The organism is Streptosporangium sp. NPDC000563, assembly GCF_040299985.1.
In the GTDB taxonomy this organism is placed as follows: domain Bacteria; phylum Actinomycetota; class Actinomycetes; order Streptosporangiales; family Streptosporangiaceae; genus Streptosporangium.
The window spans coordinates 1-57,671 of the sequence record NZ_JBEPDA010000025.1; the positions used below are offsets into that span (position 1 = coordinate 1).

Here is a 57,671-nt window from a genome sequence, read left to right on the forward strand (position 1 = left end):
CCTCGATCCGAGGAGTCGCGACGCCCCCTTGAAACCACCAGGAACTTCCCGGGGCCGTTCCGCGTCCGCCCGCACCTTTCCCGGAGACCGGCGCGGGCCCCGGCACGGAGGCGGCGACGGCGCCGTCCGAGATCAGGCGGATCAGGCGGATCAGGCGGATCAGGCGGTGATGTCCTTGCCGGTGAAGCGCGCCCAGGCGACGGAGCCGAAGACGGCGACGTAGGCGGCGAAGACCAGCAGCCCCTGCCCCATCTCACCGGTGGCCACCGGATCTCGCAGGACACCGTCGAAGCCGCTCCACCAGTGGGTGAGCAGGTAGGGCTGGATCGCCGACAGCTGCGGGATGACCCCCAGCAGCTGGGACACGATGACGACGACCACGGTCGAGGCGATGGCGCCGACGGACACCTCGGTGAAGGTCGACAGCGCCAGCGCGACGGCGGCCAGCGCGGCCATGCCCGCGGTGACGTACAGCGCCACGACACCGATTCGCAGCACGCCGTCGAGGAAGGGGATCGTCCCTCCCGACAACAGCGTGATCGGCCCCGCGGGGAACAGCAACAGGCCGACGAGCAGCGCGGACAGCGCCACCGCGGCGACGGCGGCCAGGCAGAAGACGACCGCGCCGGCGTACTTGACGGCCAGCAGGCGGGTCCGGCCGGCCGGGGCCGCGAGCAGGTAGCGCAGCGTGCCGATGCCCGCCTCCCCCGCGATCGAGTCACCGGCGACGACCGCGACGGTGACCGGCAGCAACAGCTGCACCAGGACGGAGAACGCGGCGAAGGTGAGGAAGAGCCCGTTCCCCGCGACCTGTTCGAAGATCGCCGACCCGCCGCCGGCGCCTCCCTCTCCCCCCATGGACCCGCTGAACATCCGCAGCGCCGCCCCGATCAGCGCCGGGATCACGGCGAGCACGGCGAGCATCGCGATGTTCCTCGGCCGCCGGAAGATCAGGCCGATCTCCGAGCCGAGCAGCCGCAGCCACGCCCGAGGGGCGCCCACCGCCCGCGCGAGCGGAGGGGCACCGCTAACCGTCGACATCGAATCCCTCCCCGGTCAGGCCCACGAACATGTCCTCAAGGCTCGGTCGCTGGACGGCGAGGCCGCGGACGGCGACGCCGTCGGCGACCAGGGCGGCGCACACCCGCTCCGCCGCGCCGCTCCCCAGCGCGGCGCCGACCTCACCGTCACCGAGGCGGATCTCCGCCAGGCCGAGCCCCGCCAGCACGGCCGCCGCCTCGACGGTGTCGGGGGTCTCCACCCGGATCCTCACCGTCTCCCGCGCGCGCAGATCGGCGATGGATCCCTGGGCGACGAGCCGCCCGGTTCGCATGACGGCGATGTGGGAGCACATCTGCTCCACCTCGGCCAGCAGGTGGGAGGAGACGAACACCGTCGTCCCCTCGGCGGCGATCTCCTTGACCAGGCCACGCACCTCGCGGGTGCCCTGCGGGTCCAGGCCGTTGGTCGGCTCGTCGAGGACGAGCAACTCCCTCGGGCCGAGCAGCGCGGCGGCGATGGCCAGCCGCTGGCGCATGCCGAGCGAGTAGGCGCGGTAGCGCTTGCCCGCCGCGGCGGCGAGGCCCACCCGTTCCAGCGCGTACCCGATCCTGGCCGAGACCGTGCGCGGATCCGCGGAGGGATCGGCGGCGTCGTAGCGGCGCAGGTTGGCCTCGCCCGACAGGTAGGGGTAGAAGGCCGGCCCCTCGACGAGGGCGCCCACCCTCGGCAGCACGCCGCCCGCCGCCGAGGGCATCGGCGCGCCGAGCAACCGCCACTCCCCCGCCGTCGGGGCCACCAGACCGAGCAGCATACGAATCGTGGTGGTCTTTCCCGAGCCGTTGGGGCCGAGGAAGCCGAACACCGACCCGCCGGGTACGGCCAGGTCGAGGGCGTCCACGGCCACCTGACCGCTTCCGAAGCGCTTGGTCAGCCCGCTGGTGACGATGGCGAGATCCCCGTCGGCGGCGGGACCCGGCACCGGTCTCTCGTCCGTCAGCACGGCACCCCCGGCCACCCCGCCGTCCCCGACCTCGCCGGCTCCGCTCTCCGAGGTCTCGCCGCTCCGGTTCTCACCGTCCCCGCCGTTTCTCGCGTTCTGGACGATCGGCACTTCTCCCCCACTGCTCGTCGGTCGTGGGACGGCCGCGCGGCCGTCCCGTCTCATCTCACGCCCCGGACGTTCGCGGGCCGCCGGATCCGCCGGATCTCCCGAACGCCCGCGTGGTCCGGAGGGGCGTCCCCGGTTCACGCCCCCTGATCCCGCACATGGGATCGGAGGACGCCCGCCGGGAGCCGGGCGCGGACACCTGACTCCCGGCGTCGTGTTCACTTCCGACCGGCCGCCTCGGACAGCTTCTCCGGGGTGACGGCACCGACCAGCAGGCGGCCGTCGTCGGTCAGCAGCGCGGAGACCAGCTTGGTCTGGACGACCTTGCCGCTGCCCCACGTGCCACTGATCGGCTTGGCCGACTTCAGCATGGCGTCGGTGATCGCGTCGGCGTCCTGTCCGACCGCGTCTCGTGAGGCCTCGTCCCGTGGTGCCGAGGTCAGCTTCCGCATCTCGGAGGCGGGGATCACCGCGACCGTGGTCCAGCCTTCGCCGACGATCTCGGCCTTGTTCCTGATCTCCTCACCTTCCCTGAGCTTCTCCCCCTGCCGCCCGCGCTCCTCGGCGAGCTCGCCGAGCGACGTCTCCTCGACCTTGGCGCCCGCGGGCGGGGTGAAGGTGAAGTTCTCCGCGGCGGGCGGGGAGAAGGTGACCGAGGTGAAGCCGATCTCGAAGGCGGGCTCGGCCGCGCTCCTGGCGTACACCTGGATCCGCAGCGGGACGAAGGTCTCCCCGTCCAGCGCCACCTTGACCTCCTTGACCAGGGAGGAGGCGTCCTTGGGCGCGAGGACGAGCTGGTAGGCCGCACGGTCGGCGACCTTCTCGGTGTTGGTCACACTGATCGCGGTGTCGTCCCCGGCCTTCTCCAGCAGCTGCCGGGCGAACTGCTGCGGTGTGGCCGCCGTGGGCAGCGCGCTACGTGCGGCGCCGTCGGCCGGCCCCCCGTGCCCGAGTCCCTCGGCGTCCTTCGCCTCCCCCACCTTGATACGGGTGGCCTTGTTCGCGTCGCTCTGCCACATCCACACCTGGTCGCCGTTGACGATCAGGTTGGTCTCGCTCATCCGCCCCGGGAGGGCGAAGCGGACCTTGTCCTCACCGCCGTACCAGACCTTGAGCTCGTGCGAGCCCGCGAGCAGGCCCGCGGGCGAGGATCCCCCCATGCCCGCCACGTCGGGCAGCCCCGGCAACCCGAGTGAGGCGGTCTGCACGACGGTGCCCGACATGGGTTTGAGCCCGGTCTGGCTCGCCTGGACGGCGTCGGCCAGCAGCTGCTCGGCGGTGCGCTCGGGCAGCGCGGGATCCCCCTGCACGGCGGCGATGACCGGTCCGGCTCCGATGGCTCCGGCGACCACCGCGATCGCGGCGACCGGCACCGCCCACCTCACCGCGCGCCCCCGTCTCGCTTGCTCAGACATCTCATTCCTCCACGGTATGCCGTCAATCCCTGTCAGCAGCAGCCTGCGCGACGGGTCCTGTGCCGAAGCTGAGACAGACTGAGAGGGCTCACAGGCTTCTCAGCCGCCTCTCAGGCCGGGTGGTCGAGGATGGGCACGTCGGGACGGTGAAAGGGGCAGTCATGCGGGTTCTCGTCGTCGAGGACGAGCGGAGGATGGCCGCCGCCCTGCGGCGTGGTCTGCAGGCCGAGGGGTTCGTGGTCGACCTCGCGCACGACGGGGAGGACGGCCTGCACCAGGCGAGACACGGCGACTACGACGTGGTGGTGCTGGACATCATGCTGCCCAGGATCTCCGGCTACAACGTCTGCAAGCAGCTGCGGGCCGAGGAGAACTGGGTTCCGATCCTCATGCTGTCGGCCAAGGACGGTGAGTACGACATGGCCGACGGGCTCGACCTGGGCGCCGACGACTACCTGACCAAGCCGTTCTCGTACGTGGTGCTGGTGGCCAGGCTGAGGGCGCTGCTGCGGCGCGGGGCGAGCCGGCGCCCGGCCGTGCTGAGGGCCGGAGACCTGGAGCTCGACCCGGCTCGGCGGCGCGTCACCAGGGGGGAGACGCCGGTGGAGCTGACGCCCAGGGAGTTCGCGCTGCTGGAGTTCCTGCTCCGCCACCACGACGAGGTGGTCTCCAAGACGGAGATCCTGGAGCATGTCTGGGACACCTTCGACACCGATCCCAACGTGGTGGAGGTCTACGTCGGCTACCTGCGGCGCAAGATCGACGTGCCGTTCTCCCGGAACGCGCTGCAGACGGTACGGGGAGCGGGATACCGGCTGGCCGGCGATGGCGGCTGATCCGGCGCACCGGGATTTCGGGGACCCACCCGCCAAGGCGGGAACGGGCTCCCGCACCGGCACGGGTCCGCACGGAGGAGGGCGCGCGGTCGGCAGGTGGCGGCGCAAGAGCCTGCGCTTCCGGCTGACGGCGGTCGCCTCGGCCGTGCTGGCGGTGGCGCTGGTGGTCTCGGCCTACGTGATGATCACCGTGCTCGGCAACGCGCTGCGGGACACCATCGACGAGTCGATCTACCAGCGGGCCAGGGACACGGTCTCGCTCGCCGACGCCGGACGGCTGCCCGACGAGATGACCTCGCCGGACGGCACTCTCCTGCAGGTGATCGACGGCGCGGGGCGGATCACCCACACGACCACCGGCACCGACAGGCTGGTGCCGCTGCTGGACGCGGAACAGCGGGCGGCGGCGATCGGCGAGGGCGAGGCGCGGTTCCTGGACGGCAAGCCGTACGGCATCCCGCACCTGCTCCGCGTCCGGGTGCTCAGCGCCGACCGGGGGCAGACGGTGATCGCGGCGCGTTCCTTCAGCGAGGTGCAGACCAGCATCTCCACGGCGGGGAACGTGCTGATCGTCGGCACGCCACTGCTGCTGGTCCTGCTCGCGGCGGCGAGCTGGGTGATCATCGGCGGGACCCTGAGGCCGATCGCGGCGCTGCGCCGGGGTGCGGACGAGATCACCGACACCGCCCGCTCGCGTCGCCTGCCGGTGCCCGAGGCGCGCGACGAGGTGCACAGTCTGGCCACGACGCTGAACGCGATGCTGGCCCGGCTGGAGAAGGCGGGCATCCGGCAGCAGGCCCTGGTCTCGGACGCGGCGCACGAGCTGCGCAGCCCGCTGGCGAGCATCCGGCTCCAGTTGGAGGTGGCTCTCGGCCACCCCGAGGGGCAGGACTGGCGGGAGACGGCCGAGGGCGTGCTCGAGGACACCATGCGCCTGTCCCGGCTGGCCGAGGACCTGCTCTCGCTCGCCCGCCTGGACGAGCGCGGCGGCACGCCCGCGCGGGGGGAGCCGGTGGAGCTGGACCAGCTCGTCCCGCAGACCGTCGAACGCTACGGCGAGGCCGTCACGGTGAGGATCATCGGCGACCCGGGCGGTGCGCCCGAGAGCGGCCCCGCCCCGGCCGGCGGCGCGGTCGTCGACGCGACCGGCGACGCGACCGGGGGCGTGTCCGGCGGCGCAGGCACGCCGGAGAACGGGTCCCGCGACACCGGCGGCGCGGTGGAGAGCAGGTCGATCACGGTCACCGGGGACGCGCTGGACCTGGGCCGGGTGCTCGTCAACCTGGTCGACAACGCGCTGCGGCACACCTTCGCCCCCGTGGTGGTCGAGCTGCGGACCGAGGGGGCCGACGCGGTGCTGACCGTCGCCGACGACGGGCCGGGCATCCCCGAGGCCGACCGGGAGCGGGTGTTCGACCGGTTCACCCGGCTGGACAGCTCGCGCAGCCGCGACGAGGGCGGAGCCGGGCTGGGCCTGGCCATCGTGCGCGAGACGGTCCACGCCCACGGCGGCGCGGTCCATCTGGAGGACGCCTCCCCGGGTCTTCGCGCGGTCGTACGGCTTCCGCTGTCCTGATCGAGGCCGTTGGATCACCCACTCGGCCGGGCGACGGGCCTCCGCCGTATCCCCCGTACGGGTCGATTCGTGTGATGCTGGCATTTTCCCGGCGGCCCTCGCGGGCCGTTCCCTTCCGGCCCGCGCGAGCCGTACCCCCGAGGAGAGCGATGAGCCTGCCCGACAAGGGCCGCAGCACCGAGGAACTGCTGGCCGAGATCACCCGCCTCAAGCGGGAGGACCTGCCGGTGCGCGGAGGCAAGGTGACCGCGTACGTCTACGACACCGGGCGGCCAGAGGTGCACGAGGCCGCAGCCAGGGCCTACTTCGAGATGCTGGAGGTCAACACCCTCGACCCGACGGCCTTCCCCAGCGTGGTGGAGATGGAGAAACAGGTCGTCGGCGCGGTCGCCGAGCTGCTCGGCGGCGGGTCGGGCATCTTCACCAGCGGCGGCACCGAGTCGATCATGCTGGCGGTGAAGGCGGCACGGGACGCGCGGGAGACCGCGGGGCGCCCCCGGATGGCGGTCCCGGTGACCGCGCACCCGGCCTTCCACAAGGCCGCGCACTACCTGGGGCTCGTGGTGGACGCCGTGCCGGTGGACCCGGTGACCTTCCGCGCCTCCCCGGCGGACGTCGAGGCCGCGATCACCGAGGACACCGTCCTGGTGGTCGCCTCGGCTCCGTCCTACCCGCAGGGCGTGATCGACCCGGTCGCCGGGATCGCCGCGATCGCCGCCGCGCGTGGCGTGCCGTGCCACGTGGACGCCTGCGTGGGCGGGTGGCTGCTGCCGTGGCTGCGCGAGGCCGGGGCGGACATCCCGCCCTTCGACCTGTCGGTGCCCGGGGTCACGTCGCTCTCGTGCGACCTGCACAAGTTCGGCTACGCCCCGAAGGGCGCCTCGGTCGTGCTGTTCGCCGATCCGGCGATGAGGCGGCGGGCGTACTTCGCCTCGGCGTCGTGGCCCGGCTACACGGTGATCAACGCCACCGTGCAGAGTTCGAAGTCCGCGGGCCCGCTGGGCGGCGCGTGGGCCACCCTCCAAGCCCTGGGCCGGGAGGGCTATCTGGAGCTCGGGCGCACCACCCTGGCGGCGGCCCGCGAGCTCCGCGCGGGCATCGCGAAGATCCCGGGGCTGCGGGTGCTCGGTGACCCGGAGTCGGCGCTCGTCGCCTTCGGCTCCGACGGAGGCTCCGGCAGTGGCTCCCACGGGGACTCCGGCGGCGAAGGGGTGGACGTGTTCGTGCTGTCGGACGAGGCGCGGAGACGCGGCTGGTTCCTGCAGCCGCAGCTGTCCTACGCGGGCATCCCGGCCAACATCCACATCACGGTGACCGGGGTGACGCTGCGGGGCGTCGAGGCGATGCTGGAAGTGATCGCGCAATCCGTGGAGGCCGCGCGGGAGCGGGGTCCCGCCAAGCTGCCGGAAGGGCTGGTGGAACTGGTGGCGGGCCTGGACCTGGACGCGCTCGACGACGCCGCCTTCGGTGAGCTGGCGTCCGCGGTCGGGGTGGACCTGGGCGGTTCAGGGCAGCCGGAGATGGCCGTGGTCAACGCGGTTCTCGACGCCCTTCCCGCCGATCGGCGAGAGGCGATCCTGATCCGCTTCCTCTCCGTCATCTATTCCTGATCCACCGGCGTCACCGGCGCAGTCTTTCCACGGTGGCCAGGGCGGCGCGGGCGGAGGCGGCGTCGTGGACGCGGAAGACCCGGGCGCCCTGCCAGGCGGAGACCGCCAGCGTGGCCATGGTCCCGGCGTGGCGTTCGTCCACCGGCAGGCCGCCGAGGGTCTCTCCGACGAAGTCCTTGTTGGAGACCGCGACGAGCACCGGCCAGCCGGTGGCGACCATCTCGTCCAGGCGGCGGCTGACCTCCAGGGAGTGCCAGGTGTTCTTGCCGAAGTCGTGCGCCGGGTCGATGAGGACCGACTCCCTGGGCACCCCCGCGGCGACGGCGCGCTCGGCGAGGTCGACGGTGTAGCCGATGACGTCGGCGACCACGTCGGCGTAGGCGATGCGGTGCGGGCGAGTGCGCGGGGTCACGCGCCCGGCGTGCGCGCAGACCAGGCCGATGCCGTGCCTGGCGGCGACTCCTGCCAGCTCGGGGTCCACCCCGCCCCAGGTGTCGTTGAGAAGGTCCGCGCCCGCCTCGGCGACGACCTCGGCGACCTCGGCGCGCCAGGTGTCGACACTGACGATGAGCCGGGGATGGCGGCGCCTGACCTCGGCGACCAGGTCGGCCACCCGGCGGATCTCCTCGGCGGGATCGACCTCGTCGCCGGGACCCGCCTTCACGCCGCCGATGTCGACGATGTCCGCGCCTCCCGCGACGGCACCGTCCACCGCCTCCAGGGCCGCCGCGAAGCCGTACGTCCTTCCCCTGTCGAAGAAGGAGTCGGGGGTGCGGTTGACCACCGCCATGATCGCGAACTCGCCGGGCCGGAACTCACGGCCACGCAGGCGCAGGATAGTCATCGAGACCGAGCCTATAGCCCCGGTGTCGGAGAGGACGGCGCTCCCACCTGCGCCGCCTCTGGGGGAAATCTGGGAAAACCAGCGAACCACAGGGTCCTTACGCGGCCGACCCACTTTCGGCCACGGACAGGAACTCCTGCGCGATGGCGGGCAGCCGCCGCCGCGCGTGAACGATGGCGATCACCCGGCGGACCGAGGGATCGAGGGTGCGGACCACGAGCCCGGCGCGGGAGGCCTGCTCGGCCATCCCCCGGTACCAGAGCATCGAGGCCGTACCCGAACGGACGGTGCCCAGCCAGTTGCCGCGCTCGTCGAGCTGCGTCGCCACCACGGGGGCCACACCGTGCTTGGCGAAGAGCGCGTCGAACTCCCTGCGCCGGGAACTGCCGGGAACCGGCAGCACCAGCCGCATGCCGTTGAGTCTCCTCATCGGCACCGGGTCGGGCAGGTCCACGCCGGGCGGGGAGATCAGCACGATCTCCTGGCGCTCCAGCGGGTGGCTGACCAGATCGGTGGGGACGGGCAGGTCCGTCAGGCCGAGATCGGCCCGTTGGTCCCTGATGGCGCTCACCACGCCGTCCCGCCCGTCACAGCGGACGATGTGAATGCGTACCCCGGGATGTTCCGCGGTGTACGCGGGGAGGAGGCGTCCTGCCAGCCCCGGTTCGAGGCTGGGTATCGAGGCGATGCGAAGCTCCGCCTCGGACGCGTGGCCGTGCGTGGACAGTGACTCGATCTCGCGGACGGCGTCGAGTGCCTCCCGGGCCAGCTTGACCACCCGGCGTCCCTGTGCCGTGACGACCACGCCACGTCCGGAACGTGCGAACAACGTCATCCCGAGCTCTCGTTCCAAATCCCTGATCGCACGGGAAAGGGCAGGTTGTGCGATGTACAGCGACCTGGCCGCGTCGGTCATGGTGCGATGCTCCGCCGTCGCGACCACATAGCGGAGCTGCTGCAGATTCATGGTTTGAAGCTAGGTCACGGGCCCTGGATCGGTCCGGTACATAGCGGAGATCACCTCGGATGATTTCGGAATGTAATCGAATGCAGCGACATCCGTGACGGATGATAAATCAGTATGCTTACGCCCCAAATTCGGCAAAAGTCCGGACCTGTAGCTCATATCAGACGCTCGGGGTAACGGGGAGACAGCGTGACAGGCAACGGACAACATCCTCCACCACCCCCTCCACCAGGGGGGCGACCACCTCAGGAGCCGCCCGGGTGGGCGGCTCACGGCCACCCCCAGCCGCCACCGGGGTATCCACCGCAGCCGGGACAGGGAGACCGTCCGGCGTCGCCGTGGCAGGGACACCCGTCGCCGCCGGGGCAGGGCTATCCGCACACGCTCATCCTGCCCACGTACCCGGAGCAGGGGCACCCCTCGCCGGGACAGGGAAACCCTCCGGCGCCGCCTCCGGGACAGGCCGGATATCCGCCGGCACCCCCGTCAGGACAGGCCGGATACGCACCGGCACCGCCGAGGCAGGGAAACCATCCAGCGTCGCCGCCGGGGCACGGGAGCCACCCGGCGTCGCCGCCAGGACAGGGATTCCCTCCCGGCTACGGGTATCCCCCCGCCTCCCGGCAGCCGAGCCCGCCCCAGAGCCACCCCCAGCCACCGCCCTCCGGATATCCGCCCCGGTTTCCGTCTTCGCCGGCGCGCCCGCAGCAGCCGCCGCCGGAACAGGGATACCGGCATATGCCCACACTGCCCGGCGGTCAGGCGCCGTACGGTCATCCGACCCCACCGCCATCGCCGTACGGCGATCCGGCCCCACCGGCGCCGCCGTACGGTCATCCATCCCAGCCACCGTCGCCGTACGGTCATCCGACCCCGCCGCCGTACAGTCACCCGGCCCCGCCACCACCGGACCTGCGGCAGCGGCACGCCTACCCGCCACCGCAGTGGCAGCCGCAGCGCTCTCGTTCCAGTGGCGCCGGGGCGATCGCCGGCGGGTTCCTCGGTGTGTTCGCGCTGGTCTTCCTCGGGCTCGTGGTGATGGGCGCGGTGGCCAAGAACAGCCGCCGCTCGGTTTCGGTCTCGCCGGTCGCGATCTCGCCGCCGCCCACCTCCCTGGACGGCAGGCCCACCGCGAAGCCCGCGCGGACCGCGTCCAGCGAACCGCGGCGGACGACGACCTCCTCCGACGCCTCGAAGGACACGGTCACGCCCCCGACCAGGGCACGGGCGCTCAACACCAGCCTGGAGAAGAACACGCTCTACCGGGCCGGCGGGCTTCCCAGGGTCAACTGCCCGGCGGGATCGGCCAGCATCTACGACCACAGTCAGCTCAAGGCACTGATCCTCAAGACCTCCAGATGCATGGACAAGGGGTGGTCCCGGATCATGCGCGAGCAGGGCATGGACTGGCGTCCGCCCGGCTACGCCCTCACCGCGACGAAGGGCCGCGGCGCCTGTGGCGACTTTCCCTCGCCGGGCAGCATGGTGCCCTACTACTGCCCGCGCAACACCACCATCTACGCCTCGACCAGGGCGATGGTGCGCGGGGTGGGCAACTCCGGCGGGTACGGCTCCATCACCGACTGGCACGGCGGGGTCGTCAGCATGATGGCGCACGAGTACGGACACCATGTGCAGCATCTGTCGGGGTTGTCCGACACCTGGTGGCAGAAGTCGCTCCGCTCCGGCAGTCAGAGCGGAAGGCTCGCGCTCAGCCGCCGGTTCGAGCTCCAGGCGACCTGCTTCGGCGCGATGTTCATGCGCTCGGTCTCGGCCAGCTATCCGGTGACCCCCGCCCGGCGCAACACCCTCTACTACTTCTACTCCCGCGTGGGCGACTGGCCCGGCTACCCCCGTGACCACGGTTCCCCGGCGAACAACCATCGGTGGTTCCGGCAGGGCTACGAGAAGAACAAGACCTTCCAGTGCAACACCTGGTTGGCACCGTCTTCAGCGACATCTTAGATAACATCACGACTTAAACGATCATTCACCACAGATTAGCTATCTGTCTGTCATGTCCAGGTATGGGGACTAGAATCCTGGCAAATTCCGTTCAATCGGGGAACCTTGGCTGTTTTGCCAGGTAGACCGGGGCAAGACGTAGTAGGAAGCGGTGTGACGATGCGCCTTGGGCAAGACTCGGGGGATCTCGCCGGCGACAGTGGGAACGGGAAACGGCGCCCCCGGCGCCGCAGCGGTGGCCAGGGCGCGGGCCGCGGCGGCGGCCAAGGTGCAGGTCGTGGCGTCGCGCAGGGGGCGGCCGAGACACAGTCCCCCGCCGCTCCACCCGGCACGCCACAGGCGCAGGGCTCTCCCTCCGGGCAGAACGCGTCCCCCTCCAGGGACGCGGCGAGCGGACTCCGGGCGGCTCCCGGCCAGGCCCAGAGCGTGCCGGACGGGCGGGGCACACCCCCGCAGACCCGGCCCGGCGTACGGGGCGCCGCCGACGGACAGGAGGCGCGCTCCCCTCTGGGCGCGCACAACGGGCCGGGGACGCCCTCCCCCCACGACGTACGCGGCGGGCAGGGAACGCCTCCCCCGAACGGCGTACGCGACGGGCAGGCCACGCACGACGCACAGGAGTCCGTTCCTTCCCGAGGGGCGCCCGAGACCGAGGCGGCCTCTCCCTCGCAGGCCGGAGCTGGACCGCGGCCCGACCAGCCCGCGGGACCGGCTCAGCCTCAGGGAGCAGCCCCGCCCGGAGGGCCCGGCAGCCCCGGAGGACCGGGCCAGAGCGGAGGGTCGCCTCCCGGCCCCCCTGCCCCTCCCGGGCCGCCCGGGAAGCGGCCGCGGTTCGCCAAGCCGATGACGGTCGGCGCGCTCATCGGCTGGACCGCGTTGTCGGCGCTCCTGCCCGGCGCGGCGCACCTGCGGGCGGGACACCGCCGCACCGGATACATCCTCCTCACGATCTTCGGCGCGCTGTTGCTCGCCGCCCTGGTCGGCGCGCTCGTCCTCAGCGGTGACGGCAACGCGGGCTTCGTCGCCCGCGACAGCACGCTGATGACCGGGGCGGTCCTCGCCATCGTCGGCGCGATCGCCTGGTTCCTGCTGGTGCTCTTCTCCTACGTCTCCCTCGGGCCCGACCGGCTCAGCGGCAGGGGACAGATCGTGTCGGGAATCGCGGTCGGCGTGCTGTGCGTGTCGGTGATGGCGCCGTTCGCGCTGACCGCGAGCACCGTGCTGACCGTCAAGGACGCGGCCAACAGCATCTTCGAGAGCGCCTCGGCCAACCCCACGGCGGCCCCCGTCAAGCACGAGGACCCGTGGGGCGGGCGCAAGCGGGTGAACTTCCTGCTCGTCGGCGGCGACGGCGCCGGAAACCGGGAGGGCGTGCGGACCGACAGCATGACCATGGCCAGCGTGCACGTCGCGACCGGCAACACCGCCATGTTCAGCCTCCCCCGCAACCTCCAGCACGTCCGCTTCCCGCCGAACACCCCGCTCGGCAAGCGGTTCCCCGACGGGTTCATGCGCGAGCTGCCCAACGGGGGCCTGCTCAACGAGGTCTGGCAGTACGCCGAGGACCACCCCGAGCTCATGCCCGACGTCAAGGACGGCCATCGAGGCCCTCGGGCCCTCATGGAGGCGATCGGCTACACGCTCAACCTGAAGATCGACTACTACGCCCTGGTCAACATGTTCGGTTTCGCCCACCTGGTGGACGCCATCGGCGGCCTGAGGATCAGGGTGGAGAGCGACGTGCCCTGGGGCGGCCTCTACGGCACCGCGGGGACCATCAAGGCCGGATACCGGAAGCTCACCGGCGAGGAGGCCCTCTGGTACGGGCGCTCCCGCGTCGGCAGCGACGACTTCTCCCGGATGGCCCGCCAGCGCTGCGTCATCGGCGCCTTCACCCAGCAGGCCACCCCGTCGGTCGTGCTCACCAACTTCGTCAAGATCGCGAACGTGGCCAAGAAGATGGCCAAGACCGACATCCCTCGCGAGTTGCTCGAGCACATCACCGAACTGGGGCTGAAGGTCAAGGACGCTAGGATCGTGAGCCTCCAGTTCGTGCCGCCGGAGTTCTACACCGGCTCGCCCGACTGGCAGAAGATCCGTGCCGCGACCGCCAGGACGCTGCGCCAGTCACTGCAGCCGGCCCGTCGGCCCCTCGCCGCGACGGCCTCCCCCGGGACGAGCGGCACGAGCGGATCAACGCCCACCGCCACACCCAAGCCCTCCAGGACGGCGGTGGCCAAGCCGAGCCAGACGCCCACCCCGAACGGCAAGGGCGAGGCCGCGTCCCTGGACGAGCTCTGCGGGTTCTGACCGCCCCGCGCGACCGGCTCCGCCGCCGACCATCCCGCACGCATGTGGCCCGCCCTCCGCGAAGGAGGACGGGCCACCGGCGCTTTTCCCGGAGCCCGCCGGGCTCAGCCGGCCTTGGCCGCTCCGACGCCCCTCGCGGTCCTGGGCAGCAGGACGAAGGCCCCCAGATAGATCAGGCCCGCGACGATCAGCAGTGCCTGGTAGCCGATGACCAGCGCCAGATACTCCAGGCAGCCTCCGACCATCGCGCCCAGCAGGTTCGCCCCGAAGGACACGGTGGCGTCCGCGGAGTCGGCGAAGCGCTTGGCGAACACCACGTTGGCCGCGAAGATCGGCAGGAACGCCACGACCACGGCCGCCACGGCGCGCACCGGCAGCGGCAGGCTCAGCAGCCACGAGTTGGGCACCAGCCAGGCGAGGACCAGCCCCGCGAGCAGCACCCCGTACATCACCGGCAGCGACGGCACCCTGAAGCGGCGGGTCACCTCCACCGCGGCGAGCACGGCGACCAGCACCCCGCCGAACACGATCGCGTTCACCACCCAGGTGGTGCCGAACAGCAGCGCGAACCCGGTCACGCTCTTCGTCTCCAGCAGCAGGAACGCCACCCCGAGCAGGAAGAGGTCGGCGTACGGGCGCATCCGCCGGTAGGGACCGGCGACGGCGCGGACGGCGAGCAGGCTGACGACGAGGATCAGGCCGAGGGTGATGACGTAGATCTGCGGGATCGTCCGGTCCTTCAGGTAGAGGAAGGGCCGGTCGTCACCGCTCGGCGGCGGGGTGTCGGCGGTCGCCCCCGCCCATTCGGAGTCGCAGCGCTGCGCCTCGGCGGTGAGACCCGCGGTGATCACCGCCTGCTGCCCGGTCTCGCTGACGATGTCGACGCAGGGCTTGTGGCCGAAGGCGGCCTGCATGGTGGAGCCGAGGCGGTCCACCAGCCAGGTCTCGCGGTAGTAGTTGTACATCGAGAAGGTGCCGCCGGGCTTGAGGTGGTCCCTCGCCGCCTCCATCGCCTGCTGGGTGAACAGGTAGCTCTCCAGCCGCAGCGAGCTCGCCCCGGACACCAGGGTGAGCGAGTCGGGCAACGCGAAGAGGATGAGGTCGTACTTGTCGGAGGTCCGTTCCAGGAAGGCGCGGCCGTCGGTGACGTGGGCGGTGACGCGGGGGTCGCTGTACGGACTGTCGGGGTGGTAGGAGCGGCCGAGTTCGAGCAGTTTGGGGTCGATCTCCACGGCGTCCACACGCTTGGCGCCCTTCGACAGCGCGATCGACACGTCGGTCCCGCTGCCCGCGCCCACGATCAGCACGTCGTCCAGCTTGCCCGAGGTCGCGCGCTCGTACGGCAGGGCGTACTGGCGTTCCCACTCCAGGCGGCTTTTGGCCGGGCTGGCCTGCTGGTGCGGGATGCCGTTGACCTTGATGTCCATCAGCGGCACGTCGTTCCAGTAGCCGCGCACGTAGGTCACCTTGTAGTAGGGCGACCACAGCGCCCCGGCCGTCAGCGACTCCGTCGCGAGGACCCCGACGACGATGAGGGAGGGCACGAGCAGCGCCGCGCGGGCCCAGACCCTGCGGGGCCAGAGCAGCACCGCGTAGGCGACCGCGGCGATCAACCCCCACACCACCGGGGGCGCGCTGAGGAACGACAGCGCGGTGAACAGCGCGATGCCGCCGAGGCTGCCGATCAGGTCGTAGCGGTAGGCCTCCAGCCGTTCCAGCTCGGGGAAGCACCGCCCGACCAGCTCGGCCGGGCCCATCAGCACGATCGCCGCCGCGGCGAAGATGACCGGCAGGATCAGCCAGGCGGGCGGCCCGCTCTCGCTCAGGCTCGTCCAGTACAGGACCCCCTCGGTCTGGCGGTCCACGGTGACCGGGAAGAGCCACACGACCAGCACCAGGACGGCGAGCACGATCGGCGAGTAGTACGGCTGCCGGGTGGTGCGTCCCACCCGGAGGAAGCCGAGCCCGATACCGAGAAACGACCCCAACAGGACGAAGTTGGTGAAGTAACTCAGATGAACGATGTTCGATCCGGTCCATCGGATCAGGGCCAGCTCCAGGAAGAGCATGAACCCACTGGCGACGATCAGTCTGGGCCGGGTGCTCAGCCAGTGGGTGTGCCGGACATCTGGGGTGGGGGGTGGAGTCGTCTCCGCCTCTGCGGTCATGCCGCCCAACGCTAGTCACCGGCACCCGCACAGGGAAGGAAATCCATCCCTGTCGTTTGTGTGGGTTACATGCCATGAGACCAGATAGAGGGTGGTTTCAACGGCTGGACGCGATCGAGGCGGATGCAGGAACGTGGTGGAGCCCGATCCTCTCAAGCCCCGGTGGTGCACATGCGGGTCCTGCTCCAGCTCCGTCCATCCCCCGACGTCGTCGCGGCCGTGGCCGACCCCTCGGTGAGCACGGCGGCGGCCGACGTCGCCGACGCGTTGCCCGGCGTCGTCGTGGACCCCTCCTTCACCCCTGTCGTCGCTCCCCGCCCGGTCCCCCTCGCCGGGGGCGATCCCCTCTCGCTCAACCAGCCGCTCACGTTCTCCTTCGCCGACGACGAGGCCTCCGTCCTGGTCCGCGGGGAGATCTCCGACGACGAGATCTCCACCCGGGTCACCCTGCTGCCCTCGCTGCGTCCCGACGTGGTGGGGGTCTTCGCCGACCCGATGATCCAGCGGAGCCTCACCTGCGGCGGAACGCCACCGGTGGGCGACTGGCGCGACGTGGAGCGGCTGCTCCACGTCCCCGAGCTGGCGCGCGAGGGCCTCGACGGCTCTGGCGTCGCGCTCGCGGTGCTCGACAGCGGTATCAACGCCGCGCACGTGGCCCGGCAGTTCGACCGCGGCGTGGCCCTCGACGCCCAGCGCAGCTGGAAGCCGTCGGGGGTGCGGGGCGAGGCGGGCGAGTTCCCCGTCGACCACGGCACGATGTGCGCCTTCGACGCGCTCATCGCCGCCCCGAGGGCGTCGCTGATCGACGTGCCCGTGCTGCTCTCCCGGCGTCCGGGCGGCTCGGCGCTGGACGGCCTGCTGTCGGACGCGGTCGCCGCCTTCGCCCACCTGCGCACCGTCCTCGAAGACCAGCCCGAGGCATCACGCTCCCTCGTCGTCACCAACAGCTGGGGCTCCTTCTCCCCCAGCTGGGACTTCCCCGCGGGCCATCCCGGCAACTACTCCGACAACCCGGCCCACCCGTTCAACCTGATCGTCTCCAGCCTGGAGCAGGCGGGCGCCGACGTGCTGTTCGCCGCGGGAAACTGCGGGCGCGACTGCCCCGACGGCCGGTGCGCGTACGCCAACCGGCCGATCACGGGCGCGAACTCCCACCCGCGCGTCCTGTCGGTCGGCGGGGTCGACATCCGTGGCGAGCGGGTCGGCTACTCCTCGCAGGGGCCCGGCCGCCTCACCGTGAGAAAGCCCGATCTCTGCGCCTTCACCCACTTCTCCGGCTCGCGGGCCTTCGGCGACGACGAGGCCGACTCGGGCACCTCGGCCGCCTGTCCCGTCGTCGCCGGGGTCGTCGCGGCCATCCGCACCCTGTGGCCCTCCTCCCGGCTGTCCCCCTCCCAGCTGCGCACCCTGCTCCGGCGCACCGCCGACGACCGCGGCGACATCGGGTTCGACCACGACTACGGCTACGGAGTCGTCGACACCCCCGGGATGCTCGCCTCGTTGCGACGCCGCGCCAGACGCGTAGCGTGAGTGCATGCTCCTGATCACCGTACGGCTCCCGCCCGACGCCACGCTCGCGCAGGCCATGCGGCGCCTGAAGCTGCCCGAGGAGGACGTCGACACCGACTACGGCCTGGTGCTCATCGACCCCGACCAGGGCCTGTACGGCCTGCGGGTGAGCGAGGTCGCCGCCCGCCGGGTCGCCCCGAAGGAGGGCGGCCCCTACTCCGACCCGAAGATCGAGCCGTACGGCCCTCCAGGCTGAACACCGCACTCGCCGGGCGGGGCCCGGCCCCCTGCCCCTCTGCCTGCCGGACAGAGCACAGGGGCAGGGCCGAAAGCAGTGGTGGCACTCTCTTCCCGGCACGGAACGTTCCCGTACCGCAAAGCCCGAATATTTCGGACACCTCACTCCACGAAAGGCGGATTTCGGTCTTCACCGGTCCGTTATGATCTTTGCTTGTCCTTGACCTTTTGACTTCCGGGAGTCCCCGTGCCACCGCGCGAGCGTCTCCGCCGCCTGCTCGAAACGCAGCGTTTCCAGCAGTTCATCATCACCGTCATCGTGATCAACGCGGCCACGCTCGGACTGGAGACCTCGGCGACGCTCGCCGAGCCGTACGGCGCGGTGCTCACCGTCGTCGACCACCTCGCCCTCTACGTCTTCGTCGCCGAACTCACCGCCAAGCTGTACGCCTACGGCTGGCGGTTCTTCCGCAACCCGTGGAGCCTCTTCGACACCGTGATCGTGGTCGTCTCGCTGCTCCCCACGGCGGGCGGGCTCTCGGTGCTGCGCGCGCTGCGCATCCTGCGGGCGCTACGGCTCATCTCCGTGCTTCCCAGCCTGCGCCGGGTGGTGACCGCGCTGCTCACGGCACTGCCGGGGATGAGCTCGATCGTGCTGCTGCTGGCACTGGTGCTCTACGTCGCGGCGGTGATGAGCACGAAGCTCTACCACGTCACCGCCCCCGAGTATTTCGGCGACCTGCCCACCTCGCTGTTCACCCTGTTCCAGATGATGACCGGGGACGCCTGGTCCGACATCACCAGGGAGGTGATGGACGAGCATCCGTCGGCGTGGCTGTTCTTCGTGGTGTTCATGCTGGTGTGCACCTTCGTGGTGCTGAACCTGTTCATCGCGGTGGTGGTCAGCGCGATGGAGGAGGAGCACGCCGAGGAGTCCGTACAGGCGACCGAGGAACTGGGCAGGACCGTACTCGCCGAGCTGGCCTCGCTCCGGGCCGAGGTGCGGGAGTTGCGGGACCGGGTTCCGGTGCCGGTGAACGGCGCCGCGGGAACGAACGGAACGGCGAACGGCGACTCGGGCTCCGCGGGGAAGAACGACACGAACTCCGGCGGAAAGAACGGCTCAGGCTCCGCGGGAAAGAACGGTTCTGCGGGAAAGAACGGCTCGGATTCGAAGGGCTCGGCGAACGGTGGCGTGAGAAAGCCCGCCACCCGGAAGGCGGCGGGCCGGCGGCGCGGATAGGCGCCGGGTCAGCGCGAGTAGAACTCCACCACGAGCTGCTCGTCCACCGGGACCACGATCTGCTCGCGCAGCGGGCGGCTGAAAAGGGTGAACCGGAGGTCGGCGTGGTCGACGTCGAGGTAGGCGGCCGTCCGGTCGTCCGCGTACACGCCTTCGGACGCCGCGACGAACGGCTGCATCCGGCGTGATCTCTCGCGCACCGCGACGACCTGGCCCGGCTTGACGAGGTAGCTGGGGATGTCGACCTTGCGGCCGTCCACGGTGATGTGGCCGTGGGTGACGTACTGGCGGGCCGCGTAGATGGACGGGGCGAGCCCTGAGCGCAGGACGAGGGAGGCGAGGCGCGTCTCCAGCAGCACCACCAGCTCCGCGCCCGCCCGGCCGGTGCCGCGCAGCGCCATGTCCCAGTAGCGGCGCATCTGCCGTTCGGAGACGTCGTAGTACCAGCGGAGCTTCTGCTTCTCCATCAACCGCAGCCCGTAGTCACCGGTCTGCCGCCGGTTGGTCTTGCGACCGTGCTCACCCGGCGGGTAGGGGCGCTCCTCGAAGTATCGGACGGCCTTACGGGTCAGCGGCACGCCGGCCCTCCGGGAAAGACGCACCTTCGGCCCGGTGTAGCGCATGCTCACTCCTCTGTGGTTAGGTTTACCTTAGTTAGGCAAGGCTAATCTTATACACAGCAGTGTCCCCGACCTCAAGGAGAGCCGGTTCATGCAGCCCGTCACCGCTCCGCCGATCCCCGAGCGGGTCCGCACCCTCGCAGCCACCGCCGCTCCCACCCACGTCTCCGTCTCCGGAACCAACGCTCCCGCGACACCCGCCAGGGGCGGCGTGGACGGCGCCGGACGACCCGTGCTGCTCGTCCTGCCCGGCGATCCGCTCCATGACGTGCGAGACGAGCCCGTGGTGACCGTGGATCTGACGTCGACCCGCTCACTGGGAGCGCACGAGCTCTCGCGGGGCCTGCTCAAGGTGCAGGGCTGGGCGCAGGCGGTGCCCGAGGCCGAGGTGAGGGAGACGGCGGTGGCGATCGCCGAACGCTGCCCGGACGAGGCCCTGTTCGAGACGCTGGAGGGGATGGACGGCCCCCGGCTGATCCGCGTCGACGTCGGCAGGGTGATCTATCTCACCGGGCCGGAGTCGGGCCTGCTGGACGCGGAGGAGTATCTGGGCGCCGCCCCCGACCCCCTGATGGACGACGCCGAGCGCATGCTCCACCACATCAACGGCTCCCACCGCCGGCAGTTGGAGGCCGCGCTCGTCTCCCTGCTCGCCGCACCGGTGCCGGAGGCCTGGCTCTGGGAGCTCGACCGCTTCGGGGCGACCGTCCGCTGCGGCGTCGACAGCGACCCGACGCTGATCCGGCTGCCATGGCCCTCGCCCATCGGCGACGCGGAGTCCCTCGAACACGCCGTACGCTGCCTGCTCTGCCGGCACTGACGAGGAAAGCCCGGCCGGGGCCCCTCGACGACCAAAAGGGCGACGATTCATCGCGTGGCACCGTTTTATCGCACGGCGCCATTTCCGGGCTAGGCAGGAAATGGCGCCAGACCATTTCATGTGAAGCACGCAGAATGGCCGTAGGAAACCACTCCGAGAGCGCGATCACTCCCGGAGTGGAATATCCTCCCGAAAGGAGATCGTCCTCGGGAGCGGAATGTCAGCCCTCGGACACCACCTCGCTGGTGTTTCTGATCACCTGGTCGACGAAGCCGTAGTCTCTGGCCTCGGTGGCGGTGAACCAGCGGTCGCGATCCCAGTCCTCCTCGATCCGCTCCAGCGGCTGGCCGGTGTGGAAGGCGATCCGCTCGCGCATCATCTGCTTGGTGTAGAGCATCTGCTCGGCCTGGATGGCGATGTCGGCGGCCGTGCCCCCGAGGCCTCCCGAGGGCTGATGCATGATCACCCTGGCGTGCGGCAGGACGTAGCGCTTGCCGGGAGCGCCCGAGCAGAGCAGGAACTGCCCCATGGACCCCGCGATGCCCATGCCCACGGTGGCGACGTCGTTGGGGATGTACTGCATCACGTCGTAGATGGCCATTCCGGCCGACACCGAGCCGCCGGGTGAGTTGATGTAGAGCCAGATGTCGCGACGGTCGTCGTCGGCGGAGAGCAGGAGGAGCTCCCCGCAGATCCGGTTGGCGACCTCGTCGTTCACCTCACTGCCGAGCACGACGATCCGCTTGCGCAGCAGCCTCTGATACAGCTGGTCTTCGGGGACGATCTGGGGACCGCTCACGTCTTCCACCTACTCCGAACCCGAGGTTTGCCGATAAACGAATACCCGCGACCATAGTCCAGCGGGGAGCCGCGTTTTCCGTTCGTTCGCTGTCAGCGCTTTTCGCTGAAAGCGCAGCATCCCTCATTTCGTTTTTCCTCCGGGTGCGGTCGTCGCCCGGCCGGAACGGCCGTTCCCCCTGGCCACGAGCGTTTCCCGGCCGGATGAGTGCCCTCGGGCGGCCCCGGGGCGGGGCGTGATCACGCTCCCCCCTCGCGAGCGCCTCCAGGAGAGCGACGCCGGATCGGCCGGGCGGCGACCGCGCCCAGAGCAGGCATGTTTACCCCCTCCTCTGGAGGAGAGGGGACCTGTCGAAGTGGACAAAACTCCACAACGGGAGGGATAACACCATGGGTCACGACGACAAGATCGCCAACAAGGCCGAAGAGCTCGGGGGCAAGGTCAAGGAAGGCGCGGGACGTGCCACCGGTAACGAGCGGCTTGAGGCCGAAGGCAAGGCCGACCAGAGCGAGAGCAACCTCAAGCAGGCCGGGGAGAAGGTCAAGGACAGCGCGAAGAAGGTCAAGGACGCCTTCAAGAGCTGACTCGCGACTCACATGGCGGTGGGGGCCCGGTTTTCCGGGCCCCCACCGCCATGTCGGGAGGAGTCCTTGCCCCGGGCCCTGTCCACCCTCGTCGGGCGGGGCCGTCCGCCCTCCTCGGGCCGGGGACCATAGGGCGCCAGGTCAAAGAGGTCGGCTCTCAGGAGGCCGGGCCGACCTCCGGTTCCGGCGCCCCGTCACCGGACGTGTCCTCTCCCTCGTCGCCCGCGATCTCGCCGTCGGCCTCGTTCTCGGTTTCGGTCTCGGCCTTGGCCTCGCTCACACCCTCTGGTCTCTCCTCTGCAGGAGTGCGGCGCGCGTCGTCGGGATCCGCCAGAAGTGGTCGCTCGGGGAAGGTCGTGTCCGCCCCCGACCGCTCCGCCACGACCCTGCTCTCGCCGTCGATGCCCCGCGGACCCGCGGGCGGCGGATCCTGCGCGGGGGCGTCACTTTCGGTACCGGCGCCCTCGGCACCGGTGCTCTCGGTGCCGCCCGTCTCGGCACCTTCACGCTCGGCCGTGTCTTCGCTCGTCTCAGGAGTGTCCGTCATGCCGACCCCCTCCCCTGACAAAGTCCAAATATGTCGCCGGGCAGGCATGGGGCCGGTCAGCCGGGTAGGGAAACCCTCGACGAAGGGAGCGAGATCATGACGGTCACCCGGTTTCAGGATCTGCTACTGGCCGAGCACGACAGGGCCTGGGACGGCGAAGCGGCCGAGAAGCGCGTCCGATCATGGTCGGACGCCGAGGAGGAGCCCAATGCCCGATATCGAGAGGCCCACCTCTGGTACGACGGCGACGAGCCGGACAACTTCGGGAGTTACAAGCTTCCCATCGCCGACGTGATCGACGGCAGGCTCAAGGTGGTGCCGCAGGCCGTACGAGCCGCGGGAGGGGTCCTGCAGGGAGCCAGGGGCGGGGTCAAGGTGCCCGAGGAGGACCTCGAACGGATCAAGGCCCACCTGGCCAGGTACTACGCCAAGATGGGCGAGAGCGCCCCCTGGGAGTCCTGAGGGGATGACGCGTTTCGCGTTCGAATTCGACCCGGCGTGGCGGATACCGCTGCTGATGGTCGGGGTGAGCCCTCAGAGGGCCTTCGCCGAGGTCCGCGAGGGCGATCTCTCGGTTCGCTTCGGCCCCTGGTCGCTGCGCACGCCCCTGTCCAACGTCGCGGGCACCACCGTGACCGGCCCGTACGCTCCGTGGAAGGCCATCGGACCGCACCTGTCGTTCGCCGACCGCGGGGTGACGTTCGGCACCGGCACCGGGCGAGGCGTGTGCGTCCGGTTCCACGTCCCGGTGCCCGCCCTGGTACCCGGCCACCTCCTCACCCACCCGGCCGCAACTCTCACGGTCTCCGATCCCGAAGGACTGGTGAGAGCCCTCGGGCAGTCGCACGAGACGTGAGCCGGACACATGACAGAGGGGCATCCGGGTAAAAGGGCGTTCCAACCAAGGAGGGAAACATGACGGCCGAAGGAGAGATGCCGGAGGAGACTTCGGCGAGCGGGAAGCCCATGGTCGCGGCCACCCCGCGCGACGTCGTCCACATTCGCCTGGGCTCGTTCGCCCTGATAGCGGCGATCGGCCTCGGGGTGCTCGGTTTCGTGGCCGGGATCACCTGGCTCACCGTCGTGATGGCCGTGCTGGCCGTGATCGCGATCGTGGACATCGCCCTGGCGGTGCACCGGCAGTCGCGTTCCGCTCCGGGTACGACGACGGAAGCGGGCTGAGCCGCCGCGTTCGGCGGTCGTCAACGGGCCACGACGGGGCGGGTCCCGGCCGGATCGTCCACCGCGCCTCGGCGGACGACGGCGCCACGGGCGCCGTGACGGCGAACGGTGCCGGGCGTGGTCACCACGCCCGGCACCGTCACGCCTCGCCTATTACCGTTTTCTACTTTTTCCTGGTTTACCAGTAGGTGTAGACAACGGGACGGTAATAGGGCTGGAAGCCGAAGGGCGTATAAGTGTTGTAGAAAGTGAATGGCGAATACCTGCTGTAGACGTAGGGACCGAAGGGGTCGTGGTCGTTGCTTCCGGCGACCACCGAGACCTGCTGTGGCGCCACGCTTGCCCCGGCGGGCTGAGCCGACACCGTCATGCCGACGATCAGGGTGGAGGCCACCAAGGTGCCGGCGGCGAGAGCCTGCTTGAACATGAAAGATCACTCCGTGTCTGATGGTTGAACCCGGCATGCCGCCAGGACTTACAGAGCGCCGATCAGATTTCCAGGAAATATGACGAATCGACGCCATGTAAGACGCTAGTTCAGAGCCATAACGACCTTCGCCCCAGAAAGGACAAAGCCTTGGTCCGGGATCATTTCCCGGCAGGAAAGGCGGAGGTTACATCCGAGCGGCTTCTCCGCTCCGCCAAGGGAGCGGCTTCTCGCCGAGCCGCGCGCACGGCATGGAGTGCGCATCCATGTCGATCTTGATGTGCTTCGACCCCGCCGAGCCGCCCACGCGGCACGGAGATCACGAGCCCGCTCACGCCGGGGATCCGCCACCCGTCCGCGCGGGCCCGCGCATCGGCAACCCGAACCGGCCGGTCCATCCCAGCCGGTCCAGCAGATAGGCCACCCCACGCACGGTGTAGGAGACCTGGAACCTCTCCGCGATCACCACGGCGACACGCGCGGTGGTCCAGTGGCCGTCGTCCCAGCCGTGGGCGGCCGCCCCCTCCGCCAGGACCGCCTCCAGCCGGGCCAGTTGCTCGTCGGTGAGCTTCCTGCCGCCCGCGGCACCCCTGGAGACCAGTGCCGCCCTGCCTCCCCGTCTCCAGAGCGCGTACCACTCGTAGGCGGACTTGCGGGTGACTCCCAGCAGCCGGGCCACCCGCGCGGGCGTGATCTCCCCGGCGAACATGTCGGCGGCCCGGAACCGCAGCCTCTCGCGCCTGGCCCGCTCCTGCGCCGACAGCCCACCGCCCCTGTCTGAATATCTCATACTTTAAGGCTCTCACCTGGGCAAATGGGGCCTAACAGGCACCCACCTCCGTGTCACCCCCGCGTTTCCCCGCGGGCCGGTGAGAGGCGCCCCCTGCCCCGGAGCCTCGGGGGACGCGAGGGCGACGCTCCTGAGCGAGGCGCCGTTCCCGCGCGAACCCCGGCGCGTGGGCGGGAACGGAGACCGCGCCCGCCCGCCGAGGTCCCGCCGGCCCACCCCGGTGTCAGACGCCCACCGGGTGCCAGACCGTCTTGATCTCCATGAAGGACCTGATCCGGGAGACGCCGGGATCGGCGACGGTCCAGTCGTCGTGAAGGCCCGGCCGCAGGACCCGCTTGAGGGTGGTCGCCGCGCTCTCCTCCAGCTCTGAGGCCAACTCTGAGCCGGGGTCGCCCGCCCCGGTCAGGTCGAGGGCGTTCACGTCGGCGTGCCCGGCGAGCGGCGGGGCGAGCTCACCCAGGCGTCCGGTCAGGATGTTCACGACCCCCGCCGGCAGGTCCGAGGTGGCCAGCGCCTCGGCGAGCGTGACGGCGGGGAGCGGGGCACACTCGCTCGCCACCAGCACCGCCGTGTTGCCCGAGGTGATCACCGGCGCCAGCACCGAGACCAGTCCGAGCAGCGGGGAGCCGGCCGGGGCGATGACGCCCACGACCCCGGTCGGCTCGGGCTCTGAGTGGTTGAAGAACGGGCCCGACACCTGGTTCGCCCCGCCGAGCACCTGGCCGATCTTGTCGGCCCAGCCCGCGTAGTAGACCCAGCGGTCGATGGCGGCCGAGACCAGCCTCTCGGCCCCCGCCCTGCTCACCCCCTCGGCCGCGGCGGTCTCCTCGGCGAACTGGGCCCGGCGCCCCTCCATCATCTCGGCCACCCGGTACAGGATCTGGCCCCGGTTGTAGGCGGTACGGCCGGACCAGCCGGGAAACGCCTTGCGCGCCGCCACCACGGCGTCGCGCGCGTCCTTGCGGGACGCCTGGGCCGCGTTGGCGAGATGGACCCCGCGGGAGGATGTCACCGGATAGGACCTGCCTGACTCCGAGCGCGGGAACGCCCCGCCGAGATACAGCTTGTACGTCCTGCGCACGGCGACGCGGGCCGGCGCGGGGAACGGGGGGTCGGTTCTGTCAGCCAAGGTATGCCTCCAGCCCGTGCCGGCCGCCCTCGCGGCCGTAACCGGACTCCTTGTATCCGCCGAACGGGCTGGCGGGATCGAACATGTTGAAGGTGTTGGACCACACGACGCCGGCGCGCAGCCGGCTCGCGGTCCACAGCATCCGGGAGCCCTTCTCCGTCCACACCCCGGCGGACAGGCCGTACGGCGTGTTGTTCGCCTTGGCGACGGCCTCCTCCGGTGTGCGGAAGGTGAGCACCGAGAGCACCGGGCCGAAGATCTCCTCGCGGGCGACCCGGTGCGCCTGCGTGACGCCGGTGAACACGGTGGGCGGGAACCAGAAGCCGCGCTCGGGGATCAGGCACGCCGGTGACCAGCCGCTCACGCCCTCCGCCTCGCCGACGGCGACCAGTTCGCGGATCCTGGCGAGCTGCGCGGCCGAGTTGATCGCCCCGATGTCGGTGTTCTTGTCCAGCGGGTCGCCCAGCCGCAGGCGCTCGATCCTGGCGCGCAGCTTCGCCAACAGCTCCTCGGCGATCGACTCCTGCACCAGCAGCCGCGATCCCGCGCAGCACACGTGTCCCTGGTTGAAGAAGATCCCCGAGACGATCCCCTCCACGGCCTGGTCGATCGCCGCGTCGTCGTACACGATGTTGGCGCCCTTGCCGCCCAGTTCGAGGGAGAGCCGCCTGCCCGTGCCCGCCACGGCGCGGGCGATCTCCCTGCCCACCTCGGTCGAGCCGGTGAAGGCCACCTTGTCGGCGTCCGGGTGGGCGACCACGGCCCGGCCGGTGTCGCCGGCGCCGGTCACGATGTTCACCACGCCCGGCGGCAGTCCCGCCTCCTGGCAGATCTCGGCGAACGCCAGCGCGGTCAGCGGGGTGGTCTCCGCGGGTTTGAGCACCACCGTGTTCCCGGTGGCCAGCGCGGGCGCGACCTTCCAGGCGAGCATCAGCAGCGGGAAGTTCCACGGGATGACCTGGGCGGCCACGCCCAGCGGGCGCGGCGAGGGGCCGAGCCCGGCGTGGGCCAGCTTGTCCGCCCATCCCGCGTGGTAGAAGAAGTGCGCCGCGACCAGGGGCAGGTCGACGTCCCTGGTCTCCTTGATCGGCTTGCCGTTGTCCAGCGACTCGAGCACGGCCAGCTCGCGTGCGCGCTCCTGGATGATGCGCGCGATCCTGAACAGGTACTTGCCGCGCTCCGCTCCCGGCAGCGGCGACCAGACCCGCTCGAAGGCCCGCCGGGCCGCGGTGAAGGCGCGGTCGACGTCGGCCTCGGAGGCGACGGCCACCTCGGACAGCGGCTCCTCGTCGGCCGGGTTGATCGTGACGATCCGCTCGTCGCTCTTGGCCTCGACGAACTCGCCGTCGACGAACAGGTCGTAGGAGGGCCGGATCGACACGGTCGACCGTGACTCCGGCGCGGGCGCGTACTCGAAGATCTCCTCCGTCATGTGATCGGAGTCCCCCTAGTCGATCGTGTAGTAGTCGGGCCCGGCGTAGTGTCCGGTGTTCAGCTTGGTGCGCTGCATGAGCAGGTCGTTCAGCAGGGTCGAGGCGCCGAGCCTGAACCACGCCGGATCCAGCCAGCTCTCCCCCGCCACCTCCTTGACCAGCACCAGGTAGCGCATCGCGTCCTTGGTGGTGCGGATGCCGCCCGCGGGTTTCACCCCCACCCGCCGTCCGGTGGCGGCCAGGTAGTCCCGCACCGCCTCCAGCATGACCAGGGTGACCGGCAGCGTGGCGGCGGGCGTGACCTTTCCGGTGGAGGTCTTGATGAAGTCCGCCCCGGCGTGCATGGCGAGCCAGGAGGCCCGCCGCACGTTGTCGTAGGAGACCAGTTCCCCGGTCTCCAGGATGACCTTCAGGTGCGTCTCGCCGCAGGCTTCCTTCACCGCCGCGATCTCGTCGAAGACCTTGCGGTAGTCGCCCGAGAGGAACGCCCCCCGGTCGATGACCATGTCGATCTCGGTGGCGCCGGCGGCCACCGCCATACGTGTGTCGGCCAGCTTCACCTCCGGCGACGTGCGGCCCGCCGGGAAGCCCGTGGCGACCGAGGCGAGTCCCACCCCGCTGCCGGACAGCGCCTGGGCGGCCACCGGCACCATGTCCGGGTAGACGCAGAGCGCGGCGACCGCGGGCGTGGTGGGGTCGGCGGGGTCGGGACGCATCGCCTTGCCCGCCAGCGCGCGTACCTTGCCCGGGGTGTCCGCCCCTTCGAGCGTGGTCAGGTCGACCATCCGGATGGCCAGGTCGATCGCCCGGCGCTTGGCCGTGGTCTTGATCGACCGGGTCGCCAGGTCCGCGGCCCGCCGGTGCACGCCGACCTCGTCGACCCCCGGCAGTCCGTGCAGATAGGCCCGCAACGAGCCAGGGACGGTGTCAGGCACGAGCGCCCCGCCTTTCGATGAGCATGTTGAGGATGAGGGCGACCAGCAGGATCAGGCCGGTCACCACCATCTGGAAGAAGGAGCCCAGTCCGAGCAGGTTGCACAGGTTGCGCAGCACCGACAGCAGCAGCACCGCCACGAACGTGCCGAACACCCCGCCCCGGCCGCCGAACAGGTTGGTGCCGCCGAGCACGACGGCCGCGATCGCGTCCAGCTCCAGCCCGCTGAAGGCGGTGGGCTGGCCCACGGTCAGCCGGGAGGTGAGCAGCACCCCCGCGAGCGCGGCGAGCGCGCCGGACACCGCGAACACGGCGGTGATCACCCCGCGCACCGGCAGGCCGGACAGCCGCGCGGCCTCCTTGTTGCTGCCGACCGCGTAGACGTACTCGCCGAAGGTCGTGCCCCGCAGCACCAGGGCGGCGAGGATCGTGATCACGACGAACACGATCCCGATGATCGGCACGTAGCCGATGAACCCGCCGCCGAGGAGCTGGAACGCCTCCGAGCCGCCGCCGCCCGCCGGTTTGCCGTCGGTGAGCAGGTAGGTGAGCCCGCGAATGGCCGTCAGCCCGGCCAGTGTGGTCATGAACGAGGGCAGCGACAGGTAGGCCGACAGCCCGCCCATGAGCGCGCCGAACAGCGCGCCCACCGCGACGCTGAGCAGGATCGCCGGTACGAAGTGCACGTCCGACCCCATGAGCAGGGCGACCGTCATCCCGCCGAAGGCCGCCACGCTGCCGACCGACAAGTCGATCCCCGCGGTCAGCACCACCATCGTCATGCCGATGGCGACGATCCCGGTGAGCGACGACTGCTGCAGCAGGTTGGCGATGTTGCGGCCGGTGAGGAACTGCGGGGCCAGCAGCGTCGCGACGACGCACAGGGCGATGAAGACCAGCAGCAGGTTGGATTTGACGATCAGGTCGGTGCCGCGGCGCGACCTGGAGCCGCCGGGGTCCTTGGTCGCCGGGGTGGCGGATCCGATCGATGTGGTCATGGAGTCGCTCCTGTGATGACGGTGTGCGCGATGACGTTCTCCGGGCTGACCCTCGGGTCGAAACACGCGACGTTGCGGCCCTCGTACAGGACCTGGATGCGGTCGGCGTTGGCGGTGAGCTCGGTGAGCTCGCTGCTCGCGAGCAGTACCGCCACCCCCTGGTCGGCCAGGTGGCGCACCTGCCGGTAGAGGTCGGCCTTGGCCCCGACGTCGAGGCCGCGGGTGGGCTCGTCCAGCAGCAGGACCCTGATCCCGCCCCGGGTGATCCACTTGGCCAGCACGACCTTCTGCTGGTTGCCGCCCGACAGCTCTCCCACGAGCTGGTCGGGTCCGGCGGACTTGATGCCCAGGTCGGTCAGCGCCGGCCGGGTGAGCCTCCGCCCGAGGCGGCCGGGCAGCAGCCAGGGGGGCCGACCGATCGCCGCGATCGCCGCGTTGCGGCCCACGGACAGGCCGAGCATCAGCCCCTGCTCCTTGCGGCTCTCCGGCACCAGCGCGAGCCCGGCGCGTACCGCGGCCGACGGGCTGCCCACGCGCATCGGGCGCCCGTCCAGCTTCGCGGTGACCTGTGCCCTCAGGTCGCCGAAGAGCGCGCGCAGCAGGGTCGTACGGCCCGCGCCGCCGAGTCCGGCGAGCCCGACGATCTCGCCCGGCCGCACCTCCAGGTCGCGGACGTCGATCAGGCCCGGCAGGTGGACCCGCTCGACGCTCAGCAGCGGCTCACCCTCGGGCGCGGGGTGGTCGGTGGGGCGTATGAGTTCCCTCGCCTCACCGATCATCGCGGCGACGATCTCGCCGGGGCCGGTCGAGGCCAGGTCGTAGACGCCGACCGTGCGGCCGTCGCGCAGCACCGTGGCGCGGTCGCCGATCTCCATCACCTCGTCCATCCGGTGCGAGATGAAGATCACCGAGCGTCCCTCGGCGGTGAGCGACCTGATGACGTCGAAGACGGCGAGCAGCTCGCTCTCGCCGAGGGTGGCGGAGGGCTCGTCCATCACGATCACTCGCGCGTCGGCGGTGAGCGCCTTGGCGATCGCGGTGAGCTGCTGCGCCGCGATGGGCAGCTCCCTGACGGGCGTGGTCACCGAAAAGCGCGCGCCGACCCGGTCCAGCGCCTCGCGGGCCAGCCGCGCCCGCCGGGACCTGCGCACGAACGGGCCGAACCTCGGCGCCCTGCCCAGCAGCAGGTTCTGCGCGACGGTGAGATCGGGCAGCAGGTCCAGCTCCTGGTAGATCACGGCGATGCCCGCGGCGAGCCCGGCGTGCGGGGTGGCGGCCCTGAAGGGTTCCCCGTCCAGCAGGATCGTGCCCTCGTCCGGCTGGTAGGAGCCAGAAAGGATCTTCATGAGCGTGCTCTTGCCGGCGCCGTTCTCGCCCAGCAGGCAGTGCACCTCGCCGGGGCGTACGGTCAGCTCCACGCCGTCCAGGGCGACGGTGCCGGGGAAGCGTTTGACGATCCCGGCCATCCGCAGCCTCGGGTGCTCGGCGGTGTCCGTCATGGCTCCTCCCTCGTCGCGGTGTCCAGCAGGTAGGTCGCGCTCTGGTCGTCGGTGATCAGCACGTCGCAGAGGCGGCTCACCACGACCGCCCGGCACACCGCGTGTTTCGCCGCGCCGCTGACGAGCGCGACGGAGGTGGTGGCCGAGCGCAGGGCGTCCAGCGAGAGGCCGAGCGTGCGCCCGTCCAGGCCCGGATCGACGATCCGGCCGCGCTCGTCGACGAAGCGGCCGAGCACGTCGCCGACCGCGCCGGCCCGCGCCAGCCGGGTGACGTCGTCGGCGTCGATCTGGCCGGAGTCCACCAGCACCGAGTCGCTGCCCATGCCTCCTGGGCTGAACAGGAACAGGTCGGCGCGGCCGGCGAGGGCGAGCACGTCGGAGACGGCCCGGTCGCTCTCCAGCACCGCCCGGGTGCTCTCCTGCTCCAGGATCGCCGGGGCGGGCAGCAGCGTCGCGGTGCCGCCGCCGTGGTGCGCGATCAGGTTCGCCATGCTGTGCGCGGTGGTCGGCTGCCGTGATCGGCTGTGCGCGCCGTTCACCTGCACCACGTTGACGCCCGTGGCCCACCCGGGGGTGAGCCCGCCGGCCAGCCGGTCGAGCGTGCGTCCCCAGGAGACGCCGATCAGCTGGGGCGCGGGACGCATCGCCATCAGGTGGTCGGCCCCCGCGGCGGCCACCCGGTCACGCAGGTACTCCGGGTCGTTCCTGGCGTTCCCCGCCACCACGATCGCCTCGCGCAGGCCGAACCGCTCCCTGAGCGAGCGCTCCAGGGCGTGCACCCTCGACCTGGGGTGCAGCACCTCGATCCGCACGATCCCGGCCTGGCGGGCCTCGGCGAGCATCCGGCCCACCTTCCAGCGGGTGAGATGCATGCGGTGGGCGATCTGCTCCTGGGTCTCCCCGCTCTCGTAGTAGCGGACGGCGACCTGGTAGAGCTGGTCGTGATAGTCCACGGGAATGCTCATGTCAGCCCGTCCCCTCGTCGCGGTGCGCTCAGCCGGTGCGCGATCGCCGTGGTGGCGGCGGTCGCCGCGAGATAGTCGTCGTAGCCCTGCCGGTACGGGTTCCGGTGCTCGGCCACCGGCTCGACCACGCGAATCCTCGGCTCGTAGTGTGCCGCGGCCTCGGCCAGCGAGGCGTACCGCCCCGCACCCACCGAGGCGATCACCGAGCAGGCCCGCAGCGTGAGGTTGTCCCCGGTGGCCAGGCTGATCGGCCGGCCGAGCACGTCGGCGGTCGTCTGGAGCCACAGCTCGTTGTGCCGGATGCCGCCGGAGACGAAGATCTCCTGCACGCCGATCCCACCCGCGACGAAGGAGTCGATGACCTGGCGGGTGCCGTACGCGACCCCTTCCACGGCCGCCCGGTAGACCTGCTCGGGGGTGCTGGCGAGGGTCAGCCCGAGCACCGCGCCGCGCAGCCGCGGATCGCGCAGCGGCGTGCGGTTTCCCATGAAGTAGTCCAGGACGATCAGCCCGTGCTCGACCGGCGGCAGCGCCGCCGCGGCCTCGATGAGCCCGCCGATCTCCGATCTCGGCCGCCCGATGAGCCGCTCGCCCGCCCAGGCCAGCACCGAGCCCGCGCTCACCTGACCGCCCTCCACCAGCCAGTGCCCCTCGCGCAACGCGTCCGGGTACGGGCCCCACACGGTGGAGGGGAAGACCGGTTCCGCGATCTCGGTGACGAACGCGTTGGACGTGCCGCACACGATCGACACCCGCCCCTCGCGGGCGCCCCCGACGGCCAGCAGGGACAGGTGCGCGTCGATCCCGCCGGAGGCGACGACGGCGGGGCCGACGATCCCGAGCTGTTCGCGGGCGTCGGGGCCGAGGGGCCCCACCGGGTCACCGACCGGCACGATCTCGTCCGGCAGCTTGTCGCCGAGATCGCCGATGCCGAGCTTCTCGTACAGGTCGTGCGGGAACCCCGCCCCGCGCGGATCGTAGTTGCTCTTGCAGACCGCGTTCATCTGCGATCCGGCCCACCGTCCGGTGAGCCGCCACACGATGTAGTCCACGGCCTCGACGACGCGTGCGGCGGCGCGGTAGACCTCGGGCTCGTGACGGGCCAGCCACATGGCCTTGGGCACCAGCCACTCCACCGCGTCGCAGTCGCCCGAGTAGCGCAGGGCCGGGTGGTCGATCCGCGCGGTCAGCGCCGACTCCTCGCTCGCCCTGCCGTCCATCCACAGCAGGGCCGGGCGCAGGGGGCGCCCGTGGCGGTCGAGCACGGCGACCGTCGAGGCGGTGGTCGCCACCGCGACACCGGCGATCTCCGGGTTGCCCGCCTCGGCGAGCGCCGCCCGCGCGGCGTGGACGCTCGCCCGCCACCAGTGGTCCGGGTCCTGCTCGGCCCAGCCCGGCCTGGGGAAGGTGGTCGGGTAGGACTCGTCGCCCGCCCCGAGCCGCGCGCCGTCGGCGTCGTAGACCGCCGCGCGGGCGCCTTCGGTTCCCAGGTCGAGGGCGAGGAAAGCGCTCACGGTCACCCCTCGTTCGGCATGAACAGGACCTTGGAGCTGAAAATGGAGCGTTCGCCGAGGCTGACCATGGTCTCGGGGAGCGCGTCCAGCCCCAGCTCATGCGTGATCATGAACTTCCAGGCGAGGTCGCCCGAGGCGAGCGTGCTTGCCGCCACCCGCCACTCCTCGCCGGGGAACGGCGCGGAGAAGGAGTTCCACGCGCCGTGCAGGGTGACCTCGCGGCGCAGGAAGGAGCTGAAGGTGGACTTGGGCAGCACCACGGGGTCGTGCGGGATGCCGATGAACACCGCCTCCCCGTGCCGTCCGGCCAGGCCCACGGCCTGGTCGACGGTGGCGGGCACGCCCGCGGACTCGATGACCACGTCGTAGCCCTCTCCGGCCACCTCGGCGGCGGCCTCGGCGCTGACCGCGGTGTGCGTGGCCCCGGCCTCCGTCGCCATGGCCGCCTTCCGCTCGTCCAGTTCGATCACGAGCACCTCGGCGGCCCCGGCGATGCGCGCCCACTGCACGGCGAACAGCCCGATGGGGCCTGCGCCCACCACCGCCACCCGGTAGCCTCCGCGCATCTTCGTGCGCCACAGGGCGTGCAGCGCGATCGCCGCCGGGTCGAGCATCGCCGCGGCCCTGGGGTCGAGGCCGTCGGGGAGCACCATCAGGTTCTCGGTCGGTACGGAGACGTACTGCGCGTACGCTCCGTCCCTGCGGCTGCCGAAGTAGCCGTAGTTCTTGCACAGGCCGAACCGGCCCTGGCTGCAGGGTCCGCAGGCGTGGCAGGGAATGAGCGGCGGCACGGTGACCAGGTCGCCCTCCCGCACCCGGCCGGTGGCCGACAGCCGATCGCCCATCCGCACCACGTGCCCGGAGAACTCGTGGCCGCAGATGATCGGGAAACGGTAGGCCCCGGCACGCAGCATGCGCGGGATGTCCGAGCCGCACACTCCGCACGCCGCGACGCGGACGAGCGCCTCGTCGGGGCCCGGTGTGGGCACGGGTACCTGCTCGACCCGGATGTCCCCGGGGGCGTGAAGCACTGCGGCCTGCATGGTTTCCGGCATTTCTTCTTTCTTCCTCGTCTTCTGCTTCTCGCGTGTCGGTCGTCGCGGGTCGTGTCCTCCAGGGGTCCTCCCTGGGTCTTTCACGACCCGGACCACCGGCTTCGCCGCGGATGCCCGCGGGCCCGCCCCTGCGGGCCGGTCCTTCGGGGAACGGTCGCCTACGGGAGGGTCTGGGCGAACTCGGTCTCTCCGACGTACTTCGCGGCGTTCTCACCGTCGATCAGCGCGGTGCCCGCGTCGACCGAGGGCTCGACCTGCTCGCCCTTCTGGACCTTGAGCACCGTCTCGACGGCCGTCGCGCCGAGGGAGATGGGGTCGTTGAGCGCGGTGGCCACGTACCGGTCGCCGTCGGCGATCTGCTTGACCGCCTCCATGAGCCCGTCCACTCCGGCGACCAGGACCTTGTCCTTGCCGTTCTCGGTGAGGACCTGCAGCGCGCCGAGCGCCATGTCGTCGTTGTGGGCGTAGACCGCGGCGACGTCCGGGTGGACCTGGAGCAGGTCCTGCATCGCGGTGACGGCCTTGGCGCGGACGTAGTCGGAGTACGGCCCCTCGACGATCTTGATTTTGGGGTTCGCCTCGACGGCCTCGTGGAAGCCCGCGCTGCGGTCGCGCGCCACGGCTCCACCGGCGTCCCCGCGGATCTCGATGACGGTGCCGCCCTCGGCTCCGAGCTTCTCGCTGAGCCGCTTGCCGACGAGTTCTCCCATCGCCTTGTTGTCCCGCCCGACGTGCGCGACCGCGCCCTCGGCCACCGGCCGGTCCACGGTCACCACGGAGACCCCGGCCGCCTTGGCCGCGGCGAGGCTGGGCTGCACGCCCTGCGGATCCACCGGGTTGATGAGCAGGATGTCGACCTGCCGGGTGATGAGGTCCTGGATGTCGTTGTTCTGCTTGGTGACGTCCCCGTCCGCGTCGGCGAAGTGGAGCGTGGCGCCGGCCTTCTTCGCGGCGGCCTCGGCCCCCTCGCGCAGTTGCACGTAGAAGGGGGACTGCTGGGTCGCCTGGCTGAAGCCGATGGTGATCGCGCCGTCCGCCTTCTGGTCGGCACCGGCGGTGGATCCGCCGGGGGTGGACGACACCGAGCAGGCGGACATCGCCGTGAGGGCGAGGAGGAGCGCGGGCATGGTGAGCAGCCGCAATCTACGCATATGGGACCTCCGGGGTGTGATTTAGATAACGCACGCTAAATCGGACGTTAACCTCACGGCAACACATGAGCCAAAATTTGCTCATATGAGCACGCTACCCCGTCTCCCCACCACCGGCTCCCGAACATACCCGCCCTACCTGCGGAAACGTGCCGATCCCCCCATCAGGGGCGGTCCGGTCCGAGCCTCGCGTTGACGTGGGCCCGACCATGTCTAGGGTGAACACGTGCCCGCCATGCTGAACGCCACCAAGACCCGCACCGCGCTGCGCACCTCGGCGCGCATCTCCCTGGAGATGCTGCTCGTCGTGCTCATGACCGCGGTCAGCCTGTGGATCCTGGGCCAGATGTGGTCCATCCTCTGGCCGCTCGTGATCGCCCTGCTCCTCACCACGCTCACCTGGCCCGTGACCCGCCTGCTGCGCCGGCACGGCTGGCACCCCACCCTCGCCGCCACGACCGTCACCGTGCTCTTCCTCCTGCTCGCCGCTGGCACCGTGGTGCTGATCGCCGTCCCGGTGGCGTCCCAGTCCGGCGAGCTGGCCACCGGTGTGGGCAACGGCATCCAGCAACTCCGCAGATGGGCCGCCGGGCCGCCCTTCAACATCGGCGCCGACCAGGTGAGCACCGCGCTCGACACCGCGGCCTCCCGCATCCAGGACAGCGTCGGCAGCATCGTCACCGCCACCCTCAGCGGGGTCGGCACCGTGGTGAACGGCCTGGTCAACACCGTCCTCGCGCTCTTCCTGATGTTCTTCTTCCTCAAGGACGGCCCGCGTTTCCTGCCCTGGCTCACCCGCCAGCTCCCCGGCCGCCTCGCCACGGACGTCCCGGCCGTGGCCACCCGCAGCTGGGACACCCTCGGCTCGTTCGTCCGCTCCCAGGCCTTCGTCGGCCTGCTCGACGCCGTCTTCATCGGCCTGGGCCTGTGGATCGTGGGCGTGCCCCTCGTCCTCCCCCTCGCCGTCCTCACCTTCGTCTCGGCGTTCATCCCCATCGTCGGAGCCCTGTTCGCCGGCTTCGTCGCGGTCCTCATCGCGCTGGTGTCCAACGGCCTCACCGACGCGCTGATCGTGCTCGCCATCATCGTCGCGGTGCAGCAGCTTGAGGGGAACGTGTTCCAGCCCATGGTGCAGAGCCGCGGCCTCGGCCTGCACGCCGCGGTGATCCTGCTCGCGGTGACACTGGGCGGCAACCTCGCGGGCATCGTGGGCAGCCTGCTCGCCGTACCGGTCGCCGCCCTGATCGCCGTGGTGTGGAACTACATCCGCGAACAGCTCAGCGACCCGCCCCGGGAACCCGACACCGGCGCGCCGGACACGAGCGGGCCCGGCACGGGCGGGCCGGAGGCCGAGAAGCCGAAGACCGAGAAGCCTGGCACCGGCGCGACCGTCCCCGCACAGAACCCCGGCTGACACCGTCAAATACTGCGCGTAACTCACCAAAAGGTGTCGAACTAGGCTAGAACGGGAATTTCCCCTCCAGAGCCACCATTTCTCCGGCGCCCTCCGTCCAGGAGGGCGCCGCGACGACCGAAAGGCCGGACGAGACGCCGCGACCTCGCGCGCCTCGACGCCCTCCACTCCCCCTGACGCCTGAGCCTTCGCGGCTCTATAAATCCATACCTAAATGGACATATAAGGCGAAAGGGGATGAGGATGACCGGTCTGGCGACCGAGAACACACTTATCCGGAACGCCGCGGATGTGGAGACCTTCGCACGACGCTGTTTCCTCGGCTCCCCCGGCGACCGGGTGGGTGTCGAGCTGGAGTTCCTGGTCTTCGACCGTACGGATCCCGCCCGCCAGGTTCCGCCGGCGAGGATCACCGACGCCCTGCCCCCGCTCCCCGGAGGGAGCCTGGTGACCTACGAACCCGGGGGGCAGCTGGAGCTCTCGGGACCGCCAGGCTCGCTGCCGAAGGCGATCGCCCTGCTGAGCGCCGACGTGAACGCGGTACGCCGGGCACTGCGGGACGCCGGCCTGGTGCTGGGCGGGGTGGGTCTCGACCCGCTGCGACCGCCCAGGCGGCAGCTGCGCCTGCCCAGGTACGAGGTGATGGCGCGCTTCCTCGGCACCCCGTACGGGGCGCTGATGATGTGCTCGACGGCGTCGGTCCAGGTCAACCTGGACCTGGGCGACAGACCCGCGGCCCGCTGGGAACGCGCCCACCTGCTGGGGCCCGTCCTCGTGGCGGCCTTCGCCAACTCGCCGCTCAGCGAGGGACGGCCGTGCGGATGGATGTCGGGACGCCAGGCGGTGTGGGAGCGGCTCGACCGCACGCGCACGGCCGCCGTCCCGGTGAGCCGCGACCCCGGCGCCGCGTGGACGGACTACCTGCTCGACGCCCGCCTCATGGCCGTACGCGACACCGACCGCGACACCGGCGGAGACGGGGAGGACGGTGAGGACGGTGAGTCCTACCGTCCGGTTCTCGACGGCTCGACCTTCCGCGACCGGCTCGCCTCGCCGGAACACCCGCCGACCCTGGCGGACCTGAGCTACCACGCCACGACGCTCTTCCCGCCCGTACGGCCGCGCGGCTGGCTGGAGATCCGCTACCTCGACGCCCAGCACCCGGCGATCTGGCCGGTGTGCGCGGCGGTCACCCACGCCCTGGTGACGGACGACCGCGCGGCCGACGCGGCGCTGGCCGCGGCCGGGCCGTGCGCGGGGATGTGGGCGTCGGCGGCGCGCCACGGCCTGGCCGAGCCCCGGCTGCGCAGAGCCGCCGACGTCTGTTTCCGCGCCGCCCTCGGCGCGCTGCCCCGGCTGAGGGCGACCCCGGCCCTGGTCTGCGAGGTGGCCGCCTTCGCCGACCGCCACGTGACACCCGGCCGGTCCCCGGCCGCCGACCTGCTCGATCTGGTGACGGGATCGGCGGAACGTCTGCCCGACTGGCTGGCCGAGGAAGGACAGACCCGATGAGCGACTTCAAGGAACGGATCGCCGCCGAGTTGACCGCCGCGCGGAACCGCTCCACGACCTACACCGACGCCGAGGACGACCTGCTGGTCAGGCAGCACTCGCCGCTGATGTCACCTCTGGTGTGGGATCTGGCCCACGTGGGCAACTACGAGGAGCTGTGGGTGCTGCGGGAGGTCGGCGGGATCACCCCGCTCCGCCCGGAGATCGACGACCTGTACGACGCCTTCAAGCACCCGCGTGCCGACCGCCCGTCCCTGCCCATCCTCGGGCCGGCCGAGGCGCGCCGCTACATCGAGGGGGTGCGCGGCCGGGTGCTGGACGTCCTGGACACGGTCGACCCGTACGACCCCGACCCGCTGCGCAGGAACGGTTTCGTCTTCGGCCTGGTGATCCAGCACGAGCACCAGCACGACGAGACGATGCTCGCCACCCTGCAGTTGTCGGGGCGGCCGGGACTGGTCCGCGACGGCGACCTGCCTCCCGCGGGAGCGCCCGGCTCCGAGGAGGTGTTCGTCCCCGCGGGGCCTTTCATGATGGGCACCGACACCCAGCCGTGGGCCTACGACAACGAGCGCCCCGCCCACCGGCTCGACCTGCCCGGCTACTGGATCGACAGACTGCCCGTCGGCAACCGCGCCTACGCGGACTTCGTCGAGGACGGCGGCTACGACGACCCCCGCTGGTGGTCCCCGGACGGCCTGCGCTGGCTGCGGCGCAACCACGCCTCCGCCCCGCTGTTCTGGACCAGGGACGGCGACACCTGGTGGCGTAGCCGTTTCGGCAGGACCGAGCCCGTGCCCATGGACGAACCCGTGCAGCATGTGTGCTGGTACGAGGCCGACGCCTACGCCCGGTGGGCGGGAAAGCGACTGCCCACCGAGGCCGAGTGGGAGAAGGCCTGCGGCTGGGACGCCGAGGCCGGTCGGGCCCGGACGTACCCGTGGGGCGACGACGACCCCGGCCCCGGCGTGGCGAACCTCGGGCACCGGGCGGCACGGCCGGCCCCGCTCGGCGCCTTCCCGCTGGGAGCGAGTCCCTGCGGCGCCGAACAGATGATCGGGGACGTGTGGGAGTGGACCGGTTCGTGGTTCCTGCCCCACCCGGGCTTCCGCAGCTTCCCCTACCGCGAGTACAGCGAGGTGTTCTTCGGCGCCCGCTACCGGGTGCTGCGCGGCGGGTCATGGGCCTCCGACCCGGCCGTGGTCCGCACCACGTTCAGGAACTGGGACCGCCCGGCCCGCAGGCAGATCTTCGCCGGCTTCCGGTGCGCCCGCTCGGCCTCCCCCGAACACTCCCCGCGGCGTTCCCCCGGCCACTCCGCCAGGCGCTCCACGCCCCGATCTTCAGGGGACTCCCCGAAAGGTCCGCCCGGAAGTTCGCCGGGACGCCACCGGGAACGCCCGGCGGAGCGCCTCGCGGAACGTCTTACCGGGCGTCCTGCGGAGCGCGGTTAGATGTGCCGCCACGCGTCCTGGCTGGGCGCTCCACGCACCCTCGCCTCGCTGATCCACGAGCCGGTCAACGGCCTGCTCCGGCAGTCCTACGCCCCGCGCCTGCAGCGCCACGGCAGGCTGAACGCCGACGGCTTCGGCATGGGCTGGTACGACGCCCTCGCGGAGCCGGTCCGCTACCGCCGGACGATCCCCGCCTGGGCCGACGCCAACCTGGCGGGCCTCGCCCGAACGGCCCGCTCCGGCTGCCTGCTGGCCTGCGTACGGTCGGCCAGTGCCGGGATGCCGATCGAGGAGAGCGCGACCGCGCCCTTCGCCGACGGGCCGTGGCTGCTCAGTCACAACGGCCGCGTCTCGCGAGAGACGGTGAGGGAGCTCGCTGACGAAGCGGAGAGTTCCTGCGACTCCGCGTGGCTCGCCGCCGCCGTGTTCGCCAGGCGGCGGGTGGGCGACCCGCTCGGCGAGGCCCTGGCGGAGGTCGTCACCCGCGCCGGGCTGAAGGATTCCCGCGCCCGCCTGAACCTCCTCGCCTGCGACGGCGCGTCGATCGCCGCGACCGCCTGGGGCGACACGCTCTTCCTCCGCCTCGACGGCCACCCGCGCGACGGCGTGCTCGTCGCGAGCGAGCCGCTGGACGACCGGCCCGGCTGGCAGGCCGTACCGGATCACACCCTGGTCCTCGCCTCACCCGACGGAGTGAGCGTCCAGCCGCTGTGACCGGGCGGGACGAGACCACGAGAAAAGCACAGCACCCGGCCACGGACCGGCGAGCGGGATCGTGGCCCCCACACATCCAGGAGGCCCAGTGACCGTCAGTGAGCCGACCATCCGCCTGGTCAACCATCTCGGCCGCGACCATCTCCGGCAGGCACTCGAACACGACGTCCGCGCCGGGCTGACGTCGACGCCGAAGTGGCTGCCGCCAAAGTGGTTCTACGACGAGGCGGGCAGCGAGCTGTTCTCCCGCATCACCCGGCTGCCCGAGTACTATCCCACCCGTCGCGAGCTGGCCATCCTGCGCAGGGAGGCCCTCGACATCGCCGTACGCGGCGGCGCGGACACCCTGGTCGAACTCGGTTCGGGGACGAGCGAGAAGACCGTCCTGCTGCTGGACGCCCTCTCCGCGGCCGGGACGCTGCGCGCCTACACGCCGGTGGACGTCGACGCGGCCACCCTGAGCGAGGCCGCGCACCGCCTCGCCTCCCGCTACCGTGGCCTCACCGTGCGCGCGGTCTGCGCCGACTTCGAGGCGCACCTCGCCCTGCTGCCCCGTACCGGACGGCGGATGGTGGCCTTCCTCGGCGGCACCATCGGCAACCTGACCCCGGCGGCGCGCGAGGTCTTCCTGAAGGAACTGCGCGCCACGCTCCGCCCCGGCGACACCTTCCTGCTCGGCGCGGACCTGGTCAAGGACGCCGACCGGCTGGTCGCGGCGTACGACGACGTGAGCGGGGTGACCGCCGCCTTCAACCGGAACGTCCTGCGCGTGATCGCCAGAGAGCTGGACGCCGACTTCGAGCCGGACGCCTTCGAGCACGTCGCGCTGTACGACGCGCGGCACGAGTGGGTCGAGATGCGGCTGCGCGCGAGCCGCGCCATGCGCGTGCGGATCGGCGACCTCGGCCTGCGGATCTCCTTCGCGGCCGGAGAGGAGATCCGCACCGAGATCAGCGCCAAGTTCCGCACCGAGGGACTGCGCAGGGAACTCCTGACGGCCGGTTTCGGGATGATCCGCCAGTACATCGACCCCACCGGCGACTTCGTCCTCGTCCTCGCCCACCCGTGACCCGCGCTCCCCTCAGGGCTCGACGCCGTATTCCGGATTCCGGGCAGCGCGGGTGAACTCGGCGGAGGTGTGGAACCGCTCGCAGCCGCCCCGGAGCCCGGCGCCGGCTCTCGCCGGGCCCGGGCCGGGGTGGCAATCGGCGAGTAACCACCGGCTGAACACCGGCCATCGACCACGGCGCCCCGTCGATCGTTGAGGGCGATCCGATCCAGCGAAGCGCCCGGGTTCGAGCCCGGCACGATGGGTTTCGAAAGGGTACGGGTAAGGGGCGGCCATGACCGACAAGCGCAGGCAGGACGACCTCGACGTGGGTGACGAGGTCACGTGGGAGAGCCACGGCTCGTCGACCTCGGGCAGGGTCGAGAAGAAGATCACGGAGCGGACCGAGGAAGCGGGCCGTACCGTGGACGCCTCGGCCGACGATCCGCAGTATCTCGTGCGCAGTGACAAGAGCGGCAAGACCGCCGTGCACAAGCAGTCGGCGCTGCGCAGGAAGGATCGCCATGACTGACGACGGCGAGCAGATCACCTCGGACTTCGACCAGGCGGTCAACATGACGGCCACGGAGCTGGAACGCTGGCTGGACACCGAGGAGTCCAAGAGCGTCGGGGACAAGTCAGGTGGCGAGGAGTCGACAGGCCACCGGTCCGGCCGCCGGATCATCGAGATCCTGCGGAAGCGGAAGGACGACCTGGGAGAGGACGACTACGCCCACATGCGCAAGGTGATCGGCTATGTCCGCCGCCATCTGACGCAGCGGCCGTCCGGGGACGTGAAGGAGACCCGCTGGCGATACTCCCTCATGAACTGGGGGCACGACCCGCTCAAGTGAAGGCGCGGCCCGCGCCGCCGGTCACGCGCGGACAGGCCGTCCGGACCTCGTCCCCGGCGAGCCGGAACCGGCCGAGGTACGTCGCGGTGTTCTCGCTTCGCAGAGGGCGACCACATAAAGTCCGCCCTTGTAAAGCATCAGCCGAAGCCGCACCGTCAAGCATCAGCCGAAGTAGGACATCGGGCCTTGCCATCGGATGATGCAGACTCCCAGTGCGATATCAAGGGCATCGACCAGCAGGCGGCGTTTCGCCCCGAGGACCTTCTTATCGCCGTAACGACCGCGTAGGTCGCCAAGCTTGGCACCGCACACCCACTGATGTCGATGACCTCAACACGTGGTGCGGGATCGCCCCCCTCACCACTGCTCCTGCTCGTGCAGCCTTGCCATGGCTTCCTCCTACACGCTGGCGGTCCGCCATGGCGCCAGTAGTGAGACGGGCTCGACAAATCCGTACACACGGAAACCTACCTTCCCGTCACCGAAAAAGATCTTTACATAAACCCACGACGCATGTGATGATCATTCAGTTTTGATACATCTGTTCGAAAGGCTGGAGTGAACACATCACGATTAGCGTCGGGCTTGTCTGCTCGTACGCGCCGTCGCGCTGCCCTGATGACGGCTCTGACGCTGCCGCTCTCGCTGATGAGCGCGCCCGCGATCGCCCAGGACCTCACGTCACCCCCCACCCCCACCCCCACCCCTGCAACATCGCCGCCAAGCAACCCCACTACTCCGACCACCCCCGTCGGCAAAGCGCTGGCGCAGTCCAAGAAGGACAACCGGCGCGTCGAGATCGAGTCGCTGCGCTCGGAGAGCGCCACGTACTACGCCAACCCCGATGGCAAGACTGTACGCGTGGAGTTGTCCACCGAGCCGGTGCGCGTCAAGAAGGCCAACGGCGAGGGCTTCACCCCGATCGACACCACACTGGTGCAGCAAGACGGCGTCATCAAACCCAAGGCCACCATGGGCGACCTGACCCTGTCGGCGGGCGCGGACACCGTCCTGCTGAAGAGCAAGACCGCTCAGGACACCACCGAGATCGAAGCCCCTGACGGTAAACTGCCCAAGCCCACACTGAAGGGCAACACCGCCACCTACCCCGACGCCTACGGCAAGGGCCGCGACCTGGTGGTGACCGCGAACGCGACTGGGTTCCAGCAGCAGATCACCATCGCCGAACGGCCCACCGGCCCGGTCTCCTTCCGAGTTCCGTTCGACTTGCCCAAGGGGATGTCCTTCGGAAAGAGCGCCGCTGGCCAGCCCACTATCGTGGGCAAGGATGGCAAGACGCTGACCGAGGTGCGACCGACACTGCTGCGGGACGCTAAGGCCGCCGATGCGAGCGCTCCGCTCGATACGGGCAAAATCGGCAAGGCCGCCATCACCCTCGCCGAAGACGGCAAGACCCTGGTCTTCACGCCGGACGCCGCGTTCCTGGCCGACGCGGCGACGACCTACCCCGTGACGATGACCGCTGCGGCGGATGACTGGTACGAAGGCCACACCGGCGGTGGCATGGACGCCTACATCAATGATGTCGACCTCACGGACAGCTGGGACACCTTCGCTGATTCCGAGATCGTGGTCGGCAAGTCCTACGCCAGCAGCACCGCCAAGCGCTGGCGCGGTTACCTCAAGTTCCCCAACATCCCCGCCGAGTTCGCGGGCAGCACGGTGCAAAACGCCGACCTGCACCTATGGAACCACCTGTCCAACACCTGCGGCATATCGGTCGGTTCCGGCATCACCGCGCGGCAAATCACATCCGACTGGGATGACATGCTGCTGCGTTGGAGCAGCCAGCCGTCTGTCACCGGTACGGGCGCGGACACCGAGTACGGCGCCTACAGCGAAGACTGCAACTACGCTTGGAACCTGACCCACTCACTCAACGGCATTGTCCAGGAGTGGATCGACGGTTCCACCAACTACGGCATCCAGCTCACCGCGGGCAACGAATCCGAGTTGCGAAACTGGCGACGCTACGCTTCCGAGGACGCCGGCGGCTGCAGGACTAAGCCATTGGAAGACTGCAAATTCCAACTCCACCCGCCCATCCTGACCGTCGACGTCGAATTACCGACACCACCCACACCACCCCGCCAGGAGACGGTGGTTACCACCTCGCGGGAGCCACTCACCTCGATTCCTGAATATGAGGAAGCGCTCACCAAATCTGTCTACGTGCCGGGACTTGATGATCCGATCGACTCGCTGAGCGATGAGCTGATCGCTGCAAACGAAGAGCAGCGGGATGGTGAAGGCTCCTTGATCGGAACCGACAAACTTTCCCCCGCGCTGCCTTATCCCGGCGACAGCGACGACACCACCAATCCAGAGGGGGAGGACACGACACCGCCTCGGGTGCTAGTGACAGAGCCGGCCGGCGACGCCACTGATGTCTCCCTAGGCTCTCAGGTGCGGGTGACGTTCTCTGAGGAGATCTTCGATCCACAGTTCGTGGTAAAGAGCATGCAAGGCGTCCAGATCCAGGGCACCACCACGCTGGACGACACTAAGAAGATCGCAACTTTTACTCCTGTGCAGCCGTTCCACCCCGGTACGACGTACGCCGCCACGGTGTCGGAAGCGATTGATATGTGGGAGAACGCGATGATTCCCCACACCTGGTCCTTCACCACGCTGCAGCAGGCCGCAGGCCACTGGAAGTTCGACGAGGGAAACGGCGCCACGGCTGCGGACTCGTCGGGCAATGATCACGACGCGAGCCTGAACGAGACGGCGGCTTGGATCGCTGGCAAGAGCGGGAACGCGGTCTCCAACGTGCCGTCACAAGCGCGGATCGCCGCCTCCCAGGCGGCCGCCAAGCAGAGCAAGGCCGTCGAAGTTGCCGACGAGACGACCGCGACCAGCATCACTTACGCCCAACCGGATGGAAAGACGTTCAAAACGGAGATTGCCGCGGGGCCGGTGCGGACCCGGCAGGACGGTGTGTGGGTGCCGATTGACACCTCACTTGCCGAGCAAGGGGGGGCGCTCGTACCCAAGGCGATCGATGCCGAGGCCAACGTAAAGGTCTCCACCGGTGGCACGGGCGCTTTCGTGAACATGACCGCAGACGGGCGGCGGTACGCACTGACCTGGCCGACGCCACTGCCCAAGCCGGCCGTCAAGAGCAGTGTCGCCACTTACACCGACGCAGCCGGCAAGGGTGCCGACCTGGTAGTCACCGTACTGCCGACCGGGTTCCGACATGACGTGGTGCTGCGTGAGCGGCCCGCCAAACCGCTGGAGATACGCATCGGCGTGCAGACCGAGGGTCTGACCCTATCCGAGGGCAAGGGGGGACGCCTGCTGCTCACCGACACCAAGACCGGTACGACCGATACGGACAAGAGTAGGGGCGACAAGCTCGTCGCCTCGGCGCCGCAGCCGGTGATGTGGGACTCCTCCGCCGGAGCTCGCCTGACCACAGGCCGTCTTCCGCAGACCAGGCACGTGAAGATCACTACCGATGTGGTGACCACGGGCGGCCGGACCGAGCTGGTGCTCAAGCCCGATCACGCCTTCCTGTCCGACCCGGCCACGAAGTATCCGGTGCGGGTGGATCCGACGACCACGTTGCCGTTCAACTACGACGTGGAGGTCTCCTCCACCAACGACGCCGACTGGCCGGCCGACCCGACCAGCACCGTCATGATGGCCGGTACTCAGACCGGCAACCTGAAGTACCGGGTACACCTGCGCTTCGACACCCCCGCTCTGACCGGGGCCACGGTGAGCGACGCCAAGCTGTCGTTGCTGAACATCGCCGCCCAGGGGTGCGGGAGCACGGTCGGCGCGGGTATCCAGGTGCGTCGACTGACCAGTGCGTGGGATGAGAATAACCTGCACTGGGCCAACAAGCCGACCTCCACCACCGAGGACGCCCAGACCAACAGGGCGGGTTACGACTCGGCTTGCGCCGATCCCACCGCGCTGGAGTGGCCGGTCACCGCCATCGCTCAGGATTGGGCCGGCGGCGCGGCCAACCATGGCCTGGTGCTGCAGTCGCCGACCGAGAACAACGTCAGCAACTTCCGGGTGTTTCCCGCCTCAGAGGACACCTTCGAGTTCAACAGCCCGCCGAAGCTGACCGTCACCACCACCGGCCCGGCCTCCACCCCGGCCGTCGGCGCCCTGAGCGTCACCCCGGCCCAGAACTCAGGTGGCATCACGACGGTCACCTCCCTCACCCCCCAACTGGCGGCCACCGTCTCCGACACCGTCGGCGGCACCCTGACCGGCCAGTTCGAGATCGAACACGACCCCACCGCCACCGGCCAGGGCACCGGCCAGATCTGGGCCGGCACCTCGCCCGCGGTGGCCTCCGGCAGCTCGGCCACCGTCACCGTCCCAGCCGCCAAGCTGGCCGACGGCTGGAAGGTGCGCTGGCGGGCCCGCGCGGCCAATACCGCGGCCTCCACCACGTCCGCGTGGTCGGCCTGGCAGACGGCGACCGTGGACGTACCCAACCCGACGGTCGGCGCCTTCCAGGTCACCCCCTCACAGGTGAACAACGGCGTCATCGTGACCACAAGTGTGACCCCGACCCTGCGTAGCACGGTCACTGACCCAGCCGCCCAGCCGCTGCGCGCCGAGGTCGAACTCGAACACGATCCCACCGCCACCGGGCAGGGCACTGGCCAGATCTGGGCCGGCAACCTCGACAACGTAGCCTCCGGCACCCAGGCCAGCATCACCGTCCCCGGGGGGAAACTGACCGACGGATGGAAGGTGCGCTGGCGGACGCGGGCGATCAACACCGCCACCACGATCGGTTCACCATGGTCGGACTGGCAGTCCCTGACCGTCGACGTCCCCGATCCGGTCTCCGAACCGGCAGTAAGCGCTCTTCAAGTCACCCCATCCCAACAGGTAGACGGCACCACCGTCACTCACACTCGCACCCCGGCACTGCTGGCCCAGGTGAGCGACCCAGCCGGCAAGCCATTGCGGGCCGAGGCCGAGATCGAGCACGACCCAGCCGCTCCTGCCGGGCAGGGCACCGGCCAGATCTGGACCGGAAGCGCCGACAACGTCCCAGCTGGCACCCAGGCGAGCATCACCGTCCCGGCAGGCGAACTGGCCGACGGGTGGAAAGTACGTTGGCGCGCCCGCGTGGTCTCCGCCACCGCCGCCTCCGCCTGGTCGGACTGGCAGTCGTTGACTGTCGTCCTGCCCAAGCCCACCGTGACCGACCTGACCATCACCCCATCCAAGGTGGTGGACGGTGTGACGGTGAGCACCAAGCTCACCCCCACGCTGCAGGCCACCCTCACCCACCCAACCGGCCAGGCACTGCGCGCCGAGGCCGAGATCGAGCACGACCCAGCCGCTCCTGCCGGGCAGGGCACCGGCCAGATCTGGGCCGGCAACCTCGACAACGTAGCCTCCGGCACCCAGGCCAGGATCACCGTCCCGGCAGGCGAACTGGCCGACGGGTGGAAAGTGCGCTGGCGCCTGCGCGCAGTCACCGATGATGCCTCCTCGGCCTGGTCGGACTGGCAGCAAATCACCGTCAATGTCATCCAGCCGGGCGAGGAGCCCTTAGCCCAGACCACCGAACCGGTGATCCGCACAGACCAGAGCTTCACCGCCGCCACCTGGCTGCGCTGGAGCGACAAGGACGGCGTCTACACCGTCCTTGAGCAGAAGGGCACTCATCAGGCGCCCTTCCGATTCGGCAACACTGCCGATCGTGGTCTGGTGTTCACCTTCACCAGCGCCGACGCTGCCGGTGCGACGGTGGAGGGCGTGCTGTCTGGGATCGAGCCGCCTGTAGATGAATGGTTCCACTTGGCGGGTGTGTACGACGCGGACACCCGTACGGCCACCTTGTATCTGAACGGTACACAGGCCGGGACCGCGCAGTTGTCCTTCCCCACCTGGAACGCCCAGGCCCCGCTACGGATCGGCGCGGCAATGGCAGGGAGCATCGACGAGGTGCGAATCTACCAACGTCCCTTTAGCGCTTATGAGGTCGCCAGTGTGATGGCCCCGGCTCCGATGCCTGTGGCTGTGCCCGCACCGCAGAAGACCGCGTCTACTCAGGCCGCGGCTGCGACCGGCGACTTTGATTACGAGCGCATCAATCTGCAAACATGCCAGGTCAGCGGGAGTGAAACCGGGCATGGCGAGTATGATGCACGAATCCGCGAATTGCCGTACAACTCTTGCTGGTCCTCCTACCTTCAAGTAAACGACTATGTAGAGGACGAATCGACCGGCAGATGGGTGAAAGCCGGCTGCAAATTCTTATTCGAGAAACAGAACCCGATCATCAAATGGGCCTGCAATCAGTTGGACGAGCCGTTTGATGAAGACCTCGCCCTTCGCTTCCGGGCCACAGTAGTCATCAACAGCTATCTCGGAAACGCAACTGGGACCGGTGTAGTGGACGGAGCCGGAACCGGCATCAAGCCAACGGACATGAAAATGTTCATCCAGCTTGACGATTTCGCACTTATCGGCGAAGACGGGCGCATACTCAAGCCCGGGAACCAATTGAGGAATCTACCCCTCACAACAAGGTTGCATATTCCGGATCCTCCTTTCACAGACGAGGGCTGCACTACTAGCGACAGAGAAAAGAAGAAGGATATTTCCACCTGGCAATCCAGTTCGTTCGATACCTTCAACATTCGAACGACCATTGACAATCCGGGCGTAGTCACCTGTTCGTTCCATCCCGAGGTCGTGCTTTACACCGACCTTGGGGCGGAGTGGTTGCGCCTGCCCCTCTTCAGCCAAAAGGTCATTGACATCAACGGTAAGTGGGTCGGCGTCGCACGCCAGGGTGATGGGGTGCCTACGGGCTGGAAGCGATGGATGCCTCACTTCCGCTGCGACAGCCTCGCTTTCGGCGCGGGTGATCCGCAGGTCGAAGATCGCGTTGGTGGCTGCATCAACACCAGGTCGAAACGCGTATTCGTCATGTCCACGAGAAGCGGCACCGAATTCCCGGAGACAGCCCAGCACATCAAGGACGCCCTCAATCCCGTAACGAACAAGAATACCAACCCGCCTAAACGTGAAGGGGAGTACGAGGTTCCGAATCCGCCGAGCAGGGTTGTTCTCGGTACTGAGAAGCCTAAGCGCATCCCGGGTAACTGGGCGGCCCCCGTGGGGAGCGATGCAGGCGAACCGCTGCACAGGACCACCAGCGTGCTCAGACAGAAATCGAACAATCTAGTCTTTGCGGGACGTGCTTTCATTGCCGACCGCGGTGACGAGAAAGACTATCAATGGCCAGAAAACTACGGCAATAATTATTGCAAGTACTACCAATGGGAGAAATATCTCGCCCAGAGAAAATTCAACGACCTGAACTGCGACGAGTACCCGTTCAAAACCACGCTGGAGGGGGCTGCAAGCACCGACTGGGACTTCTCGATTCGCGCAATCAAAGCAGAGGATAATCAGGCTCAAGGCAATGCTCTAGGTAGATTCTACGCCCAATTCAGAGTCGGCAATGAGAACTCTTTCTGGGTGATGATCGAATAGTAGTCGACGCACCACTGGGTGTCGGATTTGAAGTTGATATCAAATCCGACACCCAGGCATTAAATCTTTCCATGTAACCTTTGATCGGCCACAACCAATCAAGGGTTACTTTGGCTCTAGTAAGTATGAATTATGCAGAACGCGGATAACGACTGCAACAATGAAAGGGATATCAACGCGTATATCGCATTTGCAGCTCGTCCATTGCGAGATCCCAGAAGGACCTGTAACGGTTGGCGCCGGGCAGTCCTGGTTCGAGATACCAGGCTTCCCATTCACCTTCAGAGGTACTGACATGAGGATTGAGGAGAGCCACTCCGTCACCCCAATATCCAACCAGAAGGGTGTCGGGCACATACTCCCCTCTGTAATGGATGGAGTCCTGTCCCGGCCCGTAGACGAAATAGAGCTCGTCGGGCACGCTCCATGAGTTCTCTCGCTTGGGTGCTGACCAGATCTCGACCCTCGAAGAATCAACATCACGGAGCCAACCGACTTCTTCGACACGCAGCAGGCAGCAGTCATCGTCGCTGCCCCAACCGCCCGCGAACAGGAGAAACTGCCGGTAGCTCGGCGGCAGCTCCACGCCTAGCCTCTGTTCAAGCTGGCGGATCTCTGACTCGGTAGCGGGGGGGTACAGATCGCCGAGTGGACTGATCGCCGGGAGATCGGAACTATCGGTTACCGGATGTCTTGCAGGGAAGCGTTCAGACCATGCGTACTGGGCACTCATGAGGAGGAAGATATCCCGTTTCGAGTGGCTGCTGCGTGCGCAGGCACAAAGCCAGGGCTGCCCCCGATGATCTCCAGGTGTGGGACATGTGTGAGATGATCAAGGAATGACTCTATCATTGCTCGGCATCCCTGCAGGTCACCCAACACGCCGAATCGCAAAAGTGCCGCTCTCTTAATGCGGGTGTCTCAGGACCAGACGTTTCCTCCTAAGGTGGGGTGCCGTGCAGCGGCTCGCGCTCTTCGACCTGGACAATACGCTCGTCAACCTGGACGAGGCGTTCCATGTATGGGCCAGGGGGTTCGCCGAGGAACACGGTTTAGACCGTGAAGCGGTTGATTGGCTGATCGCTCTTGATCGGGCCGGCTACCCGCACCGTGAAGTCTTCTTCACCAAGGTCCGCGAGCACTTCGCCCTACCGGAACCGGTTGACGAACTATGGAGCCGCTACCGTCAGCGCATGCCGTACCTCGTTCGCTGTCGACCCGAGGTGATGGACGGGCTGTCTCGGCTCCGCGCGTCGGGCTGGAAGGTAGCGATCGTCACCAACGGCACCGCGGACAACCAACTCGGCAAGATCCAGCGAACGGGACTGGCCGAGGCCGTCGACGCCTGCGCGCTCTCAGGACTCGACGGCATCCGTAAGCCCGACATCGATCTGTTCAAGGTCGCGGCCAAGCGCTGTGGTGCGGTTCTCGTCGATGGGGGATGGATGGTCGGTGACCACCTCGTTGCTGATATCGACGGAGGACGCGCAGCCGGTCTGTGTACGATCTGGGTCGACCGAGGCACGTGGCCCGACCACGGTCACAACGCTGATCATGTCGTCACTGACGTGCTCCAGGTGATGAAGATCCTGCTGAAGAGCGGGTGACCAAGCGGTTCAAACCGGCTCACCGATGCGCCACAAGCGCCTGACGAAGGCTCGTCACTGGACTGCAGTCTCTTCACGATGACGGGTATGGGGAAGTCTCAGAAGCGGCACCAGCCCGCCAAGCCTAATCCCGCGAAGCCGAGCGCCAATGAGCTTCGGGTCCGCCGAAAGCAAGGGGAAATCGACGCCAAGCGAGCCGCGGCCGAGAAAGAGGGTCGACCGTCGAAGGTCACCCAGGAGGAGCAAGAATTCCGGACGAAGCAAGGCAATCTCATGCGCGCCAGAGCCAACACCCCTGGCACCCACGAGTACGTCAACCGCCAGCGCCAGCTCGGAGCCGACGAGCCTGATGAGGCGATCTGAAACAGCGCCCACGCTCCCGGGCCCTACGATTCCAACGACTGGTGATCTTGCTAACGCCGGTGCTAACAACAGGTCTGGACGGACCTGGACGACCATGGAGCGAGGGACCCCGTAGAGCCCGCCCTACCAGGCCTGGAAGACAGCCGTGGACGGTCCTGGACGGTCGTGTTCTAACTCGTAATGAAGAGGTGTAAGCCGCAGAGAGATGGCAACCGTCCGGAACATTCGGGGCTTGAAAGCACAAATGCCCTGCTGCGTGCGATCTTCGGCCTATCGCTGTCCCGGATACCGCGTCAGGAAATGACGCCTTAAGAAGGCTCAGTATGTCACTCCGGCTTACATCTTTGATAGCAATTTCCCTGGTCCGGCACGGATCGGGGAACTTGCCATAAATCACACATGGTTGCGGTCGGCGCAGGAGCATCGGTTTTCATTGCACGTCTCGTGCTGGTTATTTTGGCAGTAAATGCAAGTGCCGTATCCATTTCCCATCTGATCATACCTCCTTTCGGCTCGACTAGTGTGCCCATTCGGGAGGGATTTTGGCAAGTGGAGGCGCCCCAAAGCGTTTCTTGCGCGAGGGGGCGGAGATTCTAAGAAACGGAAGACGTGACGGTGCGGGACCTGGCACCTCCTTTTGGGGCATCGGTGATCGCTACTAGATAGGACAAAATATGCTTTTTGGGCGTTCCGTAATGTCTAACTAGTGTGTAGACGAGGTGAGCATTTAGTATAATTTAAGCCTAAATGCCACTTCTGTCCGTTTCGAGACGTTGTTCATGTTTAGGGATTCGCTGCGTAGCGGAAGGATTCGTTTGTGTATCGATTGAAAATTGCGGGATGAGTTGATCTATCTTGGATGAATAACCTGCTTGTCCCTACTAGACCTGCAGGTGAGCGCATGAGTGAGCAGTCGGCACAGGTGATCGTCGGTGAAGAGCAGGTCTCCGCCCCTCCCGGTACCGCGAAAAAGACCGACAGCTCCGGCGGCAAGAAGCCTCCCGCTGGGCGGGCAGTTCCCAAGTGGGAGACCGACGCGCGAGACCGACGCGCGAGACCGAGTCCGAACGGCCGTGCGCCGCTACTCCAAGCCGCTGGCTGATCTGGTGGCCCGTGATGCCAACGAAGGAGACACGCGGCTTCTGATCACAGATTTCCTGTGCGAAGGGCTGGGCTACGACAAGTACGAGGATCTCACCACTGAGTACCAGGTCAAGGGTGAGTTCGCTGATTATGGCATTCGCATCGACAAGCAGTTGGTCGCCTTCATCGAGGTGAAGCGGTGCAGCCAGAAGCTCAACACCAAGCACCTGCGCCAGGTGCAGATGTACGCCGTCAACGAGGGTGTTGAGTGGATGATCCTGTCCAACGGACAAGTCTGGCAGGCGTACCACATGACCGCCGGCCTTCCCGTGGTCATCGATCTCGCTCTTGAGGTCGACCTTCTTGGAGACGCCAGCTTGGCGACCAAGGTTGATGGGCTCTTCTACCTGACCAAGGAGTCGTTCAAGCGCCGGTTGATGGATGACCTGTGGAGGGCGCGCGCCGCGACGTCGCCGAAGTCTTTGGCGCAGGTGCTTCTGTCGGAAGTCGTGGTTGATGCGGTGCGCAAGGAGCTTCGACGCCAGACGAGCTACAACGCCGACTCTGCTGAGGTTCACCGTGCCTTGCGTGACGAAGTGCTGCGAGCGGAGATCTTGCCCTAATCGCGGGTGCCTCGAATGAGCGTCCCGAATGGCTTGGCCTGTTTGGGACGCTCACCGACTGTCGCCTGTTCAGGTGACAGCAGCGCTGACAGCAACGTCCCCACACACGGCCACACCTCGGCCACCGTCCACCACCCTCTGACCACGGTCTCCGCTACCCCACCAGCGTGATTGGTCCGCCTGGCTCGAAAATCGGTGCGTTAGCGGGCAGGCGGCAGCGAGCCCTGGCCGGTGATGTCGGGTCAGGGTTTTGTGGGGGCGGGTTGGGGTCAGGCGGTTGGTTGCAGGGTGACGGTTTTGCCGGTGAGGCGTTCGAGCTGGCGGACGAGGTCGTGTTCGCGGCGTCTGGTGGCGATACGGGATTGGTAGAAGTCGGGGCCCAGGTCGCGGTAGCGGGCCTCAGGGTCGGACAGCAGATGCCAGACGATGGTGAGGAGGGAGTTGCCGACGGCGACGATGGCGCGTTTTCGTCCGCGGCGTCTGGACAGTCGCCGGTAGCGCTCGCCCAGGAAGGTACTGGAGCGAGAGGTGACCGCGACGATCTCGCCGAGGGTGGCGCCGAGCCAGGGATTGCCCTTCCCGGTGGAGCCGCCCTTCTTCTTGCCGGCGGAGGCGTTGTCGATGGGCGCGAACTTGGCCCAGGAGGCCAGGTGGCCGGCGGTGGGGAAGCGGCTCATGTCGATACCGATCTCGGCGATGAGTTCCTGGGCGGCGATGGTGCCGACACCGATGATCTCGTCGAGTTGAGCCACCGCGGCGGCATACGGGGCGATCTTGTCCTCGATCCGGCGGGAGACGGCCTCGATCCGGGCGGTGAGGTCATCGACTCGATCGGTCATCATCTGGCATAAGAAGCCGTGCTCATCGGTGAAGTGACCGGTGAGCGCTTCTTGCAGCAGAGGAATCTTCGAGCGCATCGGACCGCGCGCCATCGCGGCCAACACCTTGGGATCGCGTTGTCCGCCGATCAGTGCGGCCAGCATCTCGCGGCCGGAGACGCCGAAGATGTCACTGATCACGCTGGACAGCTTGATCTGGGCGTCTTCCAGCAGCTTTTCCACGCGCTGTTTTTCGCGGGTGCGCTCGCGCACCAGGCTGCGCCGATAGCGGGTCAGGTCCCGTAGCTGGCGGATCGGTTTGGGGTGGACCAGGCTGGGCCGGCACATGCCTCGTTCGACGACCTTGGCCAGCCAGACCGCGTCCAGCTTGTCGGTTTTCGGGCGGCCGGGGACGTTCTTGACGTGTTTGGCGTTCAGCAGCCAGCAGGTGAATCCCTCGGCTTCCAGCAGGTAGTAGACCGGCTTCCAGTAGTCGGAGGTGGCCTCCATCGCCACCAGCGTGACGGCTTGGCAGCGCAGCCAGTCGGCCAGGGCGAACAGGGAGGCGGTCAGCGTGGTGTACTCGCGTACCTCCTGGCGGCGCCGTGCGGGCTTGTCGTCATGGGGGACGCGCACGCACACCACCAGGCCGCTCCTTGCCGATGTCGATCGCCGCGACTCGCTCCACCAGTTCCAGTGGCTCATCACTTTCCTGCACAGGTGTCCCTCGTCTCCTCCATCGTGGGCAAGGTGGTTGCCCGGGGAGCCGGTAGGGGAAGGATCAAGAGCCGGGCTCTCGTGCTCGAAGCGACAGTTCAGGGCCCCTTGGGCGGCTCCCGGCGTCAGACTGAAAACCGGCCTCGACCAGGCACCAGGCGGACTCGACGTCGGCGGGCAACCACCCCCGATTTTCATGCCCGCAGGGCGTGCACAGCCACATCAAAGACTGAAAAGCGGAAGGTCGTATTTCTGTTTGCTGAGGCGTGGCGACACGGGTCCCTCCAGATCCCGCGCCGCCACGCCCGTCTCACCGGGCTCTTCCGGACAGCAACGCCGTCCAGATCGCCCGAGCCTCATTGATCGGCCAGGAAAAGGTCTCTTGGACCTGGTGGCCGCTGTCGAGTTGGATGGTTCGCCGGACGAACGCCCGACCGGCGCCTTCGTACAGTTCGTAGACCGTGGCACGGCACCAACAGGTCCAGGCCACCGAGCGCGCCCGCTCAAGTGCTGGGTAGGGCTGTTGCCAGTCCAGCCGGAGATGATCTCGCTGCGGCATTGCCACATGTGGGCTCAGGCACTCGTCGAGCAGAATCACGACGTGCGCTCCGCGACGCCTCCGCACCGGTAGGCCGCTTTGAGGAGCTCTTCGTACCGCTGGGCGACGTAGTGGGCGACGGTGATGGGGTTGTCCACGCCGTAGACCCGATACAGGCGGCGCCCCGTCTTCACCGAGGTCTTCCCCGTCCACCAGCGGTAGGCGCGCCCGTCCGTCCAGACCAGGAGATCGGCCCAGACGGAGACCAGGGCGACGCCGTGGCCCTCGTGGACGTCGGCCGAGACGCCGCAGTGTTCGAGGCCGATCCGCAGGCGCTCAGCAGCCAGGGCCGCCGGGCATCGTTGAGCCGGCCCTTTGCCGCCGAGGGCGCTCACGACTCCAGCCCTTCCTGGTCGCGGAGCTGCTGGGCGAGTTCGGTGACGTCGTCGGCGTCGATTGTCCGGTAAATGCCACGATTTATCTCTTCGTCGGTGAGGTGTCGGCCATTCCGGGTGGCCCACAAACGACCCGCAGAACTACGCCAAATACACCATCCGGGAAATGCTGCCTGGAGGTCTTCCAGAATCACGGGTGTTGACATGGAGTAAGCGTCGTTCCATTTGAGTGACGAACCCACCGCGTTCCAGAGACGTCCAGGACGTTTCAAAGTTAGAGTCGAAAACGTCCTTGACGTCCTCACTCCCCGAGGTGCACCGTGGCCAACGTCCCCTTACGCCGCGCCATGCTCGATGCGAAGCTGAGCAACCAGAATCTGGCAGACCGCTGCGAGGTGGACGTTAAAACGGTGGAACGCTGGTTACAGGATGAGGCACGAGTCCCGCACCTCCGGCACCAGTTGGCCGCCGCCGAGGCATTAGGAGTTGATACGTCCGTGTTGTGGCCAGAGGCTATCCGTAACACCGTGAAAACCGGCCCGGATCGAGAGGTTCTGACCGTTTACCCCTATCGGTCGGCGTGCCCCAAGTCGATCTGGCGCAACCTGATCACCTCGGCCCGCAACGAGATCGTCTTCGCCGGGTACACCAACTACTTCCTGTGGCTGGAACACCCCAACCTCGCCAAGGTCCTCAAGCGCAAGGCCGAGCAAGGGTGCAAGATCCGGTTCCTGATCGGTGATCCGGACAGTGAGGTCACCCGCCGCCGGGAGGAGGTGGAGAGCGTTCCGTTGACGGTTTCCACCCGCATCCGGATCACCCTCTCGGAGATCGAGCAGGTTCGGGACGTGCCCGGCATCGAGGCCAGGTTCGGAGACGAGCACATCGCGATGAGCGTCTTCCGCTTCGATTCGGAGATGCTCGTGACCCCCCACCTGGCCAAACTCGTCGGCCACGACTCGCCGATGATGCATCTGCGCCGCTACCAGGACGACGGCCTGTTCGACCGGTTCGGCTACCACGCCTCCGAGTTGTGGAGTAATGGGAGGAACGTCTGGGCAGAGGAGCCACGCAAGCCTGCGGGGAGCGCCAGTTCTGGGTGACCAACCGGGTGACAACGCCCCCGGACGGGAGCGTTTCCGATCGCCGCTGCGTCGCGGTGAGGGCCGGGACACGGCCCCGTCCGCGTCGCACCCGGCGCGGATCGGGGCACGGCCCCTCTCACACCCCGCGCCGGAGCGCGGAACCCGGCCCTCGTTCGCGGTGCGCGTCAGGGCAGGGGTTCCGGCTCCGGGACGGTGAGCCGCCGGAAGAGCGGGCGCGGCTCGGGAAGGCCCCCCTCCCCGGCCGTGCACTGCGCGGCGATCCGGGCGGCCGTACCCGGCAGGAACGGCGCCAGCTGATCGGCCAACCTCTCGCACGCCCGGACGAGCGTGGCGAGGACGGCGTCGAGCCGGGCCGCGGCGCCGAGGTCACCGTCGCGTTCTGCCCGGGCCAGTTCCCAGGGCCGGGTGAGGTCGACATAGCGATTGGCCTCGTCGACAATGGCCCAGACCGGCGCGGTGGCCCGGCGGAACGCGAAGTCGTCCAGGGCCGAGCGGACGAGACCGGGCGCCTGGCGGCAGGCCGCCTCCAGGGCCTCCCCTCCCGGCGCGCCGATCCCACCACCTGTCTCGGTCCCGGTCCCGGTCCCGGCGAGGGGAACGTGCCCGTCGCGGTAGCGGTGGACCATGGCGACGACCCGGTTGACGAGGTTGCCCAGCCCGTTGGCGAGCTCGT

Annotated in this window: 49 protein-coding genes and 1 pseudogene (1 of these 50 running past the window's edge); 25 read left to right on the top strand and 25 right to left on the bottom strand. The window is 69.0% G+C overall.

Annotation, left to right across the window (positions count from 1 at the left end; translation table 11 throughout):
- Nucleotides 1–159: 159 nt before the first annotated feature.
- From ABT352_RS34430 to ABT352_RS34440, 3 genes are all read right to left on the bottom strand, one after another.
- Nucleotides 160–1,041, bottom strand: a complete 882-nt coding sequence (locus ABT352_RS34430) for a DUF2705 family protein (RefSeq protein WP_350949197.1) — start codon at nt 1,039–1,041, stop codon at nt 160–162.
- Nucleotides 1,028–2,113: an ABC transporter ATP-binding protein gene (locus ABT352_RS34435; protein WP_350949198.1), complete on the bottom strand. Its 1,086-nt coding sequence runs from the start codon at nt 2,111–2,113 to the stop codon at nt 1,028–1,030. Before ABT352_RS34435 ends, ABT352_RS34430 begins: the two co-directional genes overlap by 14 nt.
- Before the next feature lie 215 nt (nt 2,114–2,328).
- The gene (locus tag ABT352_RS34440) at nt 2,329–3,525 is read right to left on the bottom strand and encodes a LolA family protein (RefSeq protein ID WP_350949199.1); all 1,197 of its coding nucleotides are present in this window, start codon (nt 3,523–3,525) and stop codon (nt 2,329–2,331) included.
- Between the two features lie 161 nt (nt 3,526–3,686).
- Here ABT352_RS34440 and ABT352_RS34445 point away from each other — a divergent pair, with 161 nt between their 5' ends.
- The 3 genes from ABT352_RS34445 (at nt 3,687) to ABT352_RS34455 (ending at nt 7,547) form a co-directional block, all read left to right on the top strand.
- A complete protein-coding gene (locus ABT352_RS34445; RefSeq protein ID WP_350949200.1) occupies nt 3,687–4,361 on the top strand; it encodes a response regulator transcription factor in 675 nt (224 codons plus the stop codon).
- On the top strand, nt 4,351–5,937 hold the full coding sequence (locus ABT352_RS34450; protein WP_350949201.1) for a sensor histidine kinase: 1,587 nt from the start codon (nt 4,351–4,353) through the stop codon (nt 5,935–5,937). Before ABT352_RS34445 ends, ABT352_RS34450 begins: the two co-directional genes overlap by 11 nt.
- Before the next feature lie 149 nt (nt 5,938–6,086).
- Complete coding sequence (locus ABT352_RS34455) at nt 6,087–7,547, top strand: pyridoxal phosphate-dependent decarboxylase family protein (protein WP_350949202.1); 1,461 nt, start codon at nt 6,087–6,089, stop codon at nt 7,545–7,547.
- Nucleotides 7,548–7,557: 10 nt separating this feature from the next.
- Here ABT352_RS34455 and folP read toward each other — a convergent pair whose 3' ends face one another.
- Nucleotides 7,558–8,391, bottom strand: coding sequence for a dihydropteroate synthase (gene folP, locus ABT352_RS34460; RefSeq protein ID WP_350949203.1), 834 nt, complete (start codon nt 8,389–8,391; stop codon nt 7,558–7,560).
- A gap of 97 nt (nt 8,392–8,488) precedes the next feature.
- Nucleotides 8,489–9,358 (bottom strand): LysR family transcriptional regulator, encoded by an 870-nt coding sequence (locus ABT352_RS34465; RefSeq protein WP_350949204.1) that lies wholly within the window; start codon nt 9,356–9,358, stop codon nt 8,489–8,491.
- Nucleotides 9,359–10,096: 738 nt separating this feature from the next.
- Here ABT352_RS34465 and ABT352_RS34470 point away from each other — a divergent pair.
- Both ABT352_RS34470 and ABT352_RS34475 read left to right on the top strand, forming a co-directional pair.
- The gene (locus tag ABT352_RS34470) at nt 10,097–11,323 is read left to right on the top strand and encodes a neutral zinc metallopeptidase (protein ID WP_350949205.1); all 1,227 of its coding nucleotides are present in this window, start codon (nt 10,097–10,099) and stop codon (nt 11,321–11,323) included.
- 159 nt (nt 11,324–11,482) lie between these two features.
- Nucleotides 11,483–13,633, top strand: coding sequence for an LCP family glycopolymer transferase (locus ABT352_RS34475; RefSeq protein ID WP_350949282.1), 2,151 nt, complete (start codon nt 11,483–11,485; stop codon nt 13,631–13,633).
- 104 nt (nt 13,634–13,737) lie between these two features.
- Here the strand turns inward: ABT352_RS34475 and ABT352_RS34480 are convergent, their stop codons facing one another.
- On the bottom strand, nt 13,738–15,801 hold the full coding sequence (locus ABT352_RS34480; protein WP_350949206.1) for a spermine/spermidine synthase domain-containing protein: 2,064 nt from the start codon (nt 15,799–15,801) through the stop codon (nt 13,738–13,740).
- Between the two features lie 171 nt (nt 15,802–15,972).
- Between ABT352_RS34480 and ABT352_RS34485 the strand changes: the two genes are divergently transcribed.
- The 3 genes from ABT352_RS34485 (at nt 15,973) to ABT352_RS34495 (ending at nt 18,790) form a co-directional block, all read left to right on the top strand.
- On the top strand, nt 15,973–17,331 hold the full coding sequence (locus ABT352_RS34485; protein WP_350949283.1) for a S8 family peptidase: 1,359 nt from the start codon (nt 15,973–15,975) through the stop codon (nt 17,329–17,331).
- A gap of 4 nt (nt 17,332–17,335) precedes the next feature.
- Nucleotides 17,336–17,566, top strand: coding sequence for a hypothetical protein (locus ABT352_RS34490; RefSeq protein WP_350949207.1), 231 nt, complete (start codon nt 17,336–17,338; stop codon nt 17,564–17,566).
- A gap of 228 nt (nt 17,567–17,794) precedes the next feature.
- Nucleotides 17,795–18,790: an ion transporter gene (locus tag ABT352_RS34495; RefSeq protein ID WP_350949208.1), complete on the top strand. Its 996-nt coding sequence runs from the start codon at nt 17,795–17,797 to the stop codon at nt 18,788–18,790.
- Between the two features lie 8 nt (nt 18,791–18,798).
- Here the strand turns inward: ABT352_RS34495 and rpsD are convergent, their stop codons facing one another.
- Nucleotides 18,799–19,413, bottom strand: coding sequence for a 30S ribosomal protein S4 (rpsD, locus tag ABT352_RS34500; RefSeq protein WP_350949209.1), 615 nt, complete (start codon nt 19,411–19,413; stop codon nt 18,799–18,801).
- A gap of 88 nt (nt 19,414–19,501) precedes the next feature.
- Between rpsD and ABT352_RS34505 the strand changes: the two genes are divergently transcribed.
- On the top strand, nt 19,502–20,230 hold the full coding sequence (locus ABT352_RS34505) for a DUF2470 domain-containing protein (RefSeq protein ID WP_350949210.1): 729 nt from the start codon (nt 19,502–19,504) through the stop codon (nt 20,228–20,230).
- A gap of 220 nt (nt 20,231–20,450) precedes the next feature.
- Here ABT352_RS34505 and ABT352_RS34510 read toward each other — a convergent pair whose 3' ends face one another.
- Nucleotides 20,451–21,029: a ClpP family protease gene (locus tag ABT352_RS34510; protein WP_350949211.1), complete on the bottom strand. Its 579-nt coding sequence runs from the start codon at nt 21,027–21,029 to the stop codon at nt 20,451–20,453.
- Nucleotides 21,030–21,418: 389 nt separating this feature from the next.
- Here ABT352_RS34510 and ABT352_RS34515 point away from each other — a divergent pair, with 389 nt between their 5' ends.
- Nucleotides 21,419–21,613 (top strand): CsbD family protein, encoded by a 195-nt coding sequence (locus ABT352_RS34515; RefSeq protein WP_350949212.1) that lies wholly within the window; start codon nt 21,419–21,421, stop codon nt 21,611–21,613.
- A gap of 157 nt (nt 21,614–21,770) precedes the next feature.
- On the opposite strand, the gene ABT352_RS34520 is transcribed toward ABT352_RS34515, so the two are convergent.
- Nucleotides 21,771–22,160: a prolipoprotein diacylglyceryl transferase gene (locus ABT352_RS34520; RefSeq protein WP_350949213.1), complete on the bottom strand. Its 390-nt coding sequence runs from the start codon at nt 22,158–22,160 to the stop codon at nt 21,771–21,773.
- A gap of 96 nt (nt 22,161–22,256) precedes the next feature.
- Here ABT352_RS34520 and ABT352_RS34525 point away from each other — a divergent pair, with 96 nt between their 5' ends.
- Genes ABT352_RS34525 through ABT352_RS34535 form a run of 3 tightly spaced genes read left to right on the top strand, consistent with a single transcriptional unit; the run spans nt 22,257 to nt 23,342 of the window.
- The gene (locus ABT352_RS34525; RefSeq protein ID WP_350949214.1) at nt 22,257–22,622 is read left to right on the top strand and encodes a hypothetical protein; all 366 of its coding nucleotides are present in this window, start codon (nt 22,257–22,259) and stop codon (nt 22,620–22,622) included.
- Between the two features lie 4 nt (nt 22,623–22,626).
- Nucleotides 22,627–23,016 (top strand): hypothetical protein, encoded by a 390-nt coding sequence (locus tag ABT352_RS34530; protein WP_350949215.1) that lies wholly within the window; start codon nt 22,627–22,629, stop codon nt 23,014–23,016.
- Between the two features lie 59 nt (nt 23,017–23,075).
- A complete protein-coding gene (locus tag ABT352_RS34535; RefSeq protein ID WP_350949216.1) occupies nt 23,076–23,342 on the top strand; it encodes a hypothetical protein in 267 nt (88 codons plus the stop codon).
- 178 nt (nt 23,343–23,520) lie between these two features.
- Here the strand turns inward: ABT352_RS34535 and ABT352_RS34540 are convergent, their stop codons facing one another.
- From ABT352_RS34540 to ABT352_RS34590, 11 genes and pseudogenes are all read right to left on the bottom strand, one after another.
- Nucleotides 23,521–23,769, bottom strand: a complete 249-nt coding sequence (locus ABT352_RS34540; protein WP_350949217.1) for a hypothetical protein — start codon at nt 23,767–23,769, stop codon at nt 23,521–23,523.
- Nucleotides 23,770–24,160: 391 nt separating this feature from the next.
- Nucleotides 24,161–24,559, bottom strand: a pseudogene (locus ABT352_RS34545) (helix-turn-helix domain-containing protein); the annotation flags it as partial.
- Between the two features lie 223 nt (nt 24,560–24,782).
- Nucleotides 24,783–25,688 carry an aldehyde dehydrogenase family protein gene (locus tag ABT352_RS34550; RefSeq protein ID WP_350949219.1) on the bottom strand — a complete coding sequence of 302 codons (906 nt, stop codon included), beginning with the start codon at nt 25,686–25,688 and terminating at the stop codon, nt 24,783–24,785.
- Complete coding sequence (locus ABT352_RS34555; protein WP_350949220.1) at nt 25,681–27,120, bottom strand: aldehyde dehydrogenase family protein; 1,440 nt, start codon at nt 27,118–27,120, stop codon at nt 25,681–25,683. Before ABT352_RS34555 ends, ABT352_RS34550 begins: the two co-directional genes overlap by 8 nt.
- A 15-nt stretch (nt 27,121–27,135) precedes the next feature.
- Nucleotides 27,136–28,056: a deoxyribose-phosphate aldolase gene (gene deoC / locus ABT352_RS34560; protein WP_350949221.1), complete on the bottom strand. Its 921-nt coding sequence runs from the start codon at nt 28,054–28,056 to the stop codon at nt 27,136–27,138.
- Nucleotides 28,049–29,053: an ABC transporter permease gene (locus ABT352_RS34565; RefSeq protein ID WP_350949222.1), complete on the bottom strand. Its 1,005-nt coding sequence runs from the start codon at nt 29,051–29,053 to the stop codon at nt 28,049–28,051. The genes deoC and ABT352_RS34565 overlap by 8 nt, the downstream gene beginning before the upstream one ends.
- Nucleotides 29,050–30,552, bottom strand: a complete 1,503-nt coding sequence (locus ABT352_RS34570) for a sugar ABC transporter ATP-binding protein (protein WP_350949223.1) — start codon at nt 30,550–30,552, stop codon at nt 29,050–29,052. The genes ABT352_RS34565 and ABT352_RS34570 overlap by 4 nt, the downstream gene beginning before the upstream one ends.
- Nucleotides 30,549–31,517, bottom strand: coding sequence for a sugar-binding transcriptional regulator (locus ABT352_RS34575; RefSeq protein WP_350949224.1), 969 nt, complete (start codon nt 31,515–31,517; stop codon nt 30,549–30,551). The genes ABT352_RS34570 and ABT352_RS34575 overlap by 4 nt, the downstream gene beginning before the upstream one ends.
- On the bottom strand, nt 31,514–33,031 hold the full coding sequence (locus ABT352_RS34580; RefSeq protein WP_350949225.1) for an FGGY-family carbohydrate kinase: 1,518 nt from the start codon (nt 33,029–33,031) through the stop codon (nt 31,514–31,516). Before ABT352_RS34580 ends, ABT352_RS34575 begins: the two co-directional genes overlap by 4 nt.
- Nucleotides 33,032–33,033: 2 nt before the next feature.
- A complete protein-coding gene (locus ABT352_RS34585; protein WP_350949226.1) occupies nt 33,034–34,086 on the bottom strand; it encodes a galactitol-1-phosphate 5-dehydrogenase in 1,053 nt (350 codons plus the stop codon).
- Nucleotides 34,087–34,244: 158 nt separating this feature from the next.
- Nucleotides 34,245–35,237, bottom strand: a complete 993-nt coding sequence (locus ABT352_RS34590) for a substrate-binding domain-containing protein (RefSeq protein WP_350949227.1) — start codon at nt 35,235–35,237, stop codon at nt 34,245–34,247.
- Nucleotides 35,238–35,472: 235 nt separating this feature from the next.
- Between ABT352_RS34590 and ABT352_RS34595 the strand changes: the two genes are divergently transcribed.
- The 8 genes from ABT352_RS34595 (at nt 35,473) to ABT352_RS34630 (ending at nt 49,748) form a co-directional block, all read left to right on the top strand.
- On the top strand, nt 35,473–36,651 hold the full coding sequence (locus tag ABT352_RS34595; RefSeq protein ID WP_350949284.1) for an AI-2E family transporter: 1,179 nt from the start codon (nt 35,473–35,475) through the stop codon (nt 36,649–36,651).
- 243 nt (nt 36,652–36,894) lie between these two features.
- On the top strand, nt 36,895–38,163 hold the full coding sequence (locus ABT352_RS34600; protein ID WP_350949228.1) for a glutamate-cysteine ligase family protein: 1,269 nt from the start codon (nt 36,895–36,897) through the stop codon (nt 38,161–38,163).
- On the top strand, nt 38,160–39,617 hold the full coding sequence (gene egtB / locus ABT352_RS34605) for an ergothioneine biosynthesis protein EgtB (protein ID WP_350949229.1): 1,458 nt from the start codon (nt 38,160–38,162) through the stop codon (nt 39,615–39,617). Before ABT352_RS34600 ends, egtB begins: the two co-directional genes overlap by 4 nt.
- Nucleotides 39,618–40,331: an ergothioneine biosynthesis protein EgtC gene (gene egtC / locus ABT352_RS34610; RefSeq protein ID WP_350949230.1), complete on the top strand. Its 714-nt coding sequence runs from the start codon at nt 39,618–39,620 to the stop codon at nt 40,329–40,331.
- 88 nt (nt 40,332–40,419) lie between these two features.
- Nucleotides 40,420–41,400 (top strand): L-histidine N(alpha)-methyltransferase, encoded by a 981-nt coding sequence (gene egtD, locus ABT352_RS34615; protein WP_350949231.1) that lies wholly within the window; start codon nt 40,420–40,422, stop codon nt 41,398–41,400.
- 274 nt (nt 41,401–41,674) lie between these two features.
- Nucleotides 41,675–41,911: a hypervirulence associated TUDOR domain-containing protein gene (locus ABT352_RS34620; RefSeq protein WP_350949232.1), complete on the top strand. Its 237-nt coding sequence runs from the start codon at nt 41,675–41,677 to the stop codon at nt 41,909–41,911.
- Nucleotides 41,904–42,233 carry a DUF3140 domain-containing protein gene (locus ABT352_RS34625; RefSeq protein ID WP_350949233.1) on the top strand — a complete coding sequence of 110 codons (330 nt, stop codon included), beginning with the start codon at nt 41,904–41,906 and terminating at the stop codon, nt 42,231–42,233. Before ABT352_RS34620 ends, ABT352_RS34625 begins: the two co-directional genes overlap by 8 nt.
- Before the next feature lie 618 nt (nt 42,234–42,851).
- Nucleotides 42,852–49,748 carry a DNRLRE domain-containing protein gene (locus ABT352_RS34630; RefSeq protein WP_350949234.1) on the top strand — a complete coding sequence of 2,299 codons (6,897 nt, stop codon included), beginning with the start codon at nt 42,852–42,854 and terminating at the stop codon, nt 49,746–49,748.
- 172 nt (nt 49,749–49,920) lie between these two features.
- On the opposite strand, the gene ABT352_RS34635 is transcribed toward ABT352_RS34630, so the two are convergent.
- Complete coding sequence (locus ABT352_RS34635; RefSeq protein WP_350949235.1) at nt 49,921–50,481, bottom strand: SMI1/KNR4 family protein; 561 nt, start codon at nt 50,479–50,481, stop codon at nt 49,921–49,923.
- A 223-nt stretch (nt 50,482–50,704) separates the two neighbouring features.
- On the opposite strand from ABT352_RS34635, the gene ABT352_RS34640 reads away from it, so the two are divergent.
- The 3 genes from ABT352_RS34640 to ABT352_RS34650 all read left to right on the top strand — a co-directional run bounded on the left by ABT352_RS34640 (nt 50,705) and on the right by ABT352_RS34650 (nt 53,424).
- Nucleotides 50,705–51,355, top strand: a complete 651-nt coding sequence (locus tag ABT352_RS34640) for an HAD family hydrolase (RefSeq protein WP_350949236.1) — start codon at nt 50,705–50,707, stop codon at nt 51,353–51,355.
- 87 nt (nt 51,356–51,442) lie between these two features.
- Nucleotides 51,443–51,718, top strand: a complete 276-nt coding sequence (locus ABT352_RS34645) for a hypothetical protein (RefSeq protein ID WP_350949237.1) — start codon at nt 51,443–51,445, stop codon at nt 51,716–51,718.
- A 1,073-nt stretch (nt 51,719–52,791) separates the two neighbouring features.
- Nucleotides 52,792–53,424 carry a type I restriction enzyme HsdR N-terminal domain-containing protein gene (locus ABT352_RS34650; protein WP_051751445.1) on the top strand — a complete coding sequence of 211 codons (633 nt, stop codon included), beginning with the start codon at nt 52,792–52,794 and terminating at the stop codon, nt 53,422–53,424.
- A 269-nt stretch (nt 53,425–53,693) separates the two neighbouring features.
- On the opposite strand, the gene ABT352_RS34655 is transcribed toward ABT352_RS34650, so the two are convergent.
- From ABT352_RS34655 to ABT352_RS34665, 3 genes are all read right to left on the bottom strand, one after another.
- Complete coding sequence (locus ABT352_RS34655; RefSeq protein WP_350949238.1) at nt 53,694–54,947, bottom strand: IS110 family RNA-guided transposase; 1,254 nt, start codon at nt 54,945–54,947, stop codon at nt 53,694–53,696.
- A 322-nt stretch (nt 54,948–55,269) separates the two neighbouring features.
- Nucleotides 55,270–55,557 carry a hypothetical protein gene (locus tag ABT352_RS34660; RefSeq protein WP_350949239.1) on the bottom strand — a complete coding sequence of 96 codons (288 nt, stop codon included), beginning with the start codon at nt 55,555–55,557 and terminating at the stop codon, nt 55,270–55,272.
- Complete coding sequence (locus tag ABT352_RS34665; protein WP_350949240.1) at nt 55,554–55,892, bottom strand: hypothetical protein; 339 nt, start codon at nt 55,890–55,892, stop codon at nt 55,554–55,556. Before ABT352_RS34665 ends, ABT352_RS34660 begins: the two co-directional genes overlap by 4 nt.
- A gap of 527 nt (nt 55,893–56,419) precedes the next feature.
- On the opposite strand from ABT352_RS34665, the gene ABT352_RS34670 reads away from it, so the two are divergent.
- Nucleotides 56,420–56,995 (top strand): DUF5919 domain-containing protein, encoded by a 576-nt coding sequence (locus tag ABT352_RS34670; RefSeq protein WP_350949241.1) that lies wholly within the window; start codon nt 56,420–56,422, stop codon nt 56,993–56,995.
- A 167-nt stretch (nt 56,996–57,162) separates the two neighbouring features.
- Here ABT352_RS34670 and metG read toward each other — a convergent pair whose 3' ends face one another.
- A protein-coding gene (gene metG, locus ABT352_RS34675) for a methionine--tRNA ligase (RefSeq protein WP_350949242.1) crosses the window boundary here: on the bottom strand, nt 57,163–57,671 show its 3' portion. Its footprint extends 1,057 nt past the window's final position; the window shows 509 of its 1,566 coding nt (coding positions 1,058–1,566); the start codon falls outside the window, past its right edge; it ends in the stop codon at nt 57,163–57,165.

Coding starts and splice junctions, on each gene's coding strand:
- ABT352_RS34440 (WP_350949199.1), bottom strand. CDS start 3,525: ATGTCTGAGCAAGCGAGACGGGGGCGCGCGGTGAGGTGGGCGGTGCCG.
- ABT352_RS34630 (WP_350949234.1), top strand. CDS start 42,852: ATGACGGCTCTGACGCTGCCGCTCTCGCTGATGAGCGCGCCCGCGATC.
- ABT352_RS34505 (WP_350949210.1), top strand. CDS start 19,502: ATGCAGCCCGTCACCGCTCCGCCGATCCCCGAGCGGGTCCGCACCCTC.
- folP (WP_350949203.1), bottom strand. CDS start 8,391: ATGACTATCCTGCGCCTGCGTGGCCGTGAGTTCCGGCCCGGCGAGTTC.
- ABT352_RS34570 (WP_350949223.1), bottom strand. CDS start 30,552: ATGACGGACACCGCCGAGCACCCGAGGCTGCGGATGGCCGGGATCGTC.
- ABT352_RS34540 (WP_350949217.1), bottom strand. CDS start 23,769: ATGTTCAAGCAGGCTCTCGCCGCCGGCACCTTGGTGGCCTCCACCCTG.
- ABT352_RS34475 (WP_350949282.1), top strand. CDS start 11,483: ATGCGCCTTGGGCAAGACTCGGGGGATCTCGCCGGCGACAGTGGGAAC.
- ABT352_RS34625 (WP_350949233.1), top strand. CDS start 41,904: ATGACTGACGACGGCGAGCAGATCACCTCGGACTTCGACCAGGCGGTC.
- ABT352_RS34430 (WP_350949197.1), bottom strand. CDS start 1,041: ATGTCGACGGTTAGCGGTGCCCCTCCGCTCGCGCGGGCGGTGGGCGCC.
- ABT352_RS34595 (WP_350949284.1), top strand. CDS start 35,473: ATGCTGAACGCCACCAAGACCCGCACCGCGCTGCGCACCTCGGCGCGC.
- ABT352_RS34465 (WP_350949204.1), bottom strand. CDS start 9,358: ATGAATCTGCAGCAGCTCCGCTATGTGGTCGCGACGGCGGAGCATCGC.
- ABT352_RS34535 (WP_350949216.1), top strand. CDS start 23,076: ATGACGGCCGAAGGAGAGATGCCGGAGGAGACTTCGGCGAGCGGGAAG.
- ABT352_RS34530 (WP_350949215.1), top strand. CDS start 22,627: ATGACGCGTTTCGCGTTCGAATTCGACCCGGCGTGGCGGATACCGCTG.
- ABT352_RS34655 (WP_350949238.1), bottom strand. CDS start 54,947: ATGAGCCACTGGAACTGGTGGAGCGAGTCGCGGCGATCGACATCGGCA.
- ABT352_RS34565 (WP_350949222.1), bottom strand. CDS start 29,053: ATGACCACATCGATCGGATCCGCCACCCCGGCGACCAAGGACCCCGGC.
- ABT352_RS34480 (WP_350949206.1), bottom strand. CDS start 15,801: ATGACCGCAGAGGCGGAGACGACTCCACCCCCCACCCCAGATGTCCGG.
- egtB (WP_350949229.1), top strand. CDS start 38,160: ATGAGCGACTTCAAGGAACGGATCGCCGCCGAGTTGACCGCCGCGCGG.
- ABT352_RS34620 (WP_350949232.1), top strand. CDS start 41,675: ATGACCGACAAGCGCAGGCAGGACGACCTCGACGTGGGTGACGAGGTC.
- ABT352_RS34470 (WP_350949205.1), top strand. CDS start 10,097: ATGCCCACACTGCCCGGCGGTCAGGCGCCGTACGGTCATCCGACCCCA.
- ABT352_RS34490 (WP_350949207.1), top strand. CDS start 17,336: ATGCTCCTGATCACCGTACGGCTCCCGCCCGACGCCACGCTCGCGCAG.
- ABT352_RS34455 (WP_350949202.1), top strand. CDS start 6,087: ATGAGCCTGCCCGACAAGGGCCGCAGCACCGAGGAACTGCTGGCCGAG.
- ABT352_RS34445 (WP_350949200.1), top strand. CDS start 3,687: ATGCGGGTTCTCGTCGTCGAGGACGAGCGGAGGATGGCCGCCGCCCTG.
- egtC (WP_350949230.1), top strand. CDS start 39,618: ATGTGCCGCCACGCGTCCTGGCTGGGCGCTCCACGCACCCTCGCCTCG.
- ABT352_RS34600 (WP_350949228.1), top strand. CDS start 36,895: ATGACCGGTCTGGCGACCGAGAACACACTTATCCGGAACGCCGCGGAT.
- ABT352_RS34645 (WP_350949237.1), top strand. CDS start 51,443: ATGGGGAAGTCTCAGAAGCGGCACCAGCCCGCCAAGCCTAATCCCGCG.
- ABT352_RS34450 (WP_350949201.1), top strand. CDS start 4,351: ATGGCGGCTGATCCGGCGCACCGGGATTTCGGGGACCCACCCGCCAAG.
- ABT352_RS34525 (WP_350949214.1), top strand. CDS start 22,257: ATGACGGTCACCCGGTTTCAGGATCTGCTACTGGCCGAGCACGACAGG.
- ABT352_RS34635 (WP_350949235.1), bottom strand. CDS start 50,481: ATGAGTGCCCAGTACGCATGGTCTGAACGCTTCCCTGCAAGACATCCG.
- ABT352_RS34555 (WP_350949220.1), bottom strand. CDS start 27,120: ATGACGGAGGAGATCTTCGAGTACGCGCCCGCGCCGGAGTCACGGTCG.
- ABT352_RS34520 (WP_350949213.1), bottom strand. CDS start 22,160: ATGACGGACACTCCTGAGACGAGCGAAGACACGGCCGAGCGTGAAGGT.
- ABT352_RS34515 (WP_350949212.1), top strand. CDS start 21,419: ATGGGTCACGACGACAAGATCGCCAACAAGGCCGAAGAGCTCGGGGGC.
- ABT352_RS34485 (WP_350949283.1), top strand. CDS start 15,973: ATGCGGGTCCTGCTCCAGCTCCGTCCATCCCCCGACGTCGTCGCGGCC.
- rpsD (WP_350949209.1), bottom strand. CDS start 19,413: ATGCGCTACACCGGGCCGAAGGTGCGTCTTTCCCGGAGGGCCGGCGTG.
- ABT352_RS34585 (WP_350949226.1), bottom strand. CDS start 34,086: ATGCCGGAAACCATGCAGGCCGCAGTGCTTCACGCCCCCGGGGACATC.
- ABT352_RS34590 (WP_350949227.1), bottom strand. CDS start 35,237: ATGCGTAGATTGCGGCTGCTCACCATGCCCGCGCTCCTCCTCGCCCTC.
- ABT352_RS34575 (WP_350949224.1), bottom strand. CDS start 31,517: ATGAGCATTCCCGTGGACTATCACGACCAGCTCTACCAGGTCGCCGTC.